We start from the raw sequence: 56107 nt of genomic DNA, 5'->3' as shown, positions 1-56107 counted from the left end.
AGGTGGGCCGCAATACACCAAAGGCGTGTACATGACCTTTGGTAACGATCCGCGTCAAATCCCCGCAGGCAAAGCGGTGATTGAGAAATTCCGTGCCGGTGGTTTCGAACCGGAAGGATACACCTTGTACGCCTATGCCTCGATTCAGGCGATTGCCGCTGCGTACAAAGGCGCAGGCAAAGATAACGAAAAAGCCAGCGAGTGGTTGAAAGCCAATCCAGTCGATACTGTCATGGGACAGAAATCCTGGGATGGTAAAGGCGACCTGAAAGTCTCCGACTACGTCATTTATCAGTGGGATGATAAAGGCAAATACCACCAACTCTAATTTAATCGTCATTCTTCACGTTACGGGCGCGTTGGCTTCACTTGCTCACCCCGGTCACTGACGATTGTCAGCTCCCGGGGATTCCCAAGCTCACAGCCTTCCTGCGACGTGAATAATTTAGGGTAATGAGATCGCGCCTCGCTTGCGGGCGGGGCGAATTTCCAATGAGCCCGCGGTTTGGCTCTTTGCGGTGAGACTTCGCTATGGACGCTTTTTTCCTGCAGCAAATGATTAATGGCCTGACGCTGGGCGCGGTTTACGGCCTGATCGCCATCGGCTACACCATGGTTTACGGCATTATCGGCATGATTAACTTCGCCCACGGTGAGGTTTACATGCTCTCAGCCTACTTGTGCGCCATTGGTCTGGCGCTGCTCTCCTCTTTCGGTATTCACTCCTTTCCGCTGCTGATCTTCGGCACATTGCTCTTCACCATCGTGATTACTGCCGTTTATGGCTGGACGATTGAGCGCATTGCTTATCGTCCGCTGCGTAACTCCACCCGCTTAGCGCCGCTGATTTCGGCGATTGGCATGTCGCTGATTTTGCAAAACTACGTGCAGCTGAGCCAGGGGCCGAATCAGCAAGGCGTGCCGACGCTGTTAACCGGTGTGCTGCGCATGGAGTTTGATGGCGGTGTGGTGCAGATCACCTGGACCAAAGTCTTTATCCTGATCGCCGCGGCGTGCGGCATGGCGCTACTAACCTGGATCATCCAGTACACGCGGTTGGGCCGCATCTGTCGTGCCGTGCAGCAAGATAGGCGCATGGCTGCCATTCTCGGCATTAACACCGATCGGATCATCTCACTGGTATTTGTCATTGGCGCATCAATGGCGGGGCTAGCGGGCGTGCTGGTCACTATGAACTACGGCACGTTTGATTTTTACGCCGGGTTCATCATCGGCATCAAAGCGTTTACCGCCGCAGTGCTCGGCGGCATCGGCTCGTTGCCCGGCGCGATGTTAGGCGGCCTGCTGCTGGGCGTGGCGGAGGCGCAGTTCGCCGGATTGGTGAATTCTGACTACAAAGATGTGTTCTCTTTTGCCCTGCTGGTGGTGATTTTGATCTTCCGGCCGCAGGGATTACTGGGGCGACCGCTGGTAGCGAAAGTGTGAGGAAGCAGGCATGAGTGAAACCATTCAGGGAATCAATCTTCGCCATACGCTGCGGGAAACGGTGCTGGCAGGATTTATTGCGTTGATCGTATTTGGGCCGATTGTCGGCATCGTGTTAGACGGTTATCAGTTTCAACTTGAGCCGCTGCGTGTGGCGCTGCTGGTTGCCATTGTGATGGCGGGACGTTTGCTGTTTAGCCTGTTTATGCAAACCACTCAAGGTAAAAAACTGCTGCGAAAATTTGCAGATGTGGATGATGGCGTTTACGTGCGTGAGCCAGGCTACCGCTCACGTTTGCGCTGGATTATCCCGCTGCTGCTGATCGCCGCCTGTGTTTTCCCGGCCTTCTCCAGCAAATATCTGTTAACCGTGGCTATTCTCGGGCTGATTTATGTGCTGCTCGGGCTGGGGCTGAACATTGTGGTCGGCCTTGCTGGGCTGCTCGATCTCGGTTATGTGGCGTTTTATGCCATTGGGGCATATGGCCTGGCGCTGGGTTATCAATATCTCGGCCTGGGATTCTGGAGCATGTTGCCGTTGGCCGCATTGATGGCGGCCTGTGCTGGCGCGTTGTTGGGCTTTCCGGTGTTGCGTATGCACGGTGATTACCTGGCGATTGTCACGCTGGGGTTCGGTGAAATCATTCGATTGGTGTTAAACAACTGGCTCGCATTTACCGGCGGCCCCAATGGCGTTTCCGTGCCGTCGCCGACCTTTCTCGGGCTGGAATTTGGCCGTCGCGCTCGTGAAGGCGGCGTGCCGTTTCATGAGTTTTTCCATCTCAGCTACAACCCGAATATGAAGTTTATCTTTATCTATGCGGTGCTGGTTCTGGTGGTGTTACTGGTGCTGTTTATTAAGCATCGCCTGACGCGTATGCCTATCGGTCGCGCCTGGGAAGCGCTGCGCGAAGATGAAATCGCCTGCCGCGCGATGGGGCTGAATCACGTGTTGGTCAAACTCTCCGCCTTCATGCTGGGCGCCTCAACCGCCGGCATTGCTGGGGTGTTTTTTGCCAGCTATCAGGGTTTTGTCAATCCCACCTCGTTTACCTTTTTCGAATCCGCGTTGATTCTGGCGATTGTGGTGTTGGGCGGAATGGGATCAACGCTGGGCGTGGTGCTGGCAGCCTTTGTGCTGACCGTTGCGCCAGAGCTATTGCGCAGTTTCGCCGAGTATCGTGTGCTGCTGTTTGGCATGTTGATGGTGTTGATGATGATTTGGCGTCCGCGTGGTCTGGTGCGCACCAGCCGCGTTGGCGTGCCGCTGCGCAAAGGGGTTCGCCATGACTGATGCGATTTTGCAGGTGGATAATTTGATGATGCGCTTCGGTGGCATCAAGGCGTTAAACGATGTCAGTTTGAAAGTTGAGCGCGGTTCCGTCACGTCACTGATTGGCCCCAATGGCGCCGGGAAAACCACCGTGTTCAACTGTTTAACCGGTTTTTACCGTGCCAGCGGTGGGCGGATACAGCTAAATGCGAATCAGCGCTCCACCGATGTGATTCAGGTACTGGGGGAGAAAATCCATCCCAGCGACTGGATTAACCCGACGCAACTTGGATCGCGCGTCTGGTACAAAATGTTTGGCGGGGCGCATTTGGTGAACCGCGCCGGGCTGGCGCGTACCTTTCAAAACATTCGCCTGTTCCGGGAAATGTCAGTGATTGAAAATCTGTTAGTGGCGCAGCACATGCTGGTGAACCGCAACTTACTGGCGGGCGTGTTTAATACGCGCGGCTATCGTGCGGCAGAGAATCTGGCGCTGGATCGCGCCTTTTACTGGCTGGAGATGGTGGATTTGGTGCCAACCGTCAACCGGCTGGCGGGCACGCTCTCCTACGGTCAGCAGCGGCGTCTGGAGATTGCCCGCGCCATGTGTACGCAACCGGAACTGATCTGCCTGGACGAGCCGGCGGCAGGGCTGAATCCCGTCGAAACTGATGCGCTTAGCGCTATTTTGCACCGGCTGCGTGCCGATCACCGTATCAGCGTGCTGCTGATTGAACATGACATGCCAATGGTGATGAGCATCTCCGATCACATCGTGGTGCTCGATCACGGTGATGTTATCGCCCAAGGCACACCGCAACATATTCGGCACGATCCACGGGTAATCGCCGCCTATCTGGGCGTGGATGATGAGGAGGATGCGCATGGCTGACGTATTAGCATTTGAGTCGGTAAATGTGTTCTACGGCCCGCTGCAGGCGTTAAAAAACGTGTCACTGACGGTTGCGGAAGGGGAAACCGTGGCGTTGATTGGCGCAAATGGTGCCGGGAAATCAACCTTGTTGATGTCGATTTTCGGCCAGCCGCGTATCGCCAGCGGTGAGATTCGCTATCGCGGTGAACCGATCAGTCATAAATCGACCCATTTCATCGCGGCAAACGGCATTGCGCAGGCCCCGGAAGGGCGGCGCATTTTTGCCGACATGACGGTGGAAGAAAATATGCAGATGGGCACCATCGCCATCGGCAACCGTCATCAGAAAGAGGATTTGGAACGGATGTACGCGCTGTTTCCACGCTTGCTGGAGCGCCGCAAGCAGCGGGCAATGACGCTTTCTGGCGGTGAACAACAGATGCTGGCGATTGCGCGTGCCTTGATGAGTCGTCCAAGCTTGCTGCTGCTGGATGAACCAAGTCTGGGCTTGGCACCGATTGTGGTTAAGCAAATCTTTACTATTTTGCGTGAATTGACCGCGCAGGGCATGACGCTGTTTCTGGTGGAACAGAATGCACGTCATGCGTTGAAGCTCGCCGATCGCGGTTACGTGATGGTCAATGGCGAGATTCGAATGAGCGGCAGTGGAGCAGAATTGCTGAATAATGAAGAGGTCCGCAGCGCTTATCTCGGCGGCGGAACAGATCATGCCGCGGGTGAAGTTAAAATATTGTAATAATGTCTGAATTGGGCGAGGAAACACTTTGCATAAATTCTCGCCCCCTATCATCATAAGATCTCCTGTCCAATCTCTTCTGATTTGGTATTCCCTTGCAAAATCCTGGCGTAGCAGTGATGCAGGCGATCAAGCGTACTGCGTGGTATCCCAAACGTCGCGCTTATCGCACGCTTTATTGGCGTGAGATCTCGCCATTAGCAGTGCCTATCTTTATCGAAAACCTCTGCGTCTTATTGATGGGCGTATTGAGCACCTTCCTGGTCAGCTGGCTGGGCAAAGAGGCGATGGCGGGCGTTGGCCTGGCTGACAGCTTCAACATGGTGATCATCTCCTTTTTTGCCGCTATCGATTTAGGCACTACGGTGGTGGTGGCCTTCAGCCTGGCGAAGCGTAACGGTAAACGCGCCCGAGCCGCGACGCGCCAATCTTTAGCGATGATGACCATGCTGGCGTTTGTGCTGGTGATCGCTATTGAGTTCTGGGGACATCTGATTATCGATCTCATTGCCGGTGCGGCCGATCCCAAGGTGAAAGCCTTGGCGCTGAGTTATTTGCAGATCTCGGCGTGGAGCTATCCTGCTGCGGCTATTACGTTAATCGGCAGCGGAGCGCTGCGCGGGGCAGGCAATACCAAAATTCCGATGCTGATTAACGGCGGCATGAATATCCTGAATATTGTCATCAGTAGCGTGCTGATTTACGGCTGTTTTTCCTGGGACGGGCTGGGCTTTGTCGGCGCGGGATTGGGCTTGACGATCACCCGTTACATTGGCGCTATCGCAGTGATTTACGTGCTGATGATCGGCTTTAACGCCTCGCTGAAAATCTCGCTGAAAAGCTATTTCCGCCGCTGGAACAGCAATATTTTGTTTGAGGTATTGAGCATCGGCGTACCCGCCAGTATCGAATCGGTGCTGTTCAATGGCGGTAAATTGTTGACGCAGGTGTTTGTCGCTGGCATGGGAACCAGCGAAATCGCCGGTAACTTTATCGCCTTCTCAATCGCTTCCTTGATCAACCTGCCGGGCAATGCACTCGGTTCCTCCTCAACGATTATTACCGGTACCCGGCTCGGAAAAAATCAGGTGTTCCAGGCGGAGCGGCAGGTCAGGCATGTGTTCTGGCTGGCAACGATCTGCCTTACCGGGATGGCGATGCTAACCGTGCCGCTGGCAGGGATTCTGGCGCGCTTCTACACCAGCGATCCAGAAGTGATTAATGTGACGCAGCATTTGATTTGGCTCAACGCCTTGTTCATGCCGATTTGGGCGGCGTCGTGGGTACTGCCAGCCGGGCTGAAAGGCGCACGCGACGCACGTTACACCATGTATGTTTCGATGTTCAGCATGTGGTGCGCCCGCGTGGTGGCCGGTTATCTGCTGGGAATCGTCCTTGGTATGGGCGTAGTGGGCGTTTGGCTTGGTATGTTCCTCGACTGGGCGGTGCGCGGCATTTTCTTCTGGTGGCGACTGAACAGCGGAAAATGGCTGAATAACTACCGCAAGATGGTGGCGAAAAACGGGTAATCCTCTTTCCCTCTCTTGCGTCATTGAGAGAGGGAAAAACACCTTGGCGCTCACCCCCTCACAATGCCAATTTTATTCGTAAAATTTCAGTCAGTTGCACAGTGCAGCGCGGCGATTCCCTGACTAGCGTTAACAGCGCTCCGCATCGACGGAGACAATAAAAATCGTATCCTACGCAATGAACAGGTGAATATATGGCAGGTATTAAACCGCTGCTGGCTTTGCTGCCACTGCTGTGCAGCGCCCCGTTGTGGGCGAGCACCTTCGTTTATGTCTCAAATGCCGACTCCGGCACCGTTTCGCGTTATCAACTCAATCAACACTCGGGCGCGCTTAAGTGGCTGGGTGATACGCCTGCAGGCAAAAAGATCATGCCGTTAGCCGCCAGTCCCGATGGCAAACACTTATACGGTGCGTTGCGCAGTCCACCCTATTCGATTGTGAGCTGGCGGGTGAATCGGCAAAACGGTGCCCTGGATAAGCAGGCGGTGACGCCGGTTGACGCCAGTTTCCCCTTTATCACCACCGATAAAACAGGCCGTTATCTGCTTGCCGCCTCTTACGATAGCGATATCGTGACCAGTAACCGCATCGATCCTCAAGGTATTGTCACCGCTAACGTGACGGGACGATTTCATACTGGGCCGCATGCCCATTCAGTCATACCCGATGCCAGCAACCATTCGCTTTACGTCGGTAATCTCGGCGCAGATCGGCTGCTGCAACTCACACTGAGCGATCAGGGCGGTATTACGCCAGTGGGTAAAGGGTACGTAGCGGGCGAGAAAAACAGTGGCGCGCGCCATTCGGTGATGTCGCCCGATAACCGCTTTGTTTACAACCTGGCGGAGATGAGCGGCACCGTGACGCAATATTCACGCGCGGCAGATGGCGCTCTGAAAGAAGTGCAGCGTTGGCCGAATGCGGTCGCCGAGAAATATGGCTTGCAGCACGGCGTACAACGCCCGGCAGGTTACAGCGATCCCACACCACGCATCTGGGCTGCTGACATTCAAATCACCCCCAATGGTCATTTCCTCTACGTTACTGAACGCACCTCCAGCACCGTCAGTGGTTATCGGGTTGACACATCATCCGGTGCATTAAGCTTGATCGGCAGTTGGCGCGTAGAAAAACAGCCACGCAGCATCGCTATTGATGCACAAAGCCAATGGCTGATTGCCAGCGGTGAAAAAAGCGCCGTGATTGGCAGTTATGCCATTCATCCTCAAAGTGGCGCGTTGCAGCGGGTCGCTGAAGCGCCAAGTGGCAAGGGCTCAAATTGGGTGACACTGATTTCACACTGAGTTGTTTTCACATCCGGTTTGTTGGCTTTACGTTTATTCGCCGGTGCTAAGTGCATCGGCTTTTTCTTAATAATTCCGCCGACCGGTTGGAAATAAGTAAAAGCTATTATTTCCCGCGGGTTGATCTGTGTCATTTTTTAATGGACATCGTCAATTAAATAACTCTCTTCATCTCGTTGCGACTCTGACTTAAATAGCGTTTCCGTTCGGTGATATTTATTCTCGCTTTCCTGTTTACTCAACAGTTATTTAGCCAGGAGAAAGAACGATATGGAAAAAAGCTTCGATAACGGCTCGCCGCTGTTTAGCGTACGGCAGCTTTCTGTGGCGCTTCCGGCGGGAATGGATCGGCAGTTTGCGGTGGAAAACCTCAGTTTCGACCTCGCAGCCGGTGAAATCCTGTGCATTATCGGCGAATCCGGCTCTGGCAAATCAGTCACTGCCCATGCGGCGATGGGATTGCTACCCCGCGCGTTGCAGATCACCAAGGGCGAAATTGTACTGCGCGGCCAGAATTTACTGACGCAAACGCCTGAAACCCTGCGTCAGTTACAGGGCCGCACGATTGCCATTATCTTTCAGGATCCGCTGTCCGCCTTGAATCCACTGATGACTATCGGGGCGCAAATTATAGAAGTGATGGAGTCACATAATGTGGGCGATGCGCCGTCGCGACGACAGAAAATGTTGTTGCTGTTAGACGAAGTGGGATTACCCGAACCCGAACGCATGCAGCATCAATATCCGTTTCGTTTGTCGGGTGGGCAACGCCAACGTGTGATGATCGCCATGGCATTGACGTTGGATCCGGATGTGTTGATTGCTGATGAACCGACTACCGCGCTGGATGTCACCACGCAAGCGCAAATCCTTAAGCTGATCCGCGAGTTACAGCAGCGTAAAGCGATGAGCGTGATGTTTATCACTCACGATTTTGGCGTGGTCGAAGAGATTGCCGATCGGGTGATTGTGATGGAAAAGGGCAAGATGGTGGAATCAGGCCCGGCACAGCGCGTTTTACGCCATCCGCAGCATCCCTATTCGCGCAAACTAATTGCAGCGGTACCGCGCTTACAGCAGCAGGCGCGGACACGCAATGCGCTTTCTCCGCAGGTGCTTGAAGTCAAAGCGCTGTGCAAAACTTATCGTAGCGACAGCGGTTGGTTTAGCCGTAGCCGGGAAGTGACCGCACTGAACAAGGTGAGTTTCAGCCTGAAAAAAGGCGAAACCTTAGGTATCGTCGGCGAATCGGGTTCGGGAAAATCTTCGCTGGGGCGCGTGCTGCTCAAGCTGTTGCCTGCCGACAGTGGTGAAGTGATCTTTGATGGACGTGACATTTTACCGATGAGCGAAAGCGCTTTTCGTCCACTGCGTCGCTGGATCCAAATGGTGTTTCAGGACCCGTTTGCTTCACTCAATCCCCGCCACACCATTGGCACCATTCTCTCGGCTGGCCCGCTGGCGTTGGGCGGCATGAGCCAGACAGAAGTTAAGCGCAAAGCGCAGCAGCTATTGAGCCTGGTGGGGCTGGAACCCAGCGCCTGGGAACGTTACCCGCATGAGTTTTCCGGTGGTCAACGCCAGCGTGTTGGCATTGCCCGTGCGCTGATGTTTGACCCGGTGTTGCTGGTGGCAGATGAGTCAGTTTCCGCGTTGGATGTCTCAATTCAGGCGCAGGTGCTGGCGTTGCTAAAAGAAGTGCAGGAAAAAACCCAGGTCGCGATGATTTTTATTACCCACGATCTGCGCGTTGCCAGCCAGGTGTGTGACGAAATTGCGGTGCTGTACAAAGGTGAGATTGTCGAACAGGGCACGCCACAGGCGGTTTTCCAGCAACCGAAACACGCTTATACCGCACAGCTGGTGGCGTCGATTCCAGGCGAAGCCTCGGCCATCGCACCTTAAGTGGAATCAGAAAAAGCTATGACGAAACAGGTTGTGATCGTCCACTAAGTCGCCAATACTGCAAACAGGTTGCAGTTGTATGAAAACGTCGCTAACCCTTTCTTCTTGATGGTTTTTTTAACCAGCGTGGAGGTCGACATGATGGCAGCAACAGCAGTTCCGGTTCATCCGCAAGACGTTAATCTCGGGGTGCTTGGCACCATGCTGAGTTACTGGGTGCGCAGCGTGAATATTGCCGTTTCGCGTGACCTCGATGAGCAGCTATCAGGGCTGGAGGTTGCTCGCGGTACGGGAAAAATCAGCACGTTACTGATTATCGATCATCATCCCGGCATTCGCCCTTCGCTGATTGCTGAAGTCATACAGCGCGACCGTTCCGCAATGGCGCGTTTGATTGACCAAATGGAGCAGCAGCAACTGCTCACACGCCAAACGGGTGAACAGGATCAGCGCTCCCAAGCGCTGTTTCTCACGCCACGAGGCGCCGCATTAGCACAACGTGTTCGCCAATTAACTCAGCAGCAGGAAGATCGCTTTTTCCGCCATTTAACGGCACAGGAAAAAAAGTCAACGATTAAACTGCTGAAGAAAATCATGCGTTATTCTCCCTGACTTTCCGCTTTATCACTGAATATCTCTCGCTACGTGGAAGGTTTAATTCTGCGTGGTAGCGCCAGCTTTTGTCTTTATTTTGGGTTCACCTGAGAAATTGGGCGAAATAACGTAGGGCAACCGCGAGTATTTATATGCCAGGTCCATTTGTTGTACCCGTTCATGGGGATGTGGAATGCCCGACAAAGGTGGATGTTGTGGTCATTGGCGGCGGTATTATTGGCTGCTCCACCGCACTGGAAATTGCTGAGCAGGGCATTAGCGTGGCGCTGTGTGAAAAAGGGGGCATTGGGCAAGAGCAATCGAGCCGAAACTGGGGCTGGGTGCGGCTTTCCCGTCGCGATCCGCGTGAAGTGCCGCTGATGGCAGCATCATTGCGTATTTGGCAAACCCTGAATCAGCGCGTCGGTGCAGAAACGGGCTATCGGCGCGCGGGCATTGTCTTTCACTGTGCCGACGATGAGGCTTTTCAGCAGCATCAACGCTGGACGCGTCATCTGGAAGGCTCAGAATTTAAAGCTGAAATGGTTGATCGTGCTGGCTTTGAACGTCTGTTTCCGGGGCAACGCTTAGCCGGTGTTGGGGCGTTATATACCCCAGATGATGGACGCGCCGAACCGCAAAAAGCAGCCCCGGCGATAGCTGAAGCCGCACGTAAGCAGGGCGCATCGATTCTGACGGAGTGCGCAGTGCGCGGCATTGATACTGCCGCCGGACGCGTCTGTGGCGTATTTACCGAGCGGGGGTACATCGCCTGTCAGCAAGTGGTGTTGGCAGGTGGTGCCTGGTCAAGCTTGTTTGCAGGTCGCCTCGATTTGCGTTTACCGCAGTTAAAGGTATTAAACAGCGTAGTGCGGACCGAACCGCTCGCGGGCGGCCCCGAGACGGCTGTATGGGCGCGGGATTTTGCGGTGCGCAAACGTCTGGATGGCGGTTACACCATCGCGTCCGGGCATGAAAGTCAGGTTGATATCGTGCCGAAAACCTTCCGCTTCGCCCGTGATTTTATTCCTGCGCTACGCCATGAATGGGGTTCGCTGCGTTTGCGCCTGGGTGGACGCTTCTTTGATGAACTGCGCATTCCCGATCGCTGGGAGATGGATGAACCCAGCCCGTTTGAATATTGCCGGGTACTCGATCTACCGCCGTCGAGAACCTTAACCGACAAGGTACTGGATCAGCTGCGTCAGCAACTTCCCGCCTTCGCTAATCTCAAAGTCGCTCAGCGTTGGGCGGGCTGCATTGACGTACTGCCCGACGCGATTCCGGTGATTTCTCCGGTTGAACGTTATCCCGGTTTGTATATGGCGACCGGCTTTTCCGGCCACGGTTTTGGAATTGGCCCGGCGGCGGGACGCCTGATGGCTGATCTGGTGTTGGGTCGCCAACCGGTGGTGGATCCCCGTGCATTCCGCTTTTCGCGTTTTAGTGACGGCTCAAAAATTGAAATTATCACCGGCTTTTGACTTGTCGGGCGAGACTGCCCGACGTTGCGTTCCCTGACCTGAGGAAAAAAGATGAGCGATAAGTTTGCGGATCACCTGCCCCCTATTTCGCGTCGGCAGGCATTGATTTATCTGGCATCGGGTACGGCGGCGCTGGCGATGCCTTCGCTGTTTGGCAGTAACATGGCACGTGCGGCGATGCCCGGCGCAGGTAAGGGTGGGCAAATGGTCGTGGGCTTTTCGCAGGAGCCGACAGTGTTTAACCCTTTAATGCCGCATATTGAGGTGGATGATGGCCTGCATTTTAGCCTGTTCGATCAGCTGATTGGTGTAGATGACAAAGGCAATTTGTTTCCTAAACTGGCGACAGAAGTGCCGACGCTGGGAAACGGTGGTATTAGCGCGGATGGCCTGAATTTCCATCTCAAACTGCGGGATAACGTGAAATGGCACGACGGTAAACCTTTCACCGCGGAGGACGTTAAATTCACGTTGGAGCTGCTGGTAGATGCCAACTTCCGCAGTTGGACGCGTACCGGGCATGAACTGGTGCGCGACATTAAGGTGGTGTCGCCAACCGAAATTACCTGGCGGATGGAGAAACCGTACTCGCCTTATACCTCTATTCTGGCCGCCACTTTTATTGTGCCTAAGCATGCTTTCGACGGCGAAGCCGATAAAAACACCGCCCCTTTTAACACGGCACCCATTGGTACCGGACCTTTTAAGTGGCAGCAGCGCGTGCCGGGCGATCACATTGAGCTGGTGGCAAACAAAAGCTATTTCCTCGATGGCCCGATGCTGGAACGGCTGATCTATAAATACATCCCCGATCTCAATGTGATGTATACCCAGTTCGCCTCCGGTGATATCGATGTGGTGGGCTTGCAGTGGATCACCGCCGATCACTATGACGAAGCGAAGAAGTTGCCCAATAAAGTGGTGGATGTGTTTCAAAGCGCCACCATTGAGAACTTTGCTTTCAACCTTGGCAAGCCGCAGTTTCAGGAGCTTGCCGTGCGCGAGGCGCTGTATTACGCCATCGACAAACAGACGATTATCGACGCGCTCTATTACGGTTTGCCGAAGCCGACCGAAACCTACATGCCGATGCAGTCATTTTATTTCAATCCCGACCTGCCGAAGCATGAATACAATCTCGATAAAGCCAAAAAGCTGCTCGATGATGCGGGCTGGAAACCGGGCGTGGGCGGTGTTCGCGAAAAGAATGGCGTACGGCTGTCGTTCAGTAATTCCACCACCGCGGGCAATCATCTGCGCGAACAGATGCAGCAATTTATCCAGCAAAGTTTTCAGGAAATTGGCGTGGAGATGAAAATTGCTAACCTGCCTCCGGCAGTGATGTGGGGCGACTTCTGGATGCTGTCAAAATATGACAGTGCGATTGTCGGACTGAACTATCTCACCGGTTCCGATCCCGATACCGCTAATTACATGCATTCAACGTCCATTCCCGTGCAGGGCGGTGCAGGGCAGAACGTGTTCCAGTATAAAAATCCAGAAGTGGATACCTTGCTGGTTCAGGGTGCAGCAGAGTTTTCGCCAGAAAAACGTAAGGCAACCTACCTGAAAATCCAGGCGCTGGTGCGTAAGGATATGCCGGTGTTAACGCTGTTTACCTTCGCTAACGTGCGCGGCTACAAGCAGGGCGCAGAGAACATTACGCCAAATATCAACGTGCGTATCGACAGTTGGAACGTGAACAGCTGGGGCTGGAAAGCCTAATGGGTTAGCGCGTTTTGCTTCACCTTAAGCCTCTTTTTCCGCTTAAGAGGCTTAAGGGCGGCGCAAACCAGTGGTACATCGCTCTGAGGAGAATGCGTATGGCAGCTTTTCTGTTGAGACGCGTGGGGCAGAGCCTCATTCTGCTGTTTTTGGTTTCGATCATTGGCTTTACGGCACTGAATTTGGCACCGGGTGGCCCACTCTCGCAATTTGCCTTAACGCCGGGTATGACGCAGGAAGCGATGCAGCGTATTGCTGAACAGATGGGACTCAATCGTCCTTTGCCGGTGCAATATTTTGACTGGTTAAGCCATCTGGTGCGCGGCGACTGGGGGCGTTCTTACCGCGACGGTGAACCGGTGTTGCGCATTATCTTCTCGCATCTGCCTGCCACGCTGTTGTTAATGGTGAGTTCAATGGTGCTGTCGATAACCATCGGTGCCTGGGCGGGGATCAAGAGCGCGACCCAGCGCAACAGTCTGTTTGATCAGGTTTCCACGCTCTCCTCAATGATCGCGCTGTCAATTCCCACTTTCTGGTTCGGTCTGGTGGCGATCTATTTCTTCTCGCTAAAGCTGCAATGGTTGCCCGCTGGCAATATGTACACGGTGGGCGATGGGTCGGTGCTGGATGTGTTGCGTCACTTGATCCTGCCGGTTTTGGTGCTGACCTTCGTGGATGTGGCGATCTGGAGCCGCTACATGCGTACCGCCACGCTGGAAGTGATTCATCAGGACTTCGTCAAAACAGCTCGCGCCAAAGGTGTGCCGCCGCGTCGGGTGCTGATGAAGCATGTGGTCGGTAACGCACTTTTACCGATGATCACGCTGGCGGGCATGCAGCTTCCTACGGTGCTGGGCGGTGCGTTAGTGGCAGAAACGGTATTCACCTGGCCTGGCATGGGACGGCTGTTCCTGGACAGTTTGGGGTACAGCGATTATCCGGTGGTGATGGGGCTGCTGATGTGTTCAGCCTTGTTGGTGTTAGTGGGCAATTTACTGGCTGACGTAATAACTGCGCTGGTCGATCCGCGCATTCGTCCAACCTGAGGTGAATATATGGCTTCTTCAGTATTAGCACCGCCAGTGATCAGAGTGCGCTGGTGGCACAACCGGACGCTGCAGCGTTTTATACAGCATCGCCTGGCTTGTGCCAGCCTGATCATCATCATTCTCATGGCGCTGGCCTGCGCCTTCGGCCCGCTGCTGCTGCCGTTTGACGATCTGTTTATTGATCTGCGCGCGCGCTTTGCGCCACCGATGACCGGTTATCACTGGTTGGGTACCGATCCGTTAGGCCGTGACGTGTTGGCTCGCTTATTAATGGCGGGACGTATTTCACTGCTGGTTGGTTTTTTCGCCATGGTACTTAGCATTATGCTGGGCACCGTTGTCGGCATTGTGGCGGGCTATTACGGCGGGCGGATGGGTGCGCTGTTAATGCGCATCGTAGATGCTTTTCTCGCTTTCCCAAGTGTCTTTTTGCTGCTGGCGCTGGCTGCGTTTATCAAACCCAGCCCGGCGATGATCACTGTGATTATCGCCGTAACCAGCTGGATGGAGGTGGCGCGTATTGTTGAGGCAGAAGTCCGCTCGCTGCGTGAAAGGGAATATATTCTAGCAGCCAGAATGCTTGGCTTATCTGGGCGATGGATTATGTTTCGCGAGCTGTTACCCAATGTCGTGGGGCCGATTATTGTCGCTGCCACATTGACGGTGGCACGCGCCATTCTGCTGGAGGCGTACATCAGTTTTCTCGGTTATGGCATTCAACCGCCGTTGCCAAGCTGGGGCAATATGCTCAACGGGGCACAGCAATATTTATTGCGTGCACCGTGGCTCGCTTTGGTTCCTGGCATTGCCATCACGCTTGCAGTGACCTGCTTCAACTTCATTGGCGACGGATTACGCGATGCGCTCGACAGCCGCAGTGATAAATCTTAGTGGCGCGGCTTAGTTGATTTTTGGTAAAGCAGCGCAGAAATTGGTGGTTCTGATCTGCGTTGAAAACCGGTTAACTCAAACCATCAACCCTTGAGGAGACGACAAAATGAAACACCTAAAAGCATGGTTTGAGGCCTGGCTGGCAGCCGATCGCTCAACCAACGCAGACGCCAGTGAATCGACCCTGGATAGTGAGCTTCTGTTCCCCATCAGCCAACTTTATGGGCTGGAGTATTATCCCTCCATTCACCGCTATCATGAAAAATAGCCGCTGTTGCTGCTTAACCTCTTACTTAACCATGTAAAGGCCCGCTTAGACCCGCGGGCCTTTTTTTGTCTATTTTGCTGCTGCGTTGCCACGTACTCTTTCAACACCGCTGCTTAACCTTTATCACAATGTATTGCGTGGCTGGATGGACGTTTAAGACGTTGCATCAGGTAGAGCAGGAGGGGTGTGCAGCGGCTGCGGTAAGAGGGCTGCTTTGTGGCAGCACCTTTTCATCAGGCTGTTTTAGGCACAAAAAAAAACAGACATCCGGGGATGTCTGTTTTCTCGAATTTGGCTCCTCTGACTGGACTCGAACCAGTGACATACGGATTAACAGTCCGCCGTTCTACCGACTGAACTACAGAGGAATCGTTGGAACGAGGCGAATATTAACGACGACGTCTGAGGGTGTCAACAGCAAAAAATACATTATCATTCAACTGGCTAGCTTTAGCACAAAGCGATCGCGATTTAAGCAGATTCTGATGCGTTTGCCGTCAGGCGGCTTAAGGGATCTTGTTGATAAAACTGGCGTAAGTGCTGATACATCGCTGGAAAACGTTCAGCTAACAGATCGGGTGCGGTGAAGAAATATTCGGATAGCACCGCAAAGCATTCAGCAGGATCGCTGGCGGCGTAGGGATCGATACTTGCCGCCTGTTCGCCGACCAGCTCAACTTCGCTTTCGATCTCTTCCATTGCCGCACGTAAATCCCTTTCCCACAGCGCGACTTCGCGCAGCGGCATCAGCGGAATACCGCTGGTGTAGCCGCTTCCACGAGCATCCAGTTTGTGCGCGACTTCGTGAATCACCAGGTTGTAGCCGGAGAGATCAAACGAATCCTGAATATCCTGCCAGTTCAACACCACCGGACCTTGCGTCCAGCTTTGTCCGGCATGCACCGCAGGAGCACTGTGTACCAGTCCCGCTTCATCCTGCCAGTTGTCATGCACGGAAAAGGGTTCGGGATAGATCAGCACGTCGTGAAAACCATCCAGCCAGTCCAGGCCTAACGTCAAAACGGGCAAACAGAACAGCAGGGCGATGCGCACGCTGCGTAACGCGTCGAGCTGTACGCCATCCAGCAGAACCAGTTTTTTCTGAGAGAGAAACCGCTGCGCTAACAGCACCAACGCTCGCTGTTCGTCATCGGTAAGAAGAGTAAAGATCGGTTGCGCCAAACCTTGCTGCCACGGCAGCTCGGCCAGAGCCGAATCAACATGCGTTTTCCAGGGCCAGGTAAACATCACAGCACTCGCTCAGAATCAGATGACCACGCTATCCTGACGTGCCAGACATAAAAATGCCAGCATCGAAACATCATGCTGGCAAGGTTTGTTTGGTGACAGGGACAAGGCACCTATTCAAACGGGTCGGACTCAAAATGTCTGTGATTCAACCCGCAAAGCGCGATGAATTAGCCTCTTTCAACGCGTTGAAATTCCACCACCCACACCCACGGATTCACTTCCCAACTGGTAGCACCATACTGCTTTTGCCACGCTTTACGGTAGGCTTCTTTGGGCGATTCTGAATTCATATTCATGGTGAAGAAGTTATTGAGGAAGTGGGAATCGGTCTGCACCCCTTCCGCCATGATGTCATCTTCACTAATATCCTGGATCTTTTCGGCACGTACGCCCGTGATCTGCAGATTGATACGGCTCGCCCAACGCGGCATGTGGATGGCGGTTTGCCAGCCAAACTGCTCGCCTTCAGTGTCGTTCATCGAATGATGGCCTAATTCATTGCTGTCGGCACGATACTGGCAAAATTCGGGCAGGCGGAACGGCGTAGGATCGCGCTCATACTCCGCCAGGGCGCTTTCAGGCACAATCGGCCCACGCCAGGTTTCTCGCACCCATAAAATATCACCCGGTTTGCCATAAGGGCATTGATAGCTGATGTCTGTCATCGCCATCATTTTGTAACCATGCAAATGGTTTGCACTGACATCAAAGGCGTGTACACCTTCATGGTTATCTTGTCCTGGACCGAACGCCTGCGTTTTCATAATGCGCCGGGTTTGCGTCTGCTGACCAACCAACAAGGCTCGAACACGCTGCTCGGAAAAAAGAATCGGCCGTTCTTTCATTGAGTACCTCTTTTTATTAGTAGAACCCGGTTACTGCGGTAAGCATTTTTCGCTGAATGCGCTCTAGCATAGAGCGTATATATCATTTTGCTTAATAATTTGTCGCCTTATTATCAGGCGGCTGCTGCGTATTTTGGTCTTAAAAAAGAGCAAAATGCAAAATTCGAACCAAACCCGCCAGAATAATTTGAGTTAGGCGGCTAATTGCCCAGATACAGTACGTTATAACGGCAAAAATGGGAACCTTTTCAGATTTGTTAACCTGTCCGAATAGCCTGTTTCCGTGATAGCGCGCAGCGACGAGCGCCAGCCTGAATTTGGCAGAAAAAAGCATTAATGTTGTAAACCATTACCGATCTTAAACTGATTCATTTAACTACAATCACTTAAGGAAATGCTTAAAAGAGGATGATTTGCGGTTATTAACGGCGAGAAATGCTATATAAATGATCGAGATCCCACTTTCCTGCCTGAAATCTCCGGCAGCGCCGCTCTTTTCCACAGCACTGTAAAAAAAGTGTCATTAGCCAGTCGTTATGATGGCCTGCCGTTCGCGACGCCTCTTTTTTCCGGGGTCGCGCATAAAACACTACAGGGAGATGGATTATGTCACTCACTCTTTGGCAATCCCGCTTTGAAAGCTGGTTTCAACTCAATTGGGTTCATGACGATAAGGCTCACGATATTGCGCATTTACGTCGCGTATGGATGAGTGCGCAACGGATCATGGCGGACAGCGAAGCCAATCCGCTGGTGGTATTGACCGCCTGTTATTTCCATGATGTGGTGAATCTGGCTAAAAACCATCCTGAGCGGCATCTGGCTTCCACCTATGCAGCGAGCGAAACGCAGCGGATTTTACAGCAGGAATTTATCGATTTTCCTGCTGAGTTGATCGATGCCGTGGCACACGCGGTAAAAGCGCACAGCTTTAGCGCGGCCATTATGCCGGAGACACTTGAAGCAAAAATTGTGCAGGATGCTGACCGACTGGAATCATTAGGGGCTATTGGGCTGGCGCGCGTGTTTTATACCGCCGGTGCCCTTAACCGTCCGTTGTTTGACAGCGAGGATCCGCTGGGAAAAGAGCGTGAGCTAAATGATGTGCACTGGACGCTTGATCACTTCCAGAAAAAACTGCTGCGCCTGCCGGAGACTATGCACACCGCGACGGGTAGGGCAATGGCGGAGCATAACGCCGATTTCCTGGTGCGCTACATGGCAAAGCTGTGTGCGGAATTACAGGGCAATTTAGTCAGTATGGATGAGTCCGTATTACGCGATTTCACGCCTTTGCGCGCGTAATATTAAATTTTTGTGACAGTCTGTTAATCGAAACGGTCATCCGGTAGCGTGATAGCCAGAACAATAAGGAGTACCACGATGACCGAAACTGTTAATTTAACGATAAAAATCGATCCTGCGCTAAAAGAACACCTCAAACAGCTGGCGCTTGAAAACGAAATCTCAATGAGCCAAGAGATTGTTCAGCGACTTCAGACCAGCCTGCAAACTCAGCAACATCCTGCGGTGGATAATCAGGATCTTGTTGAAGATGTTCCCAGCCCGCTGACATCAGCGGAGGTCAAACAACTTCGTACACTGTTGAAAAAGCAGACCAAGAAGAAGAAGTGAAAAAACCATAATGAAAAACCCGTCAATTGACGGGTTTTTTTTGTCCTTCATCAAGCTGCGAGCACACCCGCGAAAAGGGAGAGGCGCGTTTAGCTTTTTAGACTGCGGATATGCGGTAACAACAACTGGGCGACGGCGGCAAAAACCGGAACCACTACCGAATTGCCAAACTGCTTGTAAGCCTGGGTATCAGAGACGGGAATACGGAAGGGTTCGCTGCCAGGTACGTCAAAACCCATCAGGCGTGCGCATTCACGTGGCGACAAACGACGCGGACGACGCGCCATGTTCGCAACATTTTGAAAATCCGCTTCCCCGACCACGCTATCCCAGCCGCGATCGATAAGAATTTCAGATCCATCCTTGTAATAGCGCGCCGACAGCGTTCGCACGCAGCAGTGAATATTACGCGGGTCGTTGAGGCCAAAACCAAAACCGTTGCCTTTGGCTTTATGCTTTTTTGCGTAGTTATAGAGATAACGCCAGAGATGTGGAGAAAGGGTATATTTCTCTTCTGGTTCGCTCTCCAGCAGGCTTTGCAGGCTGGGTACTTCAGCTGGAAAATGCTGGCGAATATCACGCAACGTAAAGGCGCGGCTGCCGGCAATATCACGACGAATACCCACCAGAACGATACGTTCACGATGCTGTGGCAGGAAGTGACGCGCATCAATGATTTTGGCATCAGGCGCATTGGCGTCTGCATCGGCTACGTCGTAACCCAGCTCATCCAGCGTCTCCATAATGATGGCGAAAGTGCGGCCTTTATCATGACTTTTCAGGTTTTTGACGTTTTCCAGTACGAAAAACGGCGGTTTTTTAGCAGCCAGAATGCGCGCTACATCGAAAAAAAGCGTGCCCTGAACCTGACACTCAAAACCATGCGCACGACCCAACGCATTTTTTTTGCTGACGCCTGCGAGTGAAAAAGGCTGACAAGGAAAACCCGCCAGTAGAACCTGATGATCGGGGATTGTCGCGTCGATATGCTGATAAACCGCTTCATCACCTGACACATCGGCAGGTTGCGTAACCTGACGAATATCGCTGTTAAAGGTGTGCTCTTGCGGATCGCTGTAATGATTGGCTTTGTAAGTACGAACCGCTTCTTTATTCCATTCGCTGGTGAAAACACATTTGCCGCCAATCGCTTCAAATCCACGACGAATGCCGCCAATGCCGGCAAACAAATCGACGAAACGAAACTCTGGCGCATCATAATGTGCCGGACGCGTGGGCAGCAGATTTTGCAGTAATAATACTTCCTGCGCAGAGAGCGTTGGCAGCGCTGTTTTGCCCTGACGAATGCGATTAAGCAGTTGAGGTGTCCAGTCCTGATAACCCGCATCATGCAGGCGCATGACAATATCGCGTACCGAATAGATCGCCAGCACGTGGGTTAACAGGGTCATTTCATCAGATGGCGAAGCGGGGGAGAGACGTGGTTCAGCGGTCGCGGCGGCGTGCATGCGTTTATCCTTAACAGTGAAGCGCCTATGCTAACACTCCTTACGCGCCGAAGAAATTGGCGGGACGTGCCCGCCAGTGAGATCAGGCTTTTAACTTTCTCATTTCGATACCAAAAATCTGCCCGTTGATGCGTACTTTAAGGCAGCTGGTCGCTTCATCAAACTCAGCCACTTTGCCACTGGTGCCGTGAATAATCAGCTCTTTGTTATTGTTATAGCCAAAGCCGACGCTTTTATTGCCGGTCCAGTGTTGCTCAAAGCAGATCACTGGCGTGGCATCCAACTCAGCACTTTTTTCCGGCTCACATTTCGTGAAGCTTTTGCGGAACAGAAAATGCACGCCGGCTTGATAACGATCCACGCCGTTGGTTTCTAATAACGCGATGCTTTGGCCGGTATATTGGCCGATCTTCACATAGATTTTGCAGGCTGAGCTTCCACCTTCAATGTGTACCTGAATAACCGGGGAAGAGCCTTCGCCGTGCCAGGTGGCGTAAGGTCCGCCGCTGGTGGCCTGAATCGCAATATATGCTGCGCCCTGCGCGGTTCTCTGCGAATAATCATTTTGTGTTTCCCCGACGGTACTGTATCCACCGGAGCCCACAATTTTAATATTGAGCTGATTAGATTCGGTGGGAAAAGCGACCTCGCCCAAATAAAACCAGACGTCCTTATTGGTGCGGTTATCCATGCGATGTTGAGAGGTAACGTAGTCATAATTTAGCGAACCATTCAGGATCATCCCCCAGTTCGCCATCTCCACGTTGCCCTCTTCATATTCCGACAGCCAGCGCTCGCCCTCCGGTGTGAAATCGACTTTACTTCCGCTTTGTAGATTTTTCTGCGTCATGATAATACGGGCGTAAGCGAGTTTTAACGGGTTGGCACAATCCTCCAGATTGAAGGTCTCAATGATCCACTGACCGTTCGAGAGATCGCCGGGAAATTCTGTGTGTTCGATCCAGCCGTTACGAATAATGGATTGCGTACAGCGCGGAATATCTAAAGCAGGAAACAAGGTGTTGTGCTGGATATTAAAGTTGGCCAGCTCAATCGCCGTTGAATGATCCCATACGCCTTGCGCTTGACCTGACCAGCGTGCATAGACAATGGAATTTTGACAATAGCGGCCATAAAATTGATCGAATTTGCAGTCAAGGGTATCGATAATATCCAGTGCACGTCCGCCGAGGTAGCGGAATTCTACGCAGCTCAAACGTAAAAACTGGCCACCGGGAATAATATTTTTAAAGAAGCCTTTGGTATTGGCAACCGTACTGCCGTCACCCTTGCTTTGGCCTTTAACAACGAAGCCTGATATCTCCACATAGCGCGCTTTTACTGAGAACATCACTTCGTTATTTTTCTGATCGGAAAGCAGCGTTGTTGAGGCAAAAAAGCCAAAGTTAACCGGTGCGCCAGAGATTTTAAATCGGGCAATCTCTTTTGAGGAAATATCAAACTTCGACAGCAAAAATACGCCAGCGGTAAAACGAATGCCGGTTGCAGGATTATTTTTCTGCGACCAGTCAAACATACGCGTTACCGCTTCAAGACAATCGACTTTACCGTCTGGGACGGCACCAAAATCGATAACCGTCACATTGTTATAATCCAGAACGACTCGCTTCCAGCGCGCTTTTTCCGGCGTGACGATGTTCAGGCCAAAATCTTCTGCAGTGGTTTTATCTGCAGCATCGTAAACAAAAAGGCCACCGCCCCTGTTTGTGTCGGTGTTGTATTCCAATACTGAGGCAAGTTCTCCCGGCTGAGTCGGCTCGGTGCTGCGTAACTCAGCGATGTTTTTTAATTGCGTAATGCCCGCCCCATTACTGCTATTTAGGCTCGCCAACTCCACTATAATTTTGCCGAAATCAATGCTTTTACCGCTTTTATCTAAAACGGTGAGCGAGTTACTGTTATCAGCGCTAACGGTGACGTCATCTGATTTATTCGTCATGGTGCTTTCCTTAATAAATGGTCAAGAAGAGTTAAAGTCTTTTTTAGTATAAGTCCTTGAAAAATAATATTTATGCGCGTGCCGCCGTTAACCGGAGTAAAATATGTAGTCTTATTTTTAATCAGCGGTAACGGATTGAATTGTGGCGATAAGCGAAGCGGAAGATTTACGCTTTACAGATTTTTCGCAGCACTCTTTTATGCATCGTTGGACCGAAAATAGGGCCAAAAAAGGATTTACAGACAGGAGATTGTGCAGCATGGCAGCATTGTCAGGTTGAGAACCCTTGTCAGTGGCTTATTAATAGCGTCGCCGGATTGACGCTAACACTGTCGATTTTCGTGGCTCAGGCTAAAGTTGAAAGACCAGTCAAAAAGGAGACGCCATGGCCGACGTTCACTCTAGCGAGATACGCAGCAAAAACATGCGGGCTATCCGCCAGCAGGACACCGCGATTGAGCAGCGCATTGCGCTCTTACTCAAAGATCGGGGGTTTACTTACCGCGTACAGGACAAAAACTTACCGGGACGTCCCGATTTCGTTCTGCTGGAGCAGCAGGCGATCATCTTCGTCCATGGCTGTTTTTGGCATCGTCATCATTGCTATCTGTTTAAAATTCCGGCCACCCGCACCGAATTCTGGATCGGTAAGATCAACAGCAACGTAGAGCGTGACCAGCGCTATGTTAAGCAACTGCAGGAAAATGGCTGGAAGGTTCTGATTATCTGGGAATGTGCACTGCGCGGAAAGCTGCGTCTCAGCGATGAAGATTTGCAGGAAAGGCTGGAAGAGTGGCTGCTGGTGATGAAGGAGAACGCTGAGATTGATCATCAGGGAATTCACCATTACCGTGCCCCCTGAACTTGCAGCCTTGCCAATCAGCAACATAATTGGTTAGATCTCTGCTTTCTCCGTGAAGGATCCTGTAATGAGCAGCATTAAACTGACCGTTAAACGCCTTTATCAGATCCGTGATGAGCGCATGGTAAACACCAAAGCGACAGCGCGAATTTATGTGGGCGATACGCTTATCGCCACGGAGGAAGTGACAGGGTTAACTGAGAGTCCTGTAAGTAAGTATCTGCATGCACAGACGAAAGCGGGAGAAGCGGTGCGTGTGGAATGGGATTGTGAGGGCATCGCCGAGATGTCAGTTGCCGAAATTGAGCGCTGCCCATGTTGTCAGCATAACGAACCGGAATAGAACCGGCATAAGGATCGCATTTTGGCAGGAACGAGTTTACTGACTTTATTAGATGATATTGCAACACTTCTGGATGATATTTCCGTCATGGGAAAAGTGGCGGCCAAAAAAACGGCAGGCGTTTTAGGTGATGATTTATCGCTTAACGCTCAGCAAGTGACGGGAGTTAAAGCCAATCGCGAGCTGCCGGTTGTGTGGGGCGTTGCTAAAGGATCATTTCTTAATAAGTTGATTTTAGTGCCGCTGGCACTGGTGATCTCAGCGTTTGCCCCTTGGCTGATTACGCCACTTTTGATGATTGGCGGTGCCTACCTTTGCTACGAAGGCGTAGAAAAGGTTATGCACAGTTTGCAACATGATAAACAGCAAAAGTCACCGGAAGCGCGACAGGAGCGTTTGGACAAACTGACCAAGCAGGATCCGCAAGCGTTCGAAAAAAAGAAAATAAAAGGGGCGATACGCACGGATTTTATTTTGTCTGCGGAAATTGTCGCTATCACGTTGGGCATTGTCTCCGAAGCACCATTAATGAATCAGGTCATCATCCTGGCCGGCATCGCCATTCTCGTTACTGTTGGGGTGTATGGCATCGTCGCGGCTATCGTGAAAATCGATGATTTAGGTTTCTGGCTGCGAGAAAAGCCTTCGCGCATGGCGCAGGGAGTTGGCAGCTTTTTGCTGGCGACCGCGCCCTGGTTAATGAAGATTTTATCGGTCGTTGGCACTATTGCCATGTTTTTAGTGGGCGGCGGCATTGTGGTGCATGGCATCACGCCGCTGCATCATTTTATTGAAGAAGCCACTGCTGGATTTGGCGGCCTGATTTCAAGCTTATTAAGCAACGGTGCCAATTTGGTACTCGGTTTTATCATTGGGTCGATCGTGCTGTTAGGCGTAAATCTGATTGCAAAAATGCGTGGGAAATCGGTATAAAGCGCGCTGAAATTGCGTAACGGGAGCAAAAAAATGAGCGATGACATGTTTGAATTTGATATTGATGCACAGCTTGAGCAGGCTGAAGCGAAAGCAGAGAAGAAGGCCAACGAAGTGCCTGACGATCTCGGCGATGAAGCAGATTGCGAAGGCTGCAAAATCTAATTCTTGTTAAAGAGTTTCTTTAAAAGCGGATAACAAATGTTATCCGCTTTTTTTATTTTCAACATATCCATCTGCTTAATTCTGAATTCGCCATTTTTATGTGTGCCTTAACAGGCAAGAACCCTTTTCGCCTGCTATAAAGAAAACTGTTCATTAAAAAGTCAAACGGAGGGCGCAACATGGTTTTTGCAATCAGTGAAGAAGTTCAGCATAAGGAAGGCGGGCAAACGATGGTTGTCACCGGTTATGCCAGCGGTATGGTCGAGTGTCGTTGGTATGACGGCTACGCGGTGAGAAGAGAAGCTTTCCGTTCTGATGAGCTGAGTCATTCAACACCGTCACAACAGTTGGCAAGTTGATGCGTTTTTTATCCGCCGCTTCCCTGCGGCGGGTGTCTTAGCCTTAACAATCTCATCCCGTTTTAGATTTCACCCTCTAGCCCTATCACACGTTACCTTCGTTATCCTCTTCCACGGCCTGATAAATACGCTGTAGGATGTCAGGGAATGCAGACTGCACACGACTCCAGCTTGGAATAAACGGCTTGTCATTAGGGCGTTCTATGAAGGCCTGTCCCGCTTCAAGAATTGACTGTGTAAACATCTCAACGGCCGCTTCTTCAACATGCTGTTCAAACTTCAGACCATTCATCGTCGCTTCGTGATTGTAGATTTCCATCATATCGAGCGCGTTACGGTAATAGGTGGCTTTCAGCACGCGGAAAGAATCACTGGTAAGCGGCACGCCCATGGTGGCGAGTTTACGTAGCAGCGACTGTACGATATCGCTGCTCATACGTTTCAGTCCGCCCGTGCCATCTTCTTCCGCCAGCGGCTGGTGTTTGTGATCGTAGTTGTCGGCTATTTCGACCTGACACGTTTGTCGCGTGGTGTAATTACGAAATATTTCCGACAGCACGCCAATTTCCAGACCCCAGTCACCCGGAATTTTTATGCCGTTCAGCACGTGTGTACGCATGGCAAACTCACCCGATAATGGGTAACGAAAACTGGAAAGGTAATCGAGATAGTCAGAATGGCCGTACACTTTTTGCAGCGAACGCAGCAGTGGGCCAACCAGTAAACGCCCAACACGACCATTTAGTTTGCCATCTGCCACGCGCGCATAGAAACCTTTGCAAAACTCATACTGGAACGACGGGTTCGCCAGCGGATAAAGCAGGCGCGCCAGCATGCCGCGTTCATAGGTGACGATATCGCAGTCATGGAGCGCCACACAGCTGGTGCGGTCAGAAGCCAGCGTATAGCCGGTACAAAACCAGACGTTGCGGCCTTTGCCGGGCTGGCTGGGCGACAAGCCCTCTTTGTCTAATTCTGCATCTATCGCTTTCAAACGCGGGCCATCGTTCCATAAAATTCGATGGCGCTGTGGCAAACGCGAGAAGAATTCGCGGGCATGTAAAAACTGCTCGCGGTCAGCGCGATCAAGACCGATGACGATCTCATTGAGATAAGGTACCTGGGCTAGTTCATCAACAATATTGCTCAGTGCCGGGCCTTCCAGCTCAGAAAACAGTGACGGCAGAATTAAGCCCATTTTGCGCTTACGGGCAAAGCGTACCATCTCTTTTTCAAGCGACTCCACGCTGCGGTGGGTGAGGTTATGGAAGTTAGTGACGACGCCATTCTGATAAAAATCACTCATCGCATTATCCTTATGGTATGCAGCGGCTGCCGCAAATTGAGGCTAAGTAAGAAAATAGTCCAGACCTTCGCACCAGCCTTCGGGGCCATAGTGCGCGGTGTGATAGATATGTTTGAGATCTTGTCGTGTCAGGCGCACCGGCGTTTTACTGTAGCCTTTGATCACCACCGCGTAGTCGACGGCATCCAGCATGGGTGCATCGTTTGGGCCATCACCCAACCCAATAGTGACCCGAGGTTCACCTGACTGCTGGCTAAGTAACCAGCGTAGCGCTTCACCTTTCCCGCTGCCCGCCGGCATCACGTGCCAAAAGCGACCGCCCTGCGTTAATGTCAGATTGTGTTGCGTGAGTTCGCTGTGAAAGGAAGCAAAAGCTTCTACGCTGTCACGCCAGACCAGCACCTCTGACGCGTCGCGCTGGCGCGATAGTGCGGCGTCAGCCTCGCTGAGTCCTGTCATCGCCGAGACTTCCCGATCGGTAAAATTATGAAATCCAGTGAAGCGATAACGACTTTGTAGCAGCGATAAACGGTGGCACAGCGTTTCATAGTCTGCGCTGTCAGCGGGCAGGCGGATCCGTTCTGAAGGATCAAGTTGGATCAGCGCACCGTTTTCAGCAATGAACGGTGCGCCCGTAATACCGAGTTTCTTTTGCAACGGCAGAATTTCCGCTGCGGTTTTACTGGAGCAGATCACCAAAGGAATTTGGTGTTGTTGCAACTGCTCAAGCCATTCCTCAGCGGGATCCCATCTATAGCTGTGATGGTCGAGCAGGGAACCGTCTAGATCGGTCACAATCATCAATGGTTGTTGAAGCGTAGGCATCGTAAGGCTCCTTTCATCACATTCAACGCCCCGTCATTCTTCACGCTGCAGGTGCGTTATCTACATTACTCGACACGTTTGTGCGTCAGCGAAATGCAGGTCAAACCGATTTCGCCTACTGTGTCATTCGTTTGCCGCCTCGCTGCAACGCAAATTATTCAGGGTATAAAGCAACGATTTTTCAATATTATAGTTGAATCTTAGTTGCACTTTCGCCGAACACTCACCTTCTGAATAACTAGGAATAATCTTAAAACGTAACGGCGTTTACGGGTATGTTGCACGTTTCTTGCGCGCTCTAGCGCTTGGTACACAAGGTGTTTTCGGTAACAGTGACATCAAAATAGCGGTTTGTGTGGCAGGTTTGTGCAGGGTTAAGACTTGTCTTAAGTCAGGAGAGGCGTAGTCTGCAGAGGTGTTAAGAATTCCCTGGTGTAACGAATTGAATTTTTTACCCGGCCATCCCGCCGGGTATTTTTTTGGAAACGATTTCAACGATTCATTTCACTGCTGGTGCAGTCGTGAATATCGAGTTCAAATGCTTCAGCGATTTCGGTGTAAGCCTCAAAATGTCTGCTATCCAGCTTTATTCCACGATGGGATGGATCAAAATCCATATAATCGCGAACATCACCCGAAGTTTTCACCTGGATTGCTTCTAATAGCGCATCCACGTCCACATTCAAAGCCCGCTGTGCGTCATCGCTAGACTCTTTTGCCGTTGCCATAATCTGCCTCCTGAAGGCGAGATGATATTTGAGTATAGACGGCGGCGGGGAAAGCGCGGAATGCGGAATGACAGGCAAAAAAAAGCCCGCGCTGCGCGGGCAAAAATCCTTGTTACTTTTAGGTTGACTGCGCCTATTGGGGTTGGTGCAGTGCTAAGAAGTGTAAAAGGTTTTCGCGTTAGAAATCTTGTCGTGAAACGTTAAGGAAGTGAAATTTCCTAATCTTACTCATCTTTACCTGCTTTTTTGCTTAAAAGCAGGAGAAACGGCTATATTTAACGACAAAGCTGTTTTTAATCAACACCTCAAGGAGCGACCATGGATATTATCCGCATCATTATTGCTATTTTGTTACCCCCGCTGGGCGTCTTTATGCAGGTCGGTTTTGGCGGAGCATTTTGGCTAAACATCCTGTTAACGCTGTGTGGCTACATACCCGGTATCATTCACGCCGTCTGGGTGATTGCTCGCCGCTAAACGCTACATGGAAGCCATTGTTCGTTTAAACTGTGACTCAGGAAATAATCAGGAGAAATGAGAATGAAGGTGAATGACCGTGTCACGGTAAAAACGGATGGCGGCCCGCGCAGGGTTGGAACCATTTTGGCCGTGGAGCCGTTTAACGAAGGCACCATGTTCCTGGTGGCATTAGAAGATTATCCGCTGGGGATATGGTTTTTTAATGAAACTGAACAGGCTGACGGAATCTTCGTTGAACCTTATGAATCGGCCTGATAACCGCGTTTGCAAAGAGAAAAGGTGCGCCATGGCGCACCTTTTTTATGGCTTCAACCTGCTAACGACAACAGTAATCAGAAGGTTTCCCAGTTGTCATTTCCCGAGGCTAATACCGGGCGGGATGCGAGCACAGGTGATTTTTGTGCGGGTGAGGGCGCGCGCGTTGCGAGCGTCTGCGCTGGCGAGTCATGCAAACGGAAAGCGGAAACCGCCTGCGTCAATTTACCTGCCTGGTCCTCCAGCGAGGAGGCGGCGGCAGAAGCCTCTTCCACCAGTGAAGCATTTTGCTGCGTCACATTATCCATTTCAGTTACAGCAAGACTCACCTGCTGAATACCTCGGCTCTGTTCATCCGATGCCGCAGCGATCTCCGCCATAATGTCTGTCACGCGGCGCACCGCTTCGACAATTTCACTCATCGTGGAACCGGCTTCACCGACCTGATGAGAGCCGTCATTAATCAATGTCACTGATTCGGCAATCAGGGTTTCAATCTCTTTCGCTGCTTGTGCACTGCGTTGAGCCAGATTACGTACTTCGCTGGCAACCACGGCAAAACCACGGCCTTGCTCACCGGCGCGTGCCGCTTCTACCGCAGCATTTAGCGCCAGGATATTGGTCTGGAACGCAATGCTGTTAATGACATTGGTAATCTCAGCAATCTTCTTCGAGCTGCCTGAAATGTTAGTCATGGTCTTCACGACGCCACTGACCAAATTACCGCCGCTGCGTGCTTTACCGGACGCATCCGCGGCCAACTGGCTGGCGTGATGCGCGTTCTCGGCATTCTGTTTCACCGTGGCGGTCAACTGCTCCATGCTGGCAGCGGTTTGTTCCAGTGCTGCAGCCTGCTGCTCGGTACGAGAAGAGAGATCGGTGTTACCGGCTGAAATTTCGCTGGAGCCTTGGTAAATGGCTACTGCGCCTTCACGAACAGTGCCAACGGTCTTCACCAGGGATTGCTGCATAAGCTGCAAATTATGGATCAGCGATCCAATCTCACTGCGGCCATGCGGCAGGGAAGGGGCGGTTAAATCACCTTGGGCGATGCGTTCAATGCGTGAAACTGACTGGCGCAGCGGATTAATGATCACACGACGCAAAAATACAAAGGTCAGCAGCACTAATATCAGCGCGGCAGCAAACGCAACGGCCATGGCAATAAAGCCAATACGCGATTGGTGCTCCGCTTCCACGTTAATCGACTGCGCGCGGTCGGTACGAATTTTGATCGCCTTCAACAGGACGTCGTTATAGGCGGCATCCAGCTTTTGTGTGACGTCAGTTTCCTGCGCGATAATGCCTTCAAAGCTGCCTTGCTTACCGGCATTGATCATCGGCATCAGGCCTTTATCAACGTACTCATTGAAGCGCGTGGTTAACGCGGCATCCAGGTCCATATCGGCTGCCGATTTTACTTTGCGGTTTATGTAAACTTTGAAGCCATCTTTCGCCTGCTGGATGCGTTTCTCAGTAGCGGCAACGTTAGCGCGAAACACATCCATTTCACCGATACGTGCGGCGGCACCAGCCTGAATAATGGTTAGACGAGCGGTACGCAGATGGTTTGAACTATTAGAAATACCCATGCGCACCTGGATTTCTTCAGTGGCATTTTGAAGTGACTGATTGCTTTGAATAAGAAAGTAGCTGGCGAGTCCAATACAGAGTGCGAACAGCAGCAGAATGCCGCCGAAAATCATACTAAACAGGGGAACGAGTCGAAGATTTTGCCAGATGCTCGGCTTGTATTGCCCATCAATAACCTGTGCTGTGTTCATATCCTTGCTCTCTTGAGATTGTTGTTATGAAGCTAACATCGGCAATTCAGAGAAAAGGATTAGGAGATTAAGTGAGATCTGGCTCCCACTTTAAAGCAAAGAAGGGGCAAAAAAAAACCGACCTTAAAAGGTCGGTTCTTTCAGTAGGGTTATTATCTCACATTGACATAAATACCCGAGGTGACATTATCGGTCAATCGCACCACATGATAAATTACTTGTTTGTTGTGGGTTTTGATCTTGCGCTTAATATTACCTTTGTGTGATGAAACTGTTTTAGCTTTAATTTGCATCTTGTCGGAAATTTGAATGGTGTCATGGCCTGACATCCACATTTTCAACATATTCGACTCAGTCTGGCTCAGCGTTAATGGATGAATGTCCAACCCAGAGGAAATACGCGGAGATTGATTGAGTTTCTTCTGCAAATAAGTACTCAGTAAGGAATCCAGTGTGGATGTCTTTATCGATTTTGACGTAATAATCAGGTTCTTACGAACGTAGAGGTATTCCTCAAAATGGATATTACTGATGGCCATAAATATAAAAAACAGTGTTTCAGGGTGCTGCATAATAATACTGCGAATGCGTTCGCTGGAATCAGGTTCATGAATGAAGCAATCTTCATTAATAAAAACGACGCCAGGTTGTAATTGTTCACAACGTTGCTGTAATTGTTCAATGTCAGAGGCTGAAGTAATATTTTTCCTCTTAACACCTTTAGAGGACATATAATCTGATAATCCCAGGCGTGTGTAGTTGCAGGAATCCATAATAATCGTTGGCATGTTAGCGACCCTCACCAATTTGTTATCCGTTTAAATCAACGATGAATTACGCGTTGCGGTACGAGAGAGATTTCTAAGACACTTTTTTATTCTGCTCATGCAGTGTGGCAACAGGCAAACGCCTGTAAAAGTCTTCTTCCCTGACCCGTTCTGCAAAATATTTTTTTACGTGCTGCTGTGACGTCACCCATCTCTCCAGCAATAGTGGGAATTGCTGGGGAGTACCGAAGTACGGGTAAAACCTGTTTTGGGAGCGTTGTCACTATCGCCGAAAATCCGGAGTTATCTGATAGGACAAATCTTAAAAACATTTACTTCACGAAAGTGTGACGTATCAGCGCGTGTTGACAATGCCGGAAAAAACATTTCCTGACAAGAAAAATTATCGAAAGATTTTTTTTGTGCAATTTCAACGTATTGCCGGATTTATCAACAATTCCACAGAGTTATGCTTTCTGTGAACCGCCTAACTAAAATACGCGAAGCAGGGTTTAATAAGAATTATTTTCAGACTGACGGCACATTTATCAGAATTTCCTTAGTTGATTTCTGAGAAAATTGGTTCAGAAAATGCACTGATGGTATCAAATTACTTAAGTATCGCAGGGGGACAGTAGTTAGATACTTAATGTTTAGGGACGGGATAGTTCGGTGAGAAACAGTGCGAGTAAATCAAATACTTCACTGAATAAATGCTCGCAGAACGGGGCAAGTAGTGGCATTAACAGGCTAATAGTGAGAATACCTACTGTTAAGGTAATCGGGAAGCCAATTGCGAAGATTGATAACTGTGGTGAAACGCGGTTTAACAAACCTAGTACCAAGTTTAGCATGAGGAGCAAAACGATTAAGGGTAACGCTAACATCATGCCATTAAGGAAAATTAAGCCCGCCGATTTTACCAATGCCATAAAGGCGTTGGCATTTATCGTGGTTCCGCTGATGGGCAGTGTATGAAAACTGTCCGCCAATAACGAGATTAGCCACAGGTGACCATTGAAGGTCAGGAACAATAACATCGCCAGCATGTCGAGAAAACGCGCAAGCACCGGCATGTTCAGGCGACTGCCCGGATCAAAAAAGGTCGCGAACGACAATCCCATCTGCAAACCAATCACTTCACCCGCTGTTCGTACTGCTGCAAAAGCAAACTGCATGGTGAAACCCAGCGCGGCACCAATCAGAATTTGTTGGATCAGAATCCAGAATCCGGCAGGAGAAAACAGCGTGACCTCAACGGGCGGCAGCATGGGCATCAATAACCAGGTGATCATCACGGCCAGACCAATTTTGACCCGATTACTAATGGAACGTTCACTGAGAAGGGGGGCGGTTGCAAACAGCGCCAGCAAACGCACCAGCGGCCAGTAAAACTGACTCACCCAGTGAACAAGTTGGCTACTGTCGAGAGTAATCATCAGCCGATGATGTAAGGCAGATTGGTAAAGACGGTGCGAATGTAATCCAGCACCAGGTTCAGCATCCACGGGCCCGCAATAATGCCAGTAGCAGCGACCGCAAGAATTTTTGGAATAAACGACAGTGTCTGTTCGTTAATCTGGGTTGCGGCTTGCAGCAGGCTGATAAATAAACCGCTGACCAGCGCAGCCAGCAGCAGCGGTGCAGCCAGCATCAGCGCAACGCGCATCGCTTCTTGCCCCATCACCATTACCGATTCGGGTGTCATGTCATGCTCCAGTCAGAAAAGGGGAATCAGGAATAGAAGCTTTGCGCCAGCGAACCGACCAGCAATTGCCAGCCATCCACTAATACAAACAGCATCAACTTAAACGGCAGTGAAATGGTGGCAGGCGGAACCATCATCATCCCCAGCGCCATTAACACGCTGGCGACTACCAAATCGATAATCAGGAAGGGAATGAAGACGGTAAAGCCAATCTGGAACGCCGTTTTCAGTTCGCTGGTCACGTAAGCAGGCAGCAGGATACGCATCGGTACGGCTTCAGGGCCAGCAATAGGTGGTGTATTAGCCAGGCGGGCAAACAGCGCTAAATCTGCTTCTCGCGTCTGGCGCAGCATAAAGTCGCGCAGCGGTTGCGCCCCTTTTTCAATCGCCACGTCCATGGTGATCTTGTCCTGGCTGAAGGGCAGATAAGCATCCTGATAAATCTTGTCGAAGGTCGGCGCCATAATAAAGAAGGTCAGAAACAGCGACAGGCCCAGCAAAACCTGATTAGGCGGTGCAGAAGGCGTGCCCAGGGCGTTACGCAGCAGGCCAAAAACGATAATGATGCGGGTAAAGCTGGTCATCATCAGCAATACCGCGGGGATAAACGTCAGCGCGGTGATAAACACCAGCGTCTGCACCGGCAGTGACCAGCTTTGACCGCCATTGGCTAACGGATGACTCACCAAACCCGGCAGTTGGGCATGGGCAACCGGTGCCAGCAACAGCAGCGGCAGAAGAGAAAGCAGTCGACGCATCATGGGTGTTTTCCGGGACGTTTAACCAGATTCTGTAGCAGTTGGCGAAAATCTTGTGGCGCAGCGCCTGATGGCGCATTTTCTTCCGGCGCAGCAGGCGGCAACGTGTGCAAATGGGTGATGTGCTGAGCGGTGACGCCAAGGACCAGGCGCGCATCGGCAGTATCAACAATCACAACGCGTTCACGCTGACCGACCTGAACACTGGCGGTCATTTTGAGTTCCTGGCTGCTGACCTTCTTCGGTGCGAAACCGAGGCGGCGCGCCAGCCAGGCAAAAGCCAGTATCAACAATACAATCCCGGCTAACACGCTGCTGACTTGCGTCACTACAGAACCGGTAGAAATCGCCTGCGTTTGCGGCGCGGCGGGATGCAGTGTTTGAGACTGGTTATTCATTATTAACGACTCAGGCGACGCATACGTTCAGAAGGGGTGATGATATCGGTGATGCGCACGCCATATTTGTCGTTCACCACCACAACTTCACCTTGAGCAATCAGGTAACCGTTGATCAGGATATCTAAAGGTTCACCCGCCAGACCATCCAGTGACACCACTGAACCTTGCGTCAGGCGCAGCAGCTCTTTGATGGTCATTTTGGTACGGCCCAGTTCCACGGTGAGTTTCACCGGGATATCCATAATCAGATCGATATCCTGCAGCGAGCCAGAGATATTGCTGCTCTCGAATGTTTTAAACACATCGTCGCTCTGTGGCGCGCTGGTGCCAGCTTGTTCGTTCATTGCCTCAGCCCACAGATCGTCCGCAGAGATGTTGTCATCGGACGGTTTCTTGCTGTCACTCATTGGGCTGTTCCTCGTTCAGCGAATTCAAAATCGGGTTAATCAGATGTTCGACACGCAGGGCATATTGGCCGTTGATCGTGCCATATTGGCTGGTTAATACCGGCACGCCATCCACATGGGCGATGATGCGCTCGGGCTTCTCAATCGGCAGTACATCGCCTGGCTTCAGCTGCAAAATGCGTGACAGACGCAGTGAAGTCTCAGCAAAGTGCGCAATCAGCTCCAGCTCAGAGTGCTGAACCTGCTTCACCAGGTTATCGCGCCAGTGATTATCTTCCTGACGGGAGTTTTCCAGCGGCGGGTTCACCAGCAGCTCGCGCAGCGGCTCAATCATCGAAAACGGAATACAGATATTAAATTCACCGACCAGGTTACCAATCTCCACCTGGAACGGCGTGTTAACCACGATGTCGTTCGGTGAAGTGGTGATGTTGGTGAATTTTACCTGCATCTCTGAACGTACATACTCTACGTCCAGCGGGTAAATGGCTTTCCATGCATCACTGTAACCATCCAGCGCCAGCTTCAGCATACGGCGGATAACGCGCTGCTCAGTGTGGGTAAACTCACGGCCTTCCACTTTAGTCGGGAAGCGACCATCACCACCAAACAGGTTATCAACCGCGATAAACACCAGGCTAGGTGAAAACACCACCAGCGCAGTGCCGCGTAGCGGCTTCAGGTGGATCAGGTTCAGGTTGGTTGGCACCGGCAGGTTGCGGGCAAACTCGTGATACGGCTGAATCTTGATCGCACCCACAGAAATATCAGGGCTACGGCGCAGCAGGTTAAACAGCGCCATACGGAACTGACGAGCAAAACGCTCATTAATAATTTCCAGCGCCTGCAGACGTTCGCGTACTACACGGCGCTGTGTATTCGGGTCGTAAGGACGAATGTCGCCTTCCGGCCCTTTCTGAATCTTTTCATCTTCCTTGCTGTCACTGTCGCCGTTGAGTAGCGCGTCAATTTCAGCTTGGGAGAGAATGCTATCGCCCATTGATTCACCTCAAAATGAAGGCAGTAAACAGCACGTCGTTCACGGCCTGCGGAGGTTGACCTTTTACCAGTGGTGGAGACAGTGCCTGTTTGATTTGCTCAACAAGCGCTTGCTTTCCTTGCTCTGACGCTAGCGCATTCGCGCTCTGACGTGAGAGCAGTAGCAGCAGACGGCTGCGTACCTCAGGCAGATAGTCATTCATCCGACGACGGGTGTCCTCATCCGGCAGACGCAGGGTAAAGCCTACGTACAGCACGCGGTCAGGATCGTTGTCGGGATTGACCAGGTTAACCGTAAATGTATCAAGTGCAAAAAATACCGGGGCGGCAGGTGGTTCGACTTTCGCGACTTCCGGCTTATCGCCCTCGTGTTTATTCATCATTCGCCAGACTGCATAGCCTGCCACGCTACAAGCGGCCAGCGTTACCACCAGTAACACCGGAATTAAGATTGAACGTTTGCGGCCTTTAGCTTTCGCGTTTTCAGACATTTTTGCAGTTACTTCCTGTGAATTATGGGCAAGCCTCTCGGCTCACCTGAACAGATTATCCCGCGTCTTAAGTCAAACAATGGGAAGAAAAGACGCGAGTTTTACGCTTACCTTCAGCGTTTGTCGCTGTCAGGCAAAGGTGTCGACGGCGCCGTTGCCTGCTACACGCGCCTGGAGGGTGGCGGGCACAGCAATCGGCGTGATGTCATTATCACTGTCCTGGGAGAGGGAGAAGCGGCCATGTTGTCCATCGCGGCGCGCCTCCTGCTGCTGCTGGAAGCTCTGGCCTTGCGCGGAACTGTCACTGCTTACCTGACTCTCACCCAGGTTAATGCCGCTCTCTGCCAGTGCATGACGCAGCTGCGGGAGGGCAGCTTCCAGCGCCGCCCTTACGTGGCTGTGGCTGGAAACCATATTTAACTGTGCCGTGTCGTTATCCAGTTTCAGGCTGATCTGGATGGCGCCAAGGTCTTCAGGATGCAAACGCAACTCTGCGTTCTGCTGGCCGTTACGGCTGAACATCACAATTTGCTGGCTCAGCGCCTGCTGCCATTCGTTGCTGCCGAGCTGCGCATTCAGCATCGGGGTTGATGGCGTATTGGTCGTCGCTGAAGCATTCAGCGGTGCGGTCAGCGAGCTGGCACTGGAGATCGGTGCGCTGGTCATCAGCAAATTATCGCTGGTGCTGTTTTTGGGCGCGGACTGATCATCCTGCTTGCTCAAGCTGCTCAACACCTGTTGAAAGCTGCTGTCGAGATTCAACGCATTGCTGTTGTTGTTACTGCTTACCGCCGCCGTGTTGCTGGCTGCCACAGGGGTTTTACCCATCAGCGCGCTGTTGTCACTGGCTTTGCTGCTTTTACCTTCAGGCGCCTCATCTTTGCTGGTCAGCGCGCTGTTCACGGCTTGCGACAGCGATGACAGCGTATTGCGGCGCACATCGCTTTGTGTCAACTCGCTGCTGGCAACGGCGGGCGTTGCATTGTTAGCGGCTGCTGCCGGTAACATGGCAAACAGTGCCTGCACGTTTTGCATCTCACTGGCGCTTAATGTACTGGCGTCTTGCTTATCTTTATCATCGGCTGATTTCGTGGCGGCTTTAATATTTTCCGGCTTCAGCAACGCATTCACTGCATCGGGATTTTCCAGCGCTGCCAGCAGCGCATTCAGCGCGCTGGTCGGCTTGGTATCCGCTTCGCTTTCTTCAAGTTGATCAGTTAATTGCGTGACTTTCCCAGGCTGTTTGGCCAGCGTTAATAATTGATTACCCAGCGCCGTCAGGAAGTCCTGCGGCATCGCATCGGCACCCGATAAAATGTCTGTGGACATTGAAGTATCAGCATCACCGGTAGCCACGGTCTGCGTGCTAAGTGTTGGCAGCGTAATCATTCGGCTCTCCTAAAGGCGGCCCGTTGGGCAAATTCATCCATCCGTTTCTGATCGAGACGGTTTTCTTGTTGTAAGGCGGTTTCAGCCGCGCGCGTGATCAACGTTTGATAGGCGTTAAGCCGCTGTTGTTTCTCACGCCAGTTCACCAGCGCCTGCTCAAGGCGCTGATTCCAGTGCTGTAATTGGTTGCGGTGCTGCTCAATGGCTTTTTCCAGCGTTTGGATAAACTGGTGATAGTTGGTCCAGCGGTTATTGGCGATACCGGTCGACATGTTGTCGTTGAGCTTATTGCGGTATTCATCCTGATAATCGAGCAGCATGGTGAGTTGCTGATCAGCGGCTTGCTGACCACGACGCATGTCGCCTAAAAAAATCACCGCTTTTTCCAGATCCTGCTCCGCAAGATCACGCAGTGTGTCGATGGCATTTGCAGTTTTCATTGCTGTTACCTCACTGATTAACCGAACGTGTCTTAACCAAACAAAGCATGAAGATGCAGACAGGCGTCGTCGTAATCGCTGCGTTCAAAAATGCCTTGTTGCAGGAAAGCTTCCATTTGCGGATAGAGTTTGATGGCTTTATCCAGCATCGGGTCGCTACCCGCAGCATAGGCACCGACACTGACCAGATCGCGGTTGCGCTGGAAGCTGGAGAGCAACTGCTTGAACTGGCGTACCCGCGCGTAATGGTTTTCATCAATCAGCGAGGTCATGGCACGGCTGATTGAAGCTTCGATATCTATCGCGGGATAGTGACCCGCTTCCGCCAGACGGCGAGACAACACGATGTGACCATCCAGGATCGCACGTGCGGAGTCCGCGATCGGGTCTTGCTGATCGTCGCCTTCGGTCAGTACGGTATAAAACGCAGTAATTGAGCCGCCGCCATCAATGCCGTTACCGGCGCGTTCTACCAGAGCAGGGAGCTTGGCAAACACGGAAGGTGGATAGCCTTTGGTGGCGGGTGGTTCGCCGATCGCCAGCGCGATCTCACGCTGCGCCATGGCGTAGCGCGTCAGGGAATCCATGATCAACAGCACATGCTTGCCGCGATCGCGAAAATCTTCGGCGATACGCGTGGCGTAAGCGGCACCTTGCATACGTAATAAAGGAGAAACGTCGGCGGGAGCGGCAATTACCACTGAACGGGCACGACCTTCCGCACCCAGAATGTTCTCGATAAAGTCTTTTACTTCTCGTCCACGCTCACCGATCAGACCCACGACAATGACATCAGCTTCGGTGTAGCGCGCCATCATGCCGAGCAACACACTTTTACCCACGCCGGAACCGGCAAACAGCCCCATACGTTGACCGCGTCCCACTGTAAGCAGCGAGTTGATGGCGCGTACGCCGGTATCCAGCACGTCAGTGATTGGGGTACGTTGCAACGGGTTAAACGGTGGGGTGATCAGCGGTGCGCGGTAGCCGGTGTCGGGTGACGGCAAACCGTCGAGCGGACGCCCGCTGCCGTCCAGCACGCGGCCTAATAGCTGCGGGCCCAGCAGTAATTGTTTACCTGCCTGTGGGTTTTCACTGGTCTGGCGTGCATACACGCGTGCGCCGGGCAAAATGCCATCCACTTCTTCCAGCGGCATTAAAAACAGTTTCTGACCGTTAAAGCCCACCACTTCACTTTCAACTTCGGTGATCTTCTTGCCATCGTTACGTTCAATCACGCAGGTCGCACCGAGCGGCAGCTGCAAACCGGTCGCTTCCAGTACCAGACCGGTCGCGCGGGTTAAACGGCCATAGCGGCGAACCGGCTGAACTTGTGCAATGCGGCCTTCAAACGCGTCGAGCGCGCCAAGCCAGCGATTAAGACGCGTGGTCATTACAACTCTCCTGGCGCAGCAAGGCGGCACAGTTCCTGCCAGCGCGTGGCCACGCTGGCGTCGAGATCGCCATCTTCCGCGCTGAGTTTACAGCCGCCCGGATGCAGCGTGTTATCGGCCAGCAAACGCCAGCCGTGCAGATCCAGCGTTGGCCCCAGCGTCTGCTCAATACGTTGCAGATCGTCAGGATGCACCCGCAGCTGCGGTTTGCCGCTGAACATCGGTTCCTGTTGCAGCAAGCCTTGAATTTGACGCAGCAGGGCGCTGCCATCCACCGTGGTGGCCTGGCCAATCACAGAGCGCGCCGCTTCCAGCGCCAGCTGCATCAGACGCGCCGCGATGACGCTGTCCAGCGATTCAAGCGTGTTCTGGAATTCAGTCACCAACTGCTGCATACGCGCCTGAAGCGGAGCATGCTGCTGCTGGGCATCGGCTAAACCCTGGGCAAAACCGGCGTCGTAACCGGTTTTCTGACCTTCCGCAAACCCTTGCTGATGACCTTCGTTATAACCCTGGCCTTGCGCCTCTTTGCGCATTTGCTGCTGCATGCGTTCGAGCAGTTGCTGTTGCTCGTCTACTTCATTTTCAAACGATTCGATCTCTGGCAGCGGTTCTGGCTCGGGCGCATCACTACGACCTAAATCGTTGGGCTGCCACAACTGCCACGGGCGCGCGGAAAATGCATCAGACATACGTTTCCTCGCTGCTGCCCACTACCATTTCGCCAGATTCTGCCAGGCGGCGTACCACCAACAGGATCGCTTTCTGTTCGTTCTCGACGGCAGACATACGTACCGGACCGCGGTTGGCCAGATCGTCGCGCAGGATATCGGCAGCACGTGCCGACATGTTCTTGAGGAACTTCTCGCGCAGCGGCTGCTCGGCACCTTTCAGGGCGATCAGCAACTGCTCGGATTCCACTTCCTGCAACAGGCGCTGGATGCTGCGATCGTCCACTTCGACCAGGTTTTCGAACAGGAACATCTCGTCGATGATCTTCTGGGCCAGCTCGCCATCGAAATCGCGAACCGCTTCGATAACCGCTTCTTCCTGCTGGGTTTTCATCAGGTTGATAATTTCTGCTGCGGTTCTCACGCCGCCCATCTTCGCACGCTTGAGGTTGGTGCCATCCAGCAAGCCGTTGAGCACTTCGGTCAGCTCCGCCAACGCTGCAGGTTGAACGCCGCCGAAGGTGGCGATACGCAGCATGACGTCGTGACGTAAACGCTCGTCGAACAGCGCCACAATATCTGCCGCCTGACCCCGTTTGAGGTGGACCAGAATGGTGGCGATGATTTGCGGGTGCTCGTCGCGAATAAGGTCGGCGGCGGCCTGCGGTTCCATAAAGTTCAGCGTTTCCATACCGCTGGTGGTTTCGCGCGTTTCGAGAATGTCCTCCAGCAAGCTGGAAGCACGCTCTTCGCCCAGCGCTTTGACCAACACCGAACGCAAGTATTCGTTGGAGTTGAGGCTCAGCGCTGCAAACTGCTCGGCGTCGGCTTCAAACTCACGCAACACCTCGGTCAGCTGTTTGTGTGAAACCTGACGCATATTGGCCATTGCCGCGCTGAGGTGTTGGACCTCACGCTGATTCAGGTGCTTGAAAACTTCCGCAGCGCGCTCTTCGCCAATGGTCATCATCAGAATGGCGCTTTTTTCAGTACCGGTCAGACTCATAGTTCTTTACTCATCCATTCGCGAATGACCAGCGCGACGACGCGCGGATCGTTTTCAGACATGTCGCGGATACGCTGGCTCAAAACTTCAGCGCTCATGCGGTTGTTTGATTTACGTTCCTGATCCAGCTCATCTTTGCTGAGCTGAACGTTGAAGGCTTCTTCATCTTGCGGTGCAGCGGCAGCGCGTGCTGCAACAGCTTCAGCGGCAGCTTTCTCTTCTTCTTTCTTACGCACCAGATGCGGACGCACCAGTTTGCGATAGAGGATGAAGGCGACCAGCGCAATCAGCAGCCACTTACCGGCGCTCATCAGCTGATCAAAGAAGGCTTGCTGCTGCCAGAACGGCAGATCACCCACGGTTGGCTCGGTAGTATTGAACTGCGAGTTCACCACGTTGATGCTGTCGCCACGCGTTTGCGAGTAACCCATCGCTTCACGGGTTAAGTCTTCAATCTGCTTCAGCTGCTGCTCGTTCAGCGCAACCGATTTGCCTTTGTCATCTTCGCGGTAATTCACTACCACAGCGACAGAAAGGCGCTGCACGTCGCCAACGTTCATTTTGGTATGGCGGATGGTGCGATCTAACTCGTAGTTAACGGTATCGTCACGACGCGAGTTGGTTGGACCGGCGCTGGCAGCGGTGCTGGTGGTGCTGCCGTTGTTTTGCGCGTTCGCATTTTGCCCGTTAGCGTTCTGACCATTGGCTGCGTTTGCATTAGTGTTCGGCGCATTGACCGGCGCAGTATTGGCTGGCGCAGGTTGGTTCGATAACGCACCCGGCACGCCGCCTGGATAAGGACTGCCCGATTGATCGCTGGTGCTGGTTTGGCGTGAGCGAATCGCTGTGCTGTCGGGTTGGGCATTTGGCTGATACTTCTCGTCCGTCTGCTCGCTGGTATTAAAGTTGATTTGCGCCGTAACCTGAGCATGCACATTTCCCTGACCTAAAATAGGATTCAGGATCGCTTCAATACGCTGCTGGAAACGGGCTTCGACTTCAGCGGCATATTTCAGCTGCGCGTCATTCAGGTCACGTCCGGCGGCATCAGAGCGGGTCAGCAGACGTCCAGCCTGATCGACAACTGTCACGTTGCCCGGCGGTAAACCCGCTACGCTGCTCGATACCATATGCACGATGGCCTGAATCTGGCCTTCATCCAGCGCACGGCCAGGTTGCAACGTTAAGGTGACGGACGCGGAAGGGGCTTTCTGCTCACGGACGAACAAGGTTGGTTTTGGCATCGCCAAATGCACCCGGACGGCTTTAACGGGACCGAGCGTTTCGATAGTGCGTGCCAGTTCACCTTCCAGCGCACGTTGATAGTTCACCTGTTCACTGAACTGGCTGATACCAAACTTTTCTTTATCTAACAGTTCAAAGCCAACGGATCCGCCTTTCGGCAAGCCTTGCTGAGCCAGACGCAGACGCAGTTCATGCACCTTCTCGTCCGGTACCATTAATGCGCCACCGCTTTCGGCGAAGCGATAAGGAATGTTCATCTGGGTAAGCTGAGTAACAATCGCGCCGCCGTCTTCATCGGACAGGTTGTTGTACAGCACGCTGTAGCTCGGCGCTTTCGCCCATAACACCAATGCAAAAACCACCGCGATGGTAGCTGCGGCGGCGATAATTAACGGAATACGCGGGTTAGCGCGCAGGCGGGCAAAAAGGTCACTTAAGCCTTTCTTTTCTTGATCCTGTGTGGCGGCTGCACTCGCATTCATGACCGATTCCTGCCTGACGTAATTGACCGGGTTAGTTGTGATGGCAAAACAGACTCCCTGACCTGCGTAAATAAAATTTCCACTTCAATGCCGGGCATTATTTGATGAATCGCAAAATTTGATGGCTGGATAAGCTGGGTTTTTTGCAGTCATTTAGAGGGTTTGTCTCATTGACAATGTGATAACTTTTCCAGCGTAGAAAAAATCCCACTGTCTTCAATAAGGTATCGGCAATGACCATTCAGGCAATCGACGGCGTTCTGCAGCAGCTGCAAATGACTTCGCTGCAGGCGAGCAATAAAAGCAGCGAAGCCACTCATCAGATTGATTTCGGCGCAACGATGAAAGCAGCGCTGGATAAGATCAGCGAAACCCAAACCACCGCCCGCTCGCAGGCGCAAGATTTTGAGATGGGTAAACCGGGTATTGCGCTGAATGATGTGATGGTCGATCTGCAGAAATCGTCGATTTCAATGCAGATGGGAATTCAGGTCAGGAACAAACTGGTGTCAGCTTATTCCGACATCATGAATATGCAGGTGTAGCGGATTAACTGGGTGATATAAAAGGGAAATTCGCTTAGATCGCTGCTGTGTGGGACACTGATAGGACACATTCATTCAGTTTTTCATTCATTATGCATCTTGAGACTGGCAAATTTTGCGGGTACTTGAGAGCCTTATCTGTGGTCACTTAAGTTGAATCAGAACCTCTTGAGCTTGCTGAAAGGCGTCTCATTGGGCTAGAAGTAAAGCAGCGTAATCAATTGAATTTATTATCTAACCGCCTACGGGCGGTTTTTTTATTGTCAGCACGATTCATTTTAGCGAAGGTATCAAATCGAAAGTAAAGGCGTAGGCGATGGGGCTCATCCGTGAGCGTTTCCCTGGCAGGAATCCATTTGTTGACGAAGTGATAGTCAAGGATTACTAACTTATCACACTCAAGGCAATAAGTAGTAAAACAAATACATCTTTTGGGGTTTTGAAGATATTACAGTTTTGCAAAATAAGCAGAAATTATGATCTAACGTAAGATTAATCATCATGAGTTGATTAAAAAACAATCATCGGTGTTACGATTAGTCTCATTCATAAAAAAGGCCGAATACCATGTCCTACTTCACTCAGGTAATGGACCGTATCGCCAGAATCAATACTGACGCCAAGTGCCCAACATGCGGGAAAACGTCTAAGCAGTCCGTTACAAAAGTTTCGAAAGAGCAGGCTTTACTCTGTCCGCACTGTAAATCTCTCTTCGTTATCCATGGATAAAACATCCAAAACACTAAGCCGCCTGAGGGCGGTTTTTTATTGCATCCTCCGATAAGGGATGCGGTTAGCCTTGCTGTGAAGCGTTGCGAATGAGAGACAATAAGTCCTGAGCAAGTATCGAATGCCTGCTAATCAGGCAGCGTGGCCCTTAGTTTTTGACGTCGTGAAGACAGTGATAAACCCAGACTTACTTTAGGACCATCAAATGTCACTGTCTCGTCCAATGCACACGTAATAGGGGTAAAAAAAGCCCACATTTGAGCAGGCACTTTTACGATAAATTAACGCGGTCTATTAACTTCTCAGTTATCGGCCGCCAGAAGAGGATCCTTAATTTATATTTCTGACGTAATGACAAATATGATCCTGGTTTTTAGCGTACTTGCATTGCAAAGCTGAAAAAACCCGCGTAGGGCGGGTGTGAAAGCTACTCACTAAGTCATCGCGTGTTGGGCGCGCATTCAATTAAAACACGAATAGATATATTAGTCGCGAAAGGACGATAGATTAGGAATTATCAAGAATATATGCGCCGATAATAATTTGTTAGAAGATTAATTACTGATTTTTATCTTTAGTTTAATAGACAGTTGTTTTTTATTGGGAACGGTAAGGATAAGTGGGGAATAACGCTTCTTTATGGGGTGTTATTGTGATTTATTTATTCATTATCAATGGTTTAAAATAAACATGGTGTGGGATGAGCCTATTGGTTTAAGAAGGTTTTCTTGGGTTGTCGTGATAAAAAAACCCGCAAGAAGCGGGCGTAAAAAATTTCAAACTATTCTCTCTACTGCAACACCTTATTGTTTTCATCTGTAGGCTAGAGTAATGCTATAAATATTGATACCAAAGATATTGGAGTTAATCTTTTCGACAGGAACGAATATTGTGATGGTAGTAAAAGATTAGTCGAGAGAAATAAGAAGGTTATTTTTATCATTGTTGTACTTTACAGAGTGTTACGGATTCATAACTTACCGCTGGCAGTGTAAATTTAATGATTTTTAACAGGCATGTGATGGAACTCAACCCACAATGTTTCCTGTACTCGGTGGTTTTATGAATATGCAGAGTAGCTATTTAATCCTTTAAAAGTACGAATTAAATTTCCTGACCGGTTTTGTATCAGATAAAAAGGGCATTCATGATGAATGCACCGGATTTGCCGGCTGTTGATCGGCTAAACAGTCATAACAAAGGGATAGCTTGCCATCCGTTTTTGCTTACTTAATCACTTTGCTCAATCATGACCAGACACATCCCCGTGACATCGGGTGAATGGGGTGAACTATACTTTTCTCGAGACAGGTTAACTATTTACCCCTGAACGGAGAAAGAGATGATTGATCTGAGAGAGATGAACGAAAAAATTCACCAGACGCTGAAAGGTAACGAACCGGAAAATTACGATGCCGATACAGCGCAGCGGGTTTTAGACGTAGTAAGACCTTACTGGCAAGAAGGCGATGAAACGGTACACAACGATATTCTGCAAAAATTGTCACGATTAGAAGAGTCGGGCGTTCCCTTTCCTGAAAACTATCAGCAGTCGCTGTAAACAAATACGCCCCTCAACAGGGGCGTATTTGATTAAGTAGCTGTGTAAGGATCCTTTTTATCATCCTCGCTGTCATCATTTTTACGCGGCACTTCGCCGTGATCTTTCGGCGCATCTGTTGCCGGATGATCGTCCTCTTCATAGGCATTACCTGCGTTTGGTGCGACCTCCGGTAAACTTTTGCTGACATCACCTTCGCGTTTACGCTCTTCATTTGTCTGATGTTTATGCATTGCTCGCTCCTTTTGTCCAGTGCATAAAGTCTAGACGAGGCTGCCTGATCCGGCGTAACGAAGTTGTCATGTGGCTGCAAAAATGCATAAAAAAGCCCGCACCGGGCGGGCTAAAGTAATTTTTATCTCTCGATCGTTTTACTAAGCGCATTCGCTGTGCGCGTATAGCTGGCCCATGCTATACCCGAGATGTTAAGCGGGGAATGGACAAATCAGCCATAAATTGCCTCTATGCGACATCTTGAATGTCGATTAATAAATTCGATTGAAAGGATTGATAAAAAGCATATAGTAACCTGCGTTACTGGGAGGTCGACAATATGTTACGTGATTATTTAAAGATTGATGCTGAAGACAAATTAGTTGAGAAGGGCACTTTGCGGACCAACAATCGTGGGCAGGAAGATGTCACCGAATGGACCATTGTAAACCACAGCGGTGAAGAAAAAGGTGTGGTGGCGTTGTTTGATAAACTCAGCAATCGCCGCTCGTATCGGGTCAGCTATCGTATTATGCAGACCGATCTGCAGGGCAAAGTGGTGGTCGATCACTTGACCGACGTACTGTAAGTTTACCCTGAACGTTAATGACCCAATCCTTAAGCAAAAAACCGCGCTATGGCGGTTTTTTTGTTTAACGCTGTCGATAGCGCCGCAACTCAATAATTGTTCCCGCCAGTTGTAACTTTTCCTGATGTGAATGCAATACCGGGTAATCGATGTTTGCCGGTGCCAATTCGAATTGCGGTACACCATCAATTTTCCCACGCGGGCGATAGGTGCGTAGCAGGGCGTTATCAGACTGAAAGACCAGAACCGTATCACCGGGCAGCGGCACCAGCTGCGGATCAATAATTACTACATCTCCCGGCAGATAAGCCGGCGCCATAGCATGGTCTTCAATACGCACGGCAAACGTGCCCTTCGATAATCCCCTTTCGCTGGATAAAACAGGTTCAAGGTGAGCATATTTTCCCTCTGCCCATTGCTGGATATCCGCTAGCGCGATCAGCGGAATGGCGCTGAAGCCTGTCTCAGTTGGTGAGCGATCAAAGATCGGGCCTTCGCCATCAATCAAATAAGCGGGTGCGCATTCCAGCGCTTCTGCCAGCCGAAGTAAGTTTTCACCCCTTGGCAATGTCTCATCTTTTTCCCACTGCGATATCGCAACGTGGGAAACCTTAACCTGAACAGCGAGCTGTTTCTGAGTCAGCTCCTGTGTTTTGCGACGCAATAAGATGCGGTTACCTGTCGTTTCGTTTTTCATTAGCTTGACTTTTTGCATAAGAGAGGCTTAAGTTTACTTAACCATGGTACTTAAGTAAACTTAAATCCATGGCGCAGTGTGTCTGTGCGACCCGGTTGTTTTGCTCCAGACACCTTACCAGCAAGAGAGGTGGAGCATGGAAAGTAGTTTAATTACCAGTGTAGGAGCCTTAGTTCTCGGTGGGGGCGCAGCGGCACTATTTTGGAAGCCGCTGCTGGCAGGGATCGCCTCAATTGTGACCAGCAATCGCGCAGGTGGCGAAATCATTACCAGTTACAAAGAGCAGGTGATGTTGTTAAAGGAAGGTAATTTGTTGCTGCGCGAGGAGAACGATGAATTGCGTGAGCGGCACGATAAAAATCTTCGTCGAATTTCCTTGCTTGAATCAGATCTACGCATCATCAAAAACGCGCTTGGCATTTTGCTGGCGATGACGGAAGCCGACCATAACGATAAGTTTCGTAATGAAGTCGATCGGCTTATTACGACTCTGGAGGATCGCAATGATGGTTCAAATAGATAACAATTTTGGCCCTACTAATAACAAGCGCAAAGTTATTCTCGGCGGGCTGTTTCTGGGGTTATCGATGATCTGTGTCATCATGACCATTATGTTTTTGTATGTAAGTCATGCGGCTAATCAGCGGGTTAATCAGATTCGGGCGGATTATCGCGAAGTGGCTGATCGACGAGATGCGCAGGTTGAACAGTTAAGTACGCAGGTTAACAACTTGCAGCGCAAACTCGATTTATTGCCCGATCGTACGGCCAGCAAGACAGCAGATAAAGTGAAGGAAGTGGTGAAGTCCGATGAGGCGAATATGATCTCATCGGAGAGGAAATAGCAGCTTCCGATTATTCCTAATGCGGCTTCGCTATTTTCGACTATCTTTAAATCTCCAGGCAACATTTTATTGGGTAAAAAGCCATTGAATAACTAACCAAAAGGAAACATAGCATGAGTGATTCAGTTGAAACTAAAAGCAAGACAGATTATCTGCGCGATGTGACTTCTCAGTTAAAAGAGATGCGTCACTATGCGCAAACCAACACCGAAACACTCTCCAGCCATTGGTTAGCATTTGACGCCGGTGAATACAAAGATAAGGTTAATGCGGACCGCGTTGACGCGCTGCTGAACAAACAGGGAAAGCTGTTGGAAGATTTGGATGCGGCGATCCAGGATATTGAAATTGAGATCAATCACAGCGAGCAGGAGAGTTAATATCTCCCGCTGACTGTCGCGGTGGCTGAGAAGGAATTACTCGGCCACCAGCCACATTTCCGCTTCGTCAAACATCTCTTCGACGATGCGGGCAATGGTAGCTTTATCATTCTTACTTAAATCGGTATCTATAGCGTTACGTTCCATCGGCTTGACCTTAACTTCAAGATCAGGAAACACTCGATGCACGCGCTTTTCCAGCTCTTGCAAAATCATTTCGCGAGCGCCAGGTAAACCCGCAACGTTACGCTTATCGTAAATCAATTCCACAAACATAATGGCAATCCGTAGAGGGCAAAATCGCCCGCACATAATACTGTAAATAAAAACAGTAGCAAGATGTCGCGAGCGACAGAGACAAAATATTTTATGTCGTTTAGTAATTTGTGCTGGTCTGGAGTAATGTGGACGGGTCAAAACGACATATTGGAATTACTGACTTCAGGAGAAGTGCAATGCGACAGCTGGTTATAGATATTCTGCTTAAAATGGCAAAGATGGATGTCGACGCCAAAGAATTGACAGCGCAGACCGAAGCGCAAACTTTGTTAATCGCCGCATTGCTGATTCAGGCAAAACAAGACAATTCGCTCACCATCACCGAAACGGTGCAAGATGCGATCGTCACGGCTTCACGCTCTTCAACTGAGTTTTTGCAATCTGATGTAGATTTGCTGTTGACGCACATTAATCGTTTGCTGGCAGTAGCGAAATACGTCGAAGTGAATGGCAAGGCAGAAACAGAAGGGGAGTAAAAAAATTAGCCTCTGGAGGTGGAAATCCAGCAACACCTCCAGAGGCAGTGCAAAAGCACTATTCGTTCAAGGACAATCGCGACCGAAGTCGTGGGATAAACTTATACAAGATTTGTCTTGTTGTACAATTTATTTATGCCGATTTCGACTGGTTGGAGGTGTTTTTAAAGTGCACCTTTAACCCGATCGCCTTATAGCTCATTCTTGATGCAAAACTCTTCCCACGTCATACCCAACGATTCGGCATGTGATTTGAGATAAGTCTCGATCGCGTCCGCCGCTACCGCTTTATCTGGTTCAGCCAGCTGAATAGAAAAGATCATCCCATCGAGATTTTTTTGCCGTAAAAACGCAGCGTAGATGCGTTCGGCATGCCATTCGCGCAACTGTCGCAGTGATAAGTTTGCGGCGCGCGCATCGCTTTCGGTAAGTTCATCAAGGGCTTGCTGGAAATCGGCGTGGGCGGCGAAAAACATGTCGCGCGCCTGGGCATAATAGGCTTCTGGCGTTTTCATCATTACGTTCCTGAAAGTCTGTTGCAGCGCGCCAGTGTAGCCTGTTGCAATCGTATTGTCAGGAATCCGATACGCCGCTAAGTAGATGAAGGGGCATTCTGTTGAAACTTCTATACTCGCTTTCATATTATGGCGGCAGACTGCGCAAACGTTCGAATTATCTCCAGGCGCTGTCACGCTTTGCTGCATGTTGATGAGCCGTAAAACAGCGAAAGAGAGAAGAAAGCGGCATTGAAAGCGGTTACGGATGCGCAGATATCTTGCGTAGCTTAGTGGAAAAATTATAACGTAGCCGCCATTGATGCGAGCTTAGGGATTAAAGATGAAAAAGTGGATGCTGATTGCGGTACTGGCGCTGGGCGGCTGTGCCCAAATCGATAACTATAAAAGCGCGGTGAAAACGCCAGCGCCCGCCAGTTTGCAAGGCAACTGGCAAACCGTTGGGCCGCAAGGCGGTTTGATTAGCGATCAAGCCATTGCCAGTTTGATCATTGATTCTGATGGCAGCACGCTGGATTGTCGCCAATGGCAGCGCATTATCGCCAAGCCGGGGAAATTAACCTTGCTGAGCGGTGATTACGTTAACGTAAATCGTCAACTGCGCGTTATGCCGCTGGTGGTGGAAAACGGCGAACTGAAATATGACGGTTTGACGCTGCGTAGAGTGGATCGTCCAACGGTAGATTGCCAAAAAGCGCTGGATGAAGTGGCCAAACAGCCTGATGCAGCGGTGATTCAGAATATCGAACCAGAACTGCTGCGCACAACGATTACACAGAATAACCAGAAGTAAGTTCCGAGTGTAATGCTAGGGTAGCTGCGCTGCTTGGATTATTCCTCTGCGCGCTGTTTGGATTATTCCTCTGCGCGCTGGCCCCCATCCCGGCCTTCCCCCGCGAAGCGGGGGAAGGCGACGCTGCCACATGCAGACTCAATACTCGCATTTTGCAGCATCTTCCTCCCCCATGTATGGGGGAGGACCGAGGTGGGGGACAAACGACGCCGAACTATTTCTTATCAACCACCCAGACGCTCACGCTGCCGCCGTTACACAGAAAAACTGCGTTACCTTCTTCATCGGTAGTGACTGTTTCCAGGCGATGACCTAAATAATCGCTCCAGGATTTGCCAGCATAACCTGCGCCCATCGCCACCGTTTTCTCACCCTCATCACCGTTTGACATGATAACCACGCAGCCGGGATGTTCTTCCGTGCCGCTGCGACTAAACGCCACGCAGTTCGGATGATCAAAATAGTCGGTTTGCGCGCCCCAGCCGTAAATCTGGCGGGCACGAATCAAGTTTTCCAGTTCAGCGATCACCGGTATCTGAATGTTATACATCTCGCCATCATCACCTTCATCTTCATAGTTGGCCCCAAACAGGTCAGGGTAGAAAATTGTCGGCACGCCTTGTTCGCGCAGCAAAATCAGCGCATATGCCAGCGGTTTAAACCATGACTCAACGGGCGCTTCCAGTGATTGCAACGGCTGTGTATCGTGATTAGCAACGATAGTCACGGCATGCCAGGGATCGGCGACCACCAGTGAATTTGCAAATATCTGGCTGAGGTCATATTCACTTCCTTGCAGAGAAGCCTGATGGAAGTTCAAGTGCAGCGGCGCATCAAACAGCATGGTTTTGCCGTCAACCTGCTCGATATATTGCTGCAATTTATCAAGTTCATGCGCCCAGTATTCGGCCACGATAAACATCGGTTCGTTGGCGACATCCTGAATGTGATCAATCCATTCTTTATAAAACCAGGCAGGAATGTGCTTCACTGCATCCAGACGAAATCCGGTGCAGGGCAGTTGTTCCATAATCCAACGCGCCCAATACTTTAATTCTTCACTCACCGCGTTGTTACGGAAGTCAATGTTGGCACCCATCAGATAATCAAAATTGCCGAGTTCATTATCAACCTGGTCGTTCCAACCTTCGACCGTGTAATCATTGATGATTTTGAACACGCCGTTTTCGTCGGGATTTTCGATATGATCCACGCCGCTAAAGCATTTGTAATCCCAGATGAATTTTGAATATTTGCCCGCGCGCGCCGGAAAGGTGAAGCGTGTCCAGGCTTCACACTCGAGTACTTCATCATCAATCTCTTCTCGGTTATCAGGATTGACGCGGTTAACCTTTATTTTCTCCTTTTCATCAGCGCCAATTTTATGATTCAGCACCACATCCATGACCACGCCAACGTTGTGGCTGCGCAGCGTATCAACAGCGGCTAATAACTGCTGCTTGTCACCATATTTGGTGGCAATGCTGCCTTTTTGGTCAAATTCACCCAAGTCAAACAGATCATAGGTATCGTAACCTTCAGAATCTGCACCCGATCCCCCTTTGTAGCTGGGTGGAAGCCACGCCATCGTAATACCGATTTCACTCAACCAAGCCGCTTTCTCTGCAACTTCTGGCCACAGTTTGCCGCCTTTCGGGTAATACCAATGGAAAAACTGCAATAAGGTTGGGTTTTGCATCGCTGCACTCCATGAGGGATGATGAAAATCAAGTATGGAGTAAGCGGGAAAAAAGGCGCGTCGCGCTGAAAAATATATCTGCGCGACACGTTAAAGGCAGGAAACTAGGATTGGGTTTCGCGCGGCACCATCACAATACCGCCTTGCTTACCGTAAGCGGAAAGCACGGATTTCTGACGTGAAGATTGACCGACCAGCGAGGCCAACTCATCCATGCGTATCTGCAACAGACGCTTCACTTCAGCTTCATTATCAAGGATATGACGTAAGACGGGGCGCAGCTGCTCCAGAACCTGAACAGAAGGCGCGGCGTCCTCTGTTGAACGCGCTAATTTCTGCACCGCGCTGACATAATCCATCTCTTTGCTAATCAACGCTTCCCATTCGCCGTCGGTTGCAAGGCGCAGCATCCCCTGGCTTAGCGTCAGTAAATGTTGGTAAGTCGTAATCAGATGCGGTGCAAGAGTCATTAAACGGCGTCCTGAATCAGGGTTTGAGGTTGCGCAACTTCTTTCCAGGCGTCGGCAATGTTGCGTAGCAGGCTTTCGACTTCTTCGATGGCTTCTACGTCATTGTGTAGATTGGCTTGTAACAGACGACGCACCATGTAGGTATAAAGACCCAGCAGGTTATCTGCAAGTTCATCACCGCTGTGATCGTCGAGGCCTTGTTTCAGTCCGCTTTCAATAATATTGATCGCTTTTGAGAGGGAAAGACCTTTTCCCTCAATGTTGCCGTCCTGTAAGAACAGGCGGGCACGCACCAGCGCGCTAAGCGCACCGTCGAAAAGCATCACAACCAGCTGATGCTGGCTGGCGCTCATCACGGCGCTTTCGACGCCGATTTTTGCATAGGCTTTTGTGCCATTTGCGCTGTACATGTTTACTCCTTATTACGATGAGCTGCTGCTGGAGCTTGTGGAAGTCGCAAACTGCTGAGTTAAGTAGTCGCTGGTGGTGTTCAGCGAACTCATGAGTACGTCTAACTGGGTAAACTGCGCTTTATAGCGCGCCACCAGATTATCGATACGCGTGCTCATGGTGTTGTACTGATCGGTCAGGTTATTCAGGGTCTTACTGACGCCGTCAGTCGCCGCCTGAATAATGCCGGTTGATGAGAGCCAGCCGGTCAAATTCGTCGCGATGGTGGTGGTGATACCGGTGGTTTTGCCGTCACCAACGATCATCTCTTTCACACCGTCCGGATCTGTACTCAGTGCGGTGTCCAGTTTGTCAGAGTCGAGTTCTAACTGGCCGCTGGTAGGATCGGTGGTGATGCCAATCTGCGCCATAGTTTTATAGGTCGATGAGCTTTGCGCATTGGTCAGCATGGTTTTTAACTGGGTCTGGATGGTACGCAGCGTACTGTCGCCCAGTAACGCACCGTTGCTGGAGTCTTGCGCATCAGCGCCGACATCAACTGCGGTGTATTTAGTTAATGTAGTGAATTGATCCAGCAAGGTATTGTAAGCATCGACCCAGCTGGTAATGGCGCTGTTCGCTTTTGACGTGTCTTTGGTGATCGTCAGCGTCTGGTTACCGGTTGTGGTGTCATTGAGGTTCAGCGTGATGCCTTCCAGGGCATCGCTGATTTCATTGCTGCTGCTTTCAATCGCCACGTTGTTCACGGTGAGCTTGGCGTTTTGCGCCGTCACACTTTCGGTCATCGCATTGGTGGTGGTTGAAGCGTCATAACCCACAACGGCTTGTAACGTATCGTCGCCCGTAACTTCAATTTTGCTGACGGCGTTGTCGCTGCCGGTTTCGCTGGAGGTCATTGATAAACGATAACTGCCGTCACCCACTTTGATAATCGTGGCGGTGACGCCTGCATCGGCACTGTTGATCGCATCGCGCATGCCGGTCAGTGAGGTTTGTTCGGCGGTTAGCGTGATGTTTTTACTGGTGCCATCGGTCAGCGTGATGGCCATTGTGCGGCTGGCAGCGCTGTCACCCAATGCAGTGGTGTTGCTGGTTTGCACCGCTGACGTCAGGGTTTGCGCCTGCGCCAGCTGCGTTACGCTGACGGTATACTTACCGGCCACGGTGCTACCTGATGTGGTGGCGCTAAATGCGCTGGAGCTACTGGTTGCCGAGGTGGCGGTAAACAGATCGGCATCATTCAGTTTGGTGTTGGCGGTTTGAAACGTCGTTAATGCACTTTTCAGCGTGCCGTAAGCACTCAACTTAGAGGTATACGCGGACTGTTGCGTGGTAATCGGCGTCAATGACGCTTTCTCTGCAGTGGTCAGACTATCCAGAATAGTACTTAAATCGAGGCCTGAACCGATACCTAAGGTAGAAATACTAGCCATGTTGTTTCCTTTATATGGTCGACACGGAGTTTGAATACCGGTGTTATCGGCTTTTATTAAGTAAAGTTTAAGGTTATTTACGCATCGCTAATAAACCGAATAGGACATATAGAGAAGGGTATTTCGGCGACTAGAAAAATGTTCAATTAACGCTAAAGAAGTTCTGAGGGTGGGCGATAAACATTAGCGTGACAGGAACCAGCAGAAAAAGTTGGCCTGGTCCTAAAAAAAATTCTAAAGGTTGTTCAAGGGCAGACGATAACAACATTGACGGCGTTGAAGCCGGCGGGTTGAAGCCCACACCTTAACCGAAAGACTTGATTAACAGGAAAATTTATCATGGCCCAAGTCATTAATACCAATAGCCTCTCGCTGATCACTCAGAACAACATCAACAAGAACCAGTCTGCTCTGTCTACTTCTATCGAGCGTCTGTCTTCAGGTTTACGTATCAACAGCGCTAAAGATGACGCTGCTGGTCAGGCAATTGCCAACCGTTTCACTTCTAACATCAACGGCCTGACTCAGGCTGCTCGTAACGCCAACGACGGTATCTCTGCTGCGCAGACTACTGAAGGCGCACTGTCAGAAATCAACAACAACTTACAGCGTGTACGTGAACTGACCGTACAGGCACAGAACGGCACCAACTCTGATTCTGACCTGTCTTCAATCCAGGACGAAATCAAATCACGTCTGGACGAAATTGACCGCGTTTCTGGTCAGACTCAGTTCAACGGCGTGAACGTACTGGCTAAAGACGGCAAAATGTCAATCCAGGTTGGCGCTAACGATGGTCAGACTATCGATATCGACCTGCAGAAAATCGACTCTTCAACTCTGGGCCTTAAAGGTTTCTCAGTTTCTAGTAATGCATTGAGCGTTGGTGCTGCAATCACTACCGTGCCTGGAGCTACTGCATCAGATGCTCCGATAGCAGTCAATTTTGGTGGCACCACCGCTACGGCTCAAGCGGATTTTGCTAAGCAGTTGGGCTTGTCTGATACGTCGGGTGTAACTCTTAATAACGTGCTTGATAAAGATGGAAATGCCACCAGCACCTATGTTGTTCAGGCTAATGGCAAATCGTATTCAGCTTCGCTTGAGAGCTCTAGCGGTACTGTTACCCTTAACACATCTACAGTTACTTATAATGACCCAGATAATGGTGTTACAGGTGCTGAGAAAACAGATTCTGTAATTGAAGTAGGAACGAATTCTGACGGTGAAGCAGTAGGCTTTGTCAGTGTGCAAGGTAAAAACTTCTTAGCGGGTACTGATGGCAAAGATGCTATCGAGAACAGCGGTACTGCCACTGCTACTGCTGAAGCCACTGCTGTGCAGCTTACTACAGAATATGATACTGATGGCGTAACAGTAAAAACTGCAGCTACAGATGAATTTGCCGGCGCAGCTAGTAATGATCCACTAGCTCTGCTTGATAAAGCTATTTCTCAAGTTGACAAATTCCGTTCAAGCCTGGGTGCGGTACAGAACCGTCTGGATTCTGCTATCACCAACCTGAACAACACCACCACTAACCTGTCTGAAGCACAGTCTCGTATTCAGGATGCTGACTACGCGACTGAAGTTTCAAACATGTCTAAAGCACAGATCGTTCAGCAGGCGGGTAACTCCGTGTTGGCGAAAGCTAACCAGGTTCCACAGCAGGTTCTGTCTCTGCTGCAGGGCTAATCGCTCTCTTGAAAGACGTAAAAACCTCGCTTCGGCGGGGTTTTTTTATTTATTGGGGATTATTCCTAAACGAAACCGTCCTGTTACAGATCCTTTTCGATCTGCCGATAACTCCTTTTACAACAACACAACGTTTGATCCTTTTTTCCGACTTCTGGAGTGTCTATGCGCTTCAATTATGACTTGTTACCGGGTGAGCTGCTGACCTTCGAAGAGATCGCCTTACGCTACTCCCAGCAATACCCTGATGATAAAGAGTTAACGGCACGCGCTTTACTCAGTCCCAGCACCAGCTTCCGCACGCTGAAAATTCG

Annotated in this window: 64 protein-coding genes and 1 tRNA gene (2 of these 65 cut by a window edge); 34 read left to right on the top strand and 31 right to left on the bottom strand. The window is 50.9% G+C overall.

What is annotated here, in order from left to right; all coding sequences use genetic code 11:
- The 14 genes from SC127_RS16245 to SC127_RS16180 form a co-directional block, all read left to right on the top strand.
- A protein-coding gene (locus SC127_RS16245; RefSeq protein ID WP_215846500.1) for a branched-chain amino acid ABC transporter substrate-binding protein crosses the window boundary here: on the top strand, positions 1-328 show its end. It extends 788 nt beyond the left edge of the window; only the last 328 of its 1116 coding nucleotides appear in the window; its start codon lies beyond the left edge, outside the window; the stop codon is at positions 326-328.
- A 203-nt stretch (positions 329-531) separates the two neighbouring features.
- Positions 532-1446: an ABC transporter permease subunit gene (locus SC127_RS16240; protein WP_243077664.1), complete on the top strand. Its 915-nt coding sequence runs from the start codon at positions 532-534 to the stop codon at positions 1444-1446.
- Between the two features lie 10 nt (positions 1447-1456).
- Positions 1457-2740: a high-affinity branched-chain amino acid ABC transporter permease LivM gene (gene livM / locus SC127_RS16235; protein ID WP_215846504.1), complete on the top strand. Its 1284-nt coding sequence runs from the start codon at positions 1457-1459 to the stop codon at positions 2738-2740.
- The gene (locus SC127_RS16230) at positions 2733-3611 is read left to right on the top strand and encodes an ABC transporter ATP-binding protein (RefSeq protein WP_215846506.1); all 879 of its coding nucleotides are present in this window, start codon (positions 2733-2735) and stop codon (positions 3609-3611) included. Before livM ends, SC127_RS16230 begins: the two co-directional genes overlap by 8 nt.
- Positions 3604-4350 (top strand): ABC transporter ATP-binding protein, encoded by a 747-nt coding sequence (locus SC127_RS16225; protein ID WP_243077665.1) that lies wholly within the window; start codon positions 3604-3606, stop codon positions 4348-4350. The genes SC127_RS16230 and SC127_RS16225 overlap by 8 nt, the downstream gene beginning before the upstream one ends.
- A gap of 119 nt (positions 4351-4469) precedes the next feature.
- Positions 4470-5879, top strand: a complete 1410-nt coding sequence (locus SC127_RS16220; protein WP_243077666.1) for an EmmdR/YeeO family multidrug/toxin efflux MATE transporter — start codon at positions 4470-4472, stop codon at positions 5877-5879.
- Positions 5880-6073: 194 nt separating this feature from the next.
- Complete coding sequence (locus SC127_RS16215) at positions 6074-7186, top strand: lactonase family protein (RefSeq protein ID WP_332627126.1); 1113 nt, start codon at positions 6074-6076, stop codon at positions 7184-7186.
- 270 nt (positions 7187-7456) lie between these two features.
- Complete coding sequence (locus tag SC127_RS16210) at positions 7457-9091, top strand: ABC transporter ATP-binding protein (RefSeq protein WP_332627125.1); 1635 nt, start codon at positions 7457-7459, stop codon at positions 9089-9091.
- Positions 9092-9229: 138 nt separating this feature from the next.
- A complete protein-coding gene (locus tag SC127_RS16205) occupies positions 9230-9703 on the top strand; it encodes a MarR family winged helix-turn-helix transcriptional regulator (RefSeq protein WP_243077669.1) in 474 nt (157 codons plus the stop codon).
- 134 nt (positions 9704-9837) lie between these two features.
- Complete coding sequence (locus tag SC127_RS16200; protein ID WP_332627124.1) at positions 9838-11169, top strand: NAD(P)/FAD-dependent oxidoreductase; 1332 nt, start codon at positions 9838-9840, stop codon at positions 11167-11169.
- Between the two features lie 51 nt (positions 11170-11220).
- The gene (locus tag SC127_RS16195; RefSeq protein WP_332627123.1) at positions 11221-12894 is read left to right on the top strand and encodes a peptide ABC transporter substrate-binding protein; all 1674 of its coding nucleotides are present in this window, start codon (positions 11221-11223) and stop codon (positions 12892-12894) included.
- A gap of 98 nt (positions 12895-12992) precedes the next feature.
- Positions 12993-13943: an ABC transporter permease gene (locus SC127_RS16190; protein WP_215846514.1), complete on the top strand. Its 951-nt coding sequence runs from the start codon at positions 12993-12995 to the stop codon at positions 13941-13943.
- Between the two features lie 9 nt (positions 13944-13952).
- Complete coding sequence (locus tag SC127_RS16185) at positions 13953-14837, top strand: ABC transporter permease (RefSeq protein ID WP_332627122.1); 885 nt, start codon at positions 13953-13955, stop codon at positions 14835-14837.
- Between the two features lie 106 nt (positions 14838-14943).
- Positions 14944-15105 carry a hypothetical protein gene (locus SC127_RS16180; protein ID WP_215846517.1) on the top strand — a complete coding sequence of 54 codons (162 nt, stop codon included), beginning with the start codon at positions 14944-14946 and terminating at the stop codon, positions 15103-15105.
- 292 nt (positions 15106-15397) lie between these two features.
- On the opposite strand, the gene SC127_RS16175 is transcribed toward SC127_RS16180, so the two are convergent.
- From SC127_RS16175 to SC127_RS16165, 3 genes are all read right to left on the bottom strand, one after another.
- Positions 15398-15473 (bottom strand) — tRNA-Asn (locus SC127_RS16175).
- Positions 15474-15576: 103 nt separating this feature from the next.
- A complete protein-coding gene (gene mtfA, locus SC127_RS16170) occupies positions 15577-16353 on the bottom strand; it encodes a DgsA anti-repressor MtfA (RefSeq protein ID WP_332627121.1) in 777 nt (258 codons plus the stop codon).
- Positions 16354-16523: 170 nt separating this feature from the next.
- Positions 16524-17201, bottom strand: coding sequence for a hypothetical protein (locus SC127_RS16165; RefSeq protein ID WP_215846519.1), 678 nt, complete (start codon positions 17199-17201; stop codon positions 16524-16526).
- Between the two features lie 606 nt (positions 17202-17807).
- Between SC127_RS16165 and SC127_RS16160 the strand changes: the two genes are divergently transcribed.
- Entirely contained in the window at positions 17808-18506 is a 699-nt protein-coding gene (locus tag SC127_RS16160; RefSeq protein ID WP_215846520.1) for a phosphohydrolase, read from the top strand.
- 78 nt (positions 18507-18584) lie between these two features.
- Positions 18585-18836: a hypothetical protein gene (locus SC127_RS16155; protein ID WP_243077674.1), complete on the top strand. Its 252-nt coding sequence runs from the start codon at positions 18585-18587 to the stop codon at positions 18834-18836.
- Between the two features lie 89 nt (positions 18837-18925).
- Here SC127_RS16155 and dcm read toward each other — a convergent pair whose 3' ends face one another.
- Both dcm and SC127_RS16145 read right to left on the bottom strand, forming a co-directional pair.
- Positions 18926-20305 carry a DNA (cytosine-5-)-methyltransferase gene (dcm, locus tag SC127_RS16150; protein ID WP_332627120.1) on the bottom strand — a complete coding sequence of 460 codons (1380 nt, stop codon included), beginning with the start codon at positions 20303-20305 and terminating at the stop codon, positions 18926-18928.
- An 82-nt stretch (positions 20306-20387) separates the two neighbouring features.
- Positions 20388-22265, bottom strand: a complete 1878-nt coding sequence (locus SC127_RS16145; protein ID WP_332627119.1) for a hypothetical protein — start codon at positions 22263-22265, stop codon at positions 20388-20390.
- A 385-nt stretch (positions 22266-22650) separates the two neighbouring features.
- On the opposite strand from SC127_RS16145, the gene SC127_RS16140 reads away from it, so the two are divergent.
- The 5 genes from SC127_RS16140 to SC127_RS16120 all read left to right on the top strand — a co-directional run bounded on the left by SC127_RS16140 (position 22651) and on the right by SC127_RS16120 (position 24927).
- Positions 22651-23127, top strand: coding sequence for a very short patch repair endonuclease (locus SC127_RS16140; protein WP_243077676.1), 477 nt, complete (start codon positions 22651-22653; stop codon positions 23125-23127).
- A gap of 67 nt (positions 23128-23194) precedes the next feature.
- A complete protein-coding gene (locus tag SC127_RS16135) occupies positions 23195-23470 on the top strand; it encodes a hypothetical protein (protein WP_215846524.1) in 276 nt (91 codons plus the stop codon).
- A gap of 21 nt (positions 23471-23491) precedes the next feature.
- Positions 23492-24403 carry a DUF808 domain-containing protein gene (locus tag SC127_RS16130; RefSeq protein WP_332627118.1) on the top strand — a complete coding sequence of 304 codons (912 nt, stop codon included), beginning with the start codon at positions 23492-23494 and terminating at the stop codon, positions 24401-24403.
- A 33-nt stretch (positions 24404-24436) separates the two neighbouring features.
- Positions 24437-24568, top strand: a complete 132-nt coding sequence (locus tag SC127_RS16125; protein ID WP_256449269.1) for a hypothetical protein — start codon at positions 24437-24439, stop codon at positions 24566-24568.
- Positions 24569-24747: 179 nt separating this feature from the next.
- On the top strand, positions 24748-24927 hold the full coding sequence (locus SC127_RS16120; protein WP_215846525.1) for a YodC family protein: 180 nt from the start codon (positions 24748-24750) through the stop codon (positions 24925-24927).
- Positions 24928-25012: 85 nt separating this feature from the next.
- Here SC127_RS16120 and SC127_RS16115 read toward each other — a convergent pair whose 3' ends face one another.
- The 3 genes from SC127_RS16115 to SC127_RS16105 all read right to left on the bottom strand — a co-directional run bounded on the left by SC127_RS16115 (position 25013) and on the right by SC127_RS16105 (position 27786).
- Positions 25013-26233, bottom strand: a complete 1221-nt coding sequence (locus SC127_RS16115) for a glycosyl transferase (RefSeq protein ID WP_215846526.1) — start codon at positions 26231-26233, stop codon at positions 25013-25015.
- Positions 26234-26275: 42 nt separating this feature from the next.
- On the bottom strand, positions 26276-27058 hold the full coding sequence (locus SC127_RS16110) for a mannosyl-3-phosphoglycerate phosphatase-related protein (RefSeq protein WP_332627117.1): 783 nt from the start codon (positions 27056-27058) through the stop codon (positions 26276-26278).
- A 491-nt stretch (positions 27059-27549) separates the two neighbouring features.
- Complete coding sequence (locus SC127_RS16105; protein WP_215846528.1) at positions 27550-27786, bottom strand: DUF2525 domain-containing protein; 237 nt, start codon at positions 27784-27786, stop codon at positions 27550-27552.
- 318 nt (positions 27787-28104) lie between these two features.
- Between SC127_RS16105 and SC127_RS16100 the strand changes: the two genes are divergently transcribed.
- Positions 28105-28263, top strand: a complete 159-nt coding sequence (locus SC127_RS16100) for a YqaE/Pmp3 family membrane protein (protein WP_215846529.1) — start codon at positions 28105-28107, stop codon at positions 28261-28263.
- A gap of 63 nt (positions 28264-28326) precedes the next feature.
- Positions 28327-28521, top strand: coding sequence for a protein DsrB (gene dsrB / locus SC127_RS16095; RefSeq protein WP_215846530.1), 195 nt, complete (start codon positions 28327-28329; stop codon positions 28519-28521).
- A 77-nt stretch (positions 28522-28598) separates the two neighbouring features.
- Here dsrB and SC127_RS16090 read toward each other — a convergent pair whose 3' ends face one another.
- From SC127_RS16090 to fliF, 15 genes are all read right to left on the bottom strand, one after another.
- The gene (locus tag SC127_RS16090) at positions 28599-30305 is read right to left on the bottom strand and encodes a methyl-accepting chemotaxis protein (protein ID WP_332627116.1); all 1707 of its coding nucleotides are present in this window, start codon (positions 30303-30305) and stop codon (positions 28599-28601) included.
- Between the two features lie 152 nt (positions 30306-30457).
- Complete coding sequence (rcsA, locus tag SC127_RS16085; protein WP_215846532.1) at positions 30458-31093, bottom strand: transcriptional regulator RcsA; 636 nt, start codon at positions 31091-31093, stop codon at positions 30458-30460.
- A gap of 632 nt (positions 31094-31725) precedes the next feature.
- Positions 31726-32511, bottom strand: a complete 786-nt coding sequence (gene fliR, locus SC127_RS16080; protein WP_243077679.1) for a flagellar biosynthetic protein FliR — start codon at positions 32509-32511, stop codon at positions 31726-31728.
- Positions 32511-32780 carry a flagellar biosynthesis protein FliQ gene (gene fliQ / locus SC127_RS16075; protein WP_215846533.1) on the bottom strand — a complete coding sequence of 90 codons (270 nt, stop codon included), beginning with the start codon at positions 32778-32780 and terminating at the stop codon, positions 32511-32513. The genes fliR and fliQ overlap by 1 nt, the downstream gene beginning before the upstream one ends.
- A gap of 26 nt (positions 32781-32806) precedes the next feature.
- Positions 32807-33538: a flagellar type III secretion system pore protein FliP gene (gene fliP / locus SC127_RS16070; protein ID WP_243078486.1), complete on the bottom strand. Its 732-nt coding sequence runs from the start codon at positions 33536-33538 to the stop codon at positions 32807-32809.
- The gene (gene fliO / locus SC127_RS16065; protein WP_215846534.1) at positions 33538-33936 is read right to left on the bottom strand and encodes a flagellar biosynthetic protein FliO; all 399 of its coding nucleotides are present in this window, start codon (positions 33934-33936) and stop codon (positions 33538-33540) included. Before fliO ends, fliP begins: the two co-directional genes overlap by 1 nt.
- 2 nt (positions 33937-33938) lie before the next feature.
- Positions 33939-34346 (bottom strand): flagellar motor switch protein FliN, encoded by a 408-nt coding sequence (gene fliN, locus SC127_RS16060; protein ID WP_215846535.1) that lies wholly within the window; start codon positions 34344-34346, stop codon positions 33939-33941.
- On the bottom strand, positions 34339-35346 hold the full coding sequence (gene fliM / locus SC127_RS16055) for a flagellar motor switch protein FliM (protein WP_215846536.1): 1008 nt from the start codon (positions 35344-35346) through the stop codon (positions 34339-34341). The genes fliN and fliM overlap by 8 nt, the downstream gene beginning before the upstream one ends.
- 4 nt (positions 35347-35350) lie before the next feature.
- Positions 35351-35836: a flagellar basal body-associated protein FliL gene (fliL, locus tag SC127_RS16050; protein WP_215846537.1), complete on the bottom strand. Its 486-nt coding sequence runs from the start codon at positions 35834-35836 to the stop codon at positions 35351-35353.
- A 129-nt stretch (positions 35837-35965) separates the two neighbouring features.
- The gene (locus SC127_RS16045; RefSeq protein ID WP_332627115.1) at positions 35966-37225 is read right to left on the bottom strand and encodes a flagellar hook-length control protein FliK; all 1260 of its coding nucleotides are present in this window, start codon (positions 37223-37225) and stop codon (positions 35966-35968) included.
- The gene (gene fliJ, locus SC127_RS16040) at positions 37222-37665 is read right to left on the bottom strand and encodes a flagellar export protein FliJ (RefSeq protein WP_215846539.1); all 444 of its coding nucleotides are present in this window, start codon (positions 37663-37665) and stop codon (positions 37222-37224) included. The genes SC127_RS16045 and fliJ overlap by 4 nt, the downstream gene beginning before the upstream one ends.
- A gap of 32 nt (positions 37666-37697) precedes the next feature.
- Positions 37698-39059 carry a flagellar protein export ATPase FliI gene (gene fliI / locus SC127_RS16035; protein WP_215846540.1) on the bottom strand — a complete coding sequence of 454 codons (1362 nt, stop codon included), beginning with the start codon at positions 39057-39059 and terminating at the stop codon, positions 37698-37700.
- A complete protein-coding gene (fliH, locus tag SC127_RS16030) occupies positions 39059-39751 on the bottom strand; it encodes a flagellar assembly protein FliH (RefSeq protein WP_215846541.1) in 693 nt (230 codons plus the stop codon). The genes fliI and fliH overlap by 1 nt, the downstream gene beginning before the upstream one ends.
- Entirely contained in the window at positions 39744-40736 is a 993-nt protein-coding gene (gene fliG, locus SC127_RS16025; RefSeq protein WP_215846542.1) for a flagellar motor switch protein FliG, read from the bottom strand. Before fliG ends, fliH begins: the two co-directional genes overlap by 8 nt.
- Positions 40733-42463, bottom strand: coding sequence for a flagellar basal-body MS-ring/collar protein FliF (gene fliF, locus SC127_RS16020; protein ID WP_243077681.1), 1731 nt, complete (start codon positions 42461-42463; stop codon positions 40733-40735). Before fliF ends, fliG begins: the two co-directional genes overlap by 4 nt.
- A 233-nt stretch (positions 42464-42696) precedes the next feature.
- On the opposite strand from fliF, the gene fliE reads away from it, so the two are divergent.
- The 3 genes from fliE to SC127_RS16005 all read left to right on the top strand — a co-directional run bounded on the left by fliE (position 42697) and on the right by SC127_RS16005 (position 45298).
- A complete protein-coding gene (gene fliE, locus SC127_RS16015; RefSeq protein ID WP_215846543.1) occupies positions 42697-43008 on the top strand; it encodes a flagellar hook-basal body complex protein FliE in 312 nt (103 codons plus the stop codon).
- 567 nt (positions 43009-43575) lie between these two features.
- Positions 43576-43737 (top strand): YnfU family zinc-binding protein, encoded by a 162-nt coding sequence (locus SC127_RS16010; RefSeq protein WP_215846544.1) that lies wholly within the window; start codon positions 43576-43578, stop codon positions 43735-43737.
- A 1342-nt stretch (positions 43738-45079) separates the two neighbouring features.
- On the top strand, positions 45080-45298 hold the full coding sequence (locus tag SC127_RS16005; RefSeq protein ID WP_243077682.1) for a hypothetical protein: 219 nt from the start codon (positions 45080-45082) through the stop codon (positions 45296-45298).
- Positions 45299-45330: 32 nt separating this feature from the next.
- On the opposite strand, the gene SC127_RS16000 is transcribed toward SC127_RS16005, so the two are convergent.
- Positions 45331-45531, bottom strand: a complete 201-nt coding sequence (locus tag SC127_RS16000; protein WP_332627114.1) for a hypothetical protein — start codon at positions 45529-45531, stop codon at positions 45331-45333.
- A 320-nt stretch (positions 45532-45851) separates the two neighbouring features.
- Between SC127_RS16000 and SC127_RS15995 the strand changes: the two genes are divergently transcribed.
- Positions 45852-46100 (top strand): hypothetical protein, encoded by a 249-nt coding sequence (locus SC127_RS15995; protein WP_215846547.1) that lies wholly within the window; start codon positions 45852-45854, stop codon positions 46098-46100.
- Positions 46101-46164: 64 nt separating this feature from the next.
- On the opposite strand, the gene SC127_RS15990 is transcribed toward SC127_RS15995, so the two are convergent.
- A complete protein-coding gene (locus SC127_RS15990) occupies positions 46165-46797 on the bottom strand; it encodes a helix-turn-helix domain-containing protein (RefSeq protein WP_243077685.1) in 633 nt (210 codons plus the stop codon).
- Between the two features lie 136 nt (positions 46798-46933).
- Here SC127_RS15990 and SC127_RS15985 point away from each other — a divergent pair, with 136 nt between their 5' ends.
- The 3 genes from SC127_RS15985 to SC127_RS15975 all read left to right on the top strand — a co-directional run bounded on the left by SC127_RS15985 (position 46934) and on the right by SC127_RS15975 (position 48022).
- A complete protein-coding gene (locus SC127_RS15985; protein ID WP_215846549.1) occupies positions 46934-47320 on the top strand; it encodes a hypothetical protein in 387 nt (128 codons plus the stop codon).
- Positions 47301-47642, top strand: coding sequence for a hypothetical protein (locus SC127_RS15980; protein WP_332627113.1), 342 nt, complete (start codon positions 47301-47303; stop codon positions 47640-47642). The genes SC127_RS15985 and SC127_RS15980 overlap by 20 nt, the downstream gene beginning before the upstream one ends.
- A 113-nt stretch (positions 47643-47755) precedes the next feature.
- Entirely contained in the window at positions 47756-48022 is a 267-nt protein-coding gene (locus SC127_RS15975) for a hypothetical protein (RefSeq protein WP_215846550.1), read from the top strand.
- A gap of 36 nt (positions 48023-48058) precedes the next feature.
- Here the strand turns inward: SC127_RS15975 and SC127_RS15970 are convergent, their stop codons facing one another.
- Positions 48059-48298 (bottom strand): DinI-like family protein, encoded by a 240-nt coding sequence (locus tag SC127_RS15970; RefSeq protein WP_215846551.1) that lies wholly within the window; start codon positions 48296-48298, stop codon positions 48059-48061.
- Positions 48299-48477: 179 nt separating this feature from the next.
- Between SC127_RS15970 and iraP the strand changes: the two genes are divergently transcribed.
- Positions 48478-48777 carry an anti-adapter protein IraP gene (gene iraP, locus SC127_RS15965; protein WP_215846552.1) on the top strand — a complete coding sequence of 100 codons (300 nt, stop codon included), beginning with the start codon at positions 48478-48480 and terminating at the stop codon, positions 48775-48777.
- A 191-nt stretch (positions 48778-48968) separates the two neighbouring features.
- On the opposite strand, the gene SC127_RS15960 is transcribed toward iraP, so the two are convergent.
- Positions 48969-49292 carry a DUF6388 family protein gene (locus SC127_RS15960; RefSeq protein WP_332627327.1) on the bottom strand — a complete coding sequence of 108 codons (324 nt, stop codon included), beginning with the start codon at positions 49290-49292 and terminating at the stop codon, positions 48969-48971.
- Between the two features lie 322 nt (positions 49293-49614).
- Here SC127_RS15960 and yedD point away from each other — a divergent pair, with 322 nt between their 5' ends.
- On the top strand, positions 49615-50085 hold the full coding sequence (yedD, locus tag SC127_RS15955) for a lipoprotein YedD (RefSeq protein ID WP_332627112.1): 471 nt from the start codon (positions 49615-49617) through the stop codon (positions 50083-50085).
- 214 nt (positions 50086-50299) lie between these two features.
- Here yedD and amyA read toward each other — a convergent pair whose 3' ends face one another.
- The 4 genes from amyA to fliD all read right to left on the bottom strand — a co-directional run bounded on the left by amyA (position 50300) and on the right by fliD (position 54098).
- Positions 50300-51784, bottom strand: a complete 1485-nt coding sequence (gene amyA / locus SC127_RS15950) for an alpha-amylase (RefSeq protein ID WP_243077687.1) — start codon at positions 51782-51784, stop codon at positions 50300-50302.
- A gap of 104 nt (positions 51785-51888) precedes the next feature.
- Complete coding sequence (fliT, locus tag SC127_RS15945) at positions 51889-52254, bottom strand: flagella biosynthesis regulatory protein FliT (protein WP_243077688.1); 366 nt, start codon at positions 52252-52254, stop codon at positions 51889-51891.
- Positions 52254-52664, bottom strand: coding sequence for a flagellar export chaperone FliS (gene fliS, locus SC127_RS15940; RefSeq protein ID WP_243077689.1), 411 nt, complete (start codon positions 52662-52664; stop codon positions 52254-52256). Before fliS ends, fliT begins: the two co-directional genes overlap by 1 nt.
- 12 nt (positions 52665-52676) lie before the next feature.
- A complete protein-coding gene (gene fliD, locus SC127_RS15935) occupies positions 52677-54098 on the bottom strand; it encodes a flagellar filament capping protein FliD (protein WP_332627111.1) in 1422 nt (473 codons plus the stop codon).
- A gap of 339 nt (positions 54099-54437) precedes the next feature.
- Here fliD and SC127_RS15930 point away from each other — a divergent pair, with 339 nt between their 5' ends.
- Positions 54438-55793, top strand: a complete 1356-nt coding sequence (locus SC127_RS15930; RefSeq protein WP_332627110.1) for a FliC/FljB family flagellin — start codon at positions 54438-54440, stop codon at positions 55791-55793.
- Positions 55794-55958: 165 nt separating this feature from the next.
- Positions 55959-56107 carry the beginning of an HNH endonuclease signature motif containing protein gene (locus SC127_RS15925; protein ID WP_215846556.1) on the top strand. The gene runs 820 nt beyond the window's last position, so the window shows 149 of its 969 coding nt (coding positions 1-149); it begins with the start codon at positions 55959-55961; its stop codon lies off the right edge, out of view.

The sequence above is a fragment of the Pantoea sp. T14 genome, assembly GCF_036663535.1.
Lineage (GTDB): Bacteria > Pseudomonadota > Gammaproteobacteria > Enterobacterales > Enterobacteriaceae > Pantoea > Pantoea phytostimulans.
Note: the sequence above shows the minus strand (reverse complement) of the source record. Positions and strands in the feature narration are given on the sequence as shown.

Coding starts and splice junctions, on each gene's coding strand:
- SC127_RS16195 (WP_332627123.1), top strand. CDS start 11,221: ATGAGCGATAAGTTTGCGGATCACCTGCCCCCTATTTCGCGTCGGCAG.
- livM (WP_215846504.1), top strand. CDS start 1,457: ATGAGTGAAACCATTCAGGGAATCAATCTTCGCCATACGCTGCGGGAA.
- iraP (WP_215846552.1), top strand. CDS start 48,478: ATGCGACAGCTGGTTATAGATATTCTGCTTAAAATGGCAAAGATGGAT.
- SC127_RS15960 (WP_332627327.1), bottom strand. CDS start 49,292: ATGAAAACGCCAGAAGCCTATTATGCCCAGGCGCGCGACATGTTTTTC.
- fliR (WP_243077679.1), bottom strand. CDS start 32,511: ATGATTACTCTCGACAGTAGCCAACTTGTTCACTGGGTGAGTCAGTTT.
- SC127_RS16120 (WP_215846525.1), top strand. CDS start 24,748: ATGGTTTTTGCAATCAGTGAAGAAGTTCAGCATAAGGAAGGCGGGCAA.
- fliF (WP_243077681.1), bottom strand. CDS start 42,463: ATGAATGCGAGTGCAGCCGCCACACAGGATCAAGAAAAGAAAGGCTTA.
- fliS (WP_243077689.1), bottom strand. CDS start 52,664: ATGTACAGCGCAAATGGCACAAAAGCCTATGCAAAAATCGGCGTCGAA.
- fliE (WP_215846543.1), top strand. CDS start 42,697: ATGACCATTCAGGCAATCGACGGCGTTCTGCAGCAGCTGCAAATGACT.
- SC127_RS16185 (WP_332627122.1), top strand. CDS start 13,953: ATGGCTTCTTCAGTATTAGCACCGCCAGTGATCAGAGTGCGCTGGTGG.
- SC127_RS16125 (WP_256449269.1), top strand. CDS start 24,437: ATGAGCGATGACATGTTTGAATTTGATATTGATGCACAGCTTGAGCAG.
- SC127_RS16180 (WP_215846517.1), top strand. CDS start 14,944: ATGAAACACCTAAAAGCATGGTTTGAGGCCTGGCTGGCAGCCGATCGC.
- SC127_RS16105 (WP_215846528.1), bottom strand. CDS start 27,786: ATGGCAACGGCAAAAGAGTCTAGCGATGACGCACAGCGGGCTTTGAAT.
- fliJ (WP_215846539.1), bottom strand. CDS start 37,665: ATGAAAACTGCAAATGCCATCGACACACTGCGTGATCTTGCGGAGCAG.
- mtfA (WP_332627121.1), bottom strand. CDS start 16,353: ATGTTTACCTGGCCCTGGAAAACGCATGTTGATTCGGCTCTGGCCGAG.
- rcsA (WP_215846532.1), bottom strand. CDS start 31,093: ATGCCAACGATTATTATGGATTCCTGCAACTACACACGCCTGGGATTA.
- SC127_RS16225 (WP_243077665.1), top strand. CDS start 3,604: ATGGCTGACGTATTAGCATTTGAGTCGGTAAATGTGTTCTACGGCCCG.
- SC127_RS16115 (WP_215846526.1), bottom strand. CDS start 26,233: ATGAGTGATTTTTATCAGAATGGCGTCGTCACTAACTTCCATAACCTC.
- fliT (WP_243077688.1), bottom strand. CDS start 52,254: ATGACTCTTGCACCGCATCTGATTACGACTTACCAACATTTACTGACG.
- SC127_RS16215 (WP_332627126.1), top strand. CDS start 6,074: ATGGCAGGTATTAAACCGCTGCTGGCTTTGCTGCCACTGCTGTGCAGC.
- dcm (WP_332627120.1), bottom strand. CDS start 20,305: ATGCACGCCGCCGCGACCGCTGAACCACGTCTCTCCCCCGCTTCGCCA.
- dsrB (WP_215846530.1), top strand. CDS start 28,327: ATGAAGGTGAATGACCGTGTCACGGTAAAAACGGATGGCGGCCCGCGC.
- SC127_RS15930 (WP_332627110.1), top strand. CDS start 54,438: ATGGCCCAAGTCATTAATACCAATAGCCTCTCGCTGATCACTCAGAAC.
- fliL (WP_215846537.1), bottom strand. CDS start 35,836: ATGTCTGAAAACGCGAAAGCTAAAGGCCGCAAACGTTCAATCTTAATT.
- SC127_RS16230 (WP_215846506.1), top strand. CDS start 2,733: ATGACTGATGCGATTTTGCAGGTGGATAATTTGATGATGCGCTTCGGT.
- SC127_RS15995 (WP_215846547.1), top strand. CDS start 45,852: ATGTTACGTGATTATTTAAAGATTGATGCTGAAGACAAATTAGTTGAG.
- SC127_RS16205 (WP_243077669.1), top strand. CDS start 9,230: ATGATGGCAGCAACAGCAGTTCCGGTTCATCCGCAAGACGTTAATCTC.
- SC127_RS16165 (WP_215846519.1), bottom strand. CDS start 17,201: ATGAAAGAACGGCCGATTCTTTTTTCCGAGCAGCGTGTTCGAGCCTTG.
- SC127_RS16220 (WP_243077666.1), top strand. CDS start 4,470: ATGCAGGCGATCAAGCGTACTGCGTGGTATCCCAAACGTCGCGCTTAT.
- SC127_RS16135 (WP_215846524.1), top strand. CDS start 23,195: ATGAGCAGCATTAAACTGACCGTTAAACGCCTTTATCAGATCCGTGAT.
- SC127_RS16100 (WP_215846529.1), top strand. CDS start 28,105: ATGGATATTATCCGCATCATTATTGCTATTTTGTTACCCCCGCTGGGC.
- SC127_RS16090 (WP_332627116.1), bottom strand. CDS start 30,305: ATGAACACAGCACAGGTTATTGATGGGCAATACAAGCCGAGCATCTGG.
- SC127_RS15975 (WP_215846550.1), top strand. CDS start 47,756: ATGAGTGATTCAGTTGAAACTAAAAGCAAGACAGATTATCTGCGCGAT.
- SC127_RS15980 (WP_332627113.1), top strand. CDS start 47,301: ATGATGGTTCAAATAGATAACAATTTTGGCCCTACTAATAACAAGCGC.
- fliD (WP_332627111.1), bottom strand. CDS start 54,098: ATGGCTAGTATTTCTACCTTAGGTATCGGTTCAGGCCTCGATTTAAGT.
- fliQ (WP_215846533.1), bottom strand. CDS start 32,780: ATGACACCCGAATCGGTAATGGTGATGGGGCAAGAAGCGATGCGCGTT.
- SC127_RS16045 (WP_332627115.1), bottom strand. CDS start 37,225: ATGATTACGCTGCCAACACTTAGCACGCAGACCGTGGCTACCGGTGAT.
- SC127_RS15970 (WP_215846551.1), bottom strand. CDS start 48,298: ATGTTTGTGGAATTGATTTACGATAAGCGTAACGTTGCGGGTTTACCT.
- SC127_RS16145 (WP_332627119.1), bottom strand. CDS start 22,265: ATGACGAATAAATCAGATGACGTCACCGTTAGCGCTGATAACAGTAAC.
- SC127_RS16190 (WP_215846514.1), top strand. CDS start 12,993: ATGGCAGCTTTTCTGTTGAGACGCGTGGGGCAGAGCCTCATTCTGCTG.
- SC127_RS16000 (WP_332627114.1), bottom strand. CDS start 45,531: ATGCATAAACATCAGACAAATGAAGAGCGTAAACGCGAAGGTGATGTC.
- SC127_RS16240 (WP_243077664.1), top strand. CDS start 532: ATGGACGCTTTTTTCCTGCAGCAAATGATTAATGGCCTGACGCTGGGC.
- fliO (WP_215846534.1), bottom strand. CDS start 33,936: ATGAATAACCAGTCTCAAACACTGCATCCCGCCGCGCCGCAAACGCAG.
- SC127_RS16140 (WP_243077676.1), top strand. CDS start 22,651: ATGGCCGACGTTCACTCTAGCGAGATACGCAGCAAAAACATGCGGGCT.
- SC127_RS16010 (WP_215846544.1), top strand. CDS start 43,576: ATGTCCTACTTCACTCAGGTAATGGACCGTATCGCCAGAATCAATACT.
- SC127_RS16210 (WP_332627125.1), top strand. CDS start 7,457: ATGGAAAAAAGCTTCGATAACGGCTCGCCGCTGTTTAGCGTACGGCAG.
- SC127_RS16200 (WP_332627124.1), top strand. CDS start 9,838: ATGCCAGGTCCATTTGTTGTACCCGTTCATGGGGATGTGGAATGCCCG.
- yedD (WP_332627112.1), top strand. CDS start 49,615: ATGAAAAAGTGGATGCTGATTGCGGTACTGGCGCTGGGCGGCTGTGCC.
- fliM (WP_215846536.1), bottom strand. CDS start 35,346: ATGGGCGATAGCATTCTCTCCCAAGCTGAAATTGACGCGCTACTCAAC.
- SC127_RS16160 (WP_215846520.1), top strand. CDS start 17,808: ATGTCACTCACTCTTTGGCAATCCCGCTTTGAAAGCTGGTTTCAACTC.
- fliP (WP_243078486.1), bottom strand. CDS start 33,538: ATGCGTCGACTGCTTTCTCTTCTGCCGCTGCTGTTGCTGGCACCGGTT.
- SC127_RS16110 (WP_332627117.1), bottom strand. CDS start 27,058: ATGCCTACGCTTCAACAACCATTGATGATTGTGACCGATCTAGACGGT.
- fliH (WP_215846541.1), bottom strand. CDS start 39,751: ATGTCTGATGCATTTTCCGCGCGCCCGTGGCAGTTGTGGCAGCCCAAC.
- SC127_RS15990 (WP_243077685.1), bottom strand. CDS start 46,797: ATGAAAAACGAAACGACAGGTAACCGCATCTTATTGCGTCGCAAAACA.
- SC127_RS16005 (WP_243077682.1), top strand. CDS start 45,080: ATGATTGATCTGAGAGAGATGAACGAAAAAATTCACCAGACGCTGAAA.
- amyA (WP_243077687.1), bottom strand. CDS start 51,784: ATGCAAAACCCAACCTTATTGCAGTTTTTCCATTGGTATTACCCGAAA.
- SC127_RS15985 (WP_215846549.1), top strand. CDS start 46,934: ATGGAAAGTAGTTTAATTACCAGTGTAGGAGCCTTAGTTCTCGGTGGG.
- fliG (WP_215846542.1), bottom strand. CDS start 40,736: ATGAGTCTGACCGGTACTGAAAAAAGCGCCATTCTGATGATGACCATT.
- fliN (WP_215846535.1), bottom strand. CDS start 34,346: ATGAGTGACAGCAAGAAACCGTCCGATGACAACATCTCTGCGGACGAT.
- SC127_RS16155 (WP_243077674.1), top strand. CDS start 18,585: ATGACCGAAACTGTTAATTTAACGATAAAAATCGATCCTGCGCTAAAA.
- fliI (WP_215846540.1), bottom strand. CDS start 39,059: ATGACCACGCGTCTTAATCGCTGGCTTGGCGCGCTCGACGCGTTTGAA.